The sequence below is a fragment of the Gammaproteobacteria bacterium genome (assembly GCA_029882975.1).
GTDB lineage: Bacteria > Pseudomonadota > Gammaproteobacteria > SZUA-152 > SZUA-152 > JAJDNG01.
In genome coordinates, this window is record JAOUJW010000041.1 from 1 (window position 1) to 49,667 (window position 49,667).

26 protein-coding genes are annotated in these 49,667 nt (G+C 48.9%); 9 read left to right on the forward strand and 17 right to left on the reverse strand.

Annotated elements, in window-relative coordinates:
* On the reverse strand, positions 1-1,163 hold a 1,163-nt coding region (gene rplU, locus OEY58_20730), incomplete at its 3' end, for a 50S ribosomal protein L21 (protein MDH5327887.1).
* A 670-nt stretch (positions 1,164-1,833) separates the two neighbouring features.
* Between rplU and OEY58_20735 the strand changes: the two genes are divergently transcribed.
* The 6 genes from OEY58_20735 to OEY58_20760 all read left to right on the forward strand — a co-directional run bounded on the left by OEY58_20735 (position 1,834) and on the right by OEY58_20760 (position 14,391).
* The gene (locus tag OEY58_20735) at positions 1,834-3,051 is read left to right on the forward strand and encodes a M48 family metalloprotease (GenBank protein MDH5327888.1); all 1,218 of its coding nucleotides are present in this window, start codon (positions 1,834-1,836) and stop codon (positions 3,049-3,051) included.
* Positions 3,044-8,746 (forward strand): AAA domain-containing protein, encoded by a 5,703-nt coding sequence (locus OEY58_20740; GenBank protein ID MDH5327889.1) that lies wholly within the window; start codon positions 3,044-3,046, stop codon positions 8,744-8,746. The genes OEY58_20735 and OEY58_20740 overlap by 8 nt, the downstream gene beginning before the upstream one ends.
* Before the next feature lie 36 nt (positions 8,747-8,782).
* Positions 8,783-9,175 carry a VOC family protein gene (locus OEY58_20745; GenBank protein MDH5327890.1) on the forward strand — a complete coding sequence of 131 codons (393 nt, stop codon included), beginning with the start codon at positions 8,783-8,785 and terminating at the stop codon, positions 9,173-9,175.
* A 238-nt stretch (positions 9,176-9,413) separates the two neighbouring features.
* The gene (locus tag OEY58_20750; protein MDH5327891.1) at positions 9,414-11,894 is read left to right on the forward strand and encodes a hypothetical protein; all 2,481 of its coding nucleotides are present in this window, start codon (positions 9,414-9,416) and stop codon (positions 11,892-11,894) included.
* Between the two features lie 510 nt (positions 11,895-12,404).
* The gene (locus tag OEY58_20755) at positions 12,405-13,604 is read left to right on the forward strand and encodes a multidrug effflux MFS transporter (protein MDH5327892.1); all 1,200 of its coding nucleotides are present in this window, start codon (positions 12,405-12,407) and stop codon (positions 13,602-13,604) included.
* A gap of 289 nt (positions 13,605-13,893) precedes the next feature.
* Entirely contained in the window at positions 13,894-14,391 is a 498-nt protein-coding gene (locus tag OEY58_20760; GenBank protein MDH5327893.1) for a DUF2892 domain-containing protein, read from the forward strand.
* A 108-nt stretch (positions 14,392-14,499) separates the two neighbouring features.
* Here OEY58_20760 and OEY58_20765 read toward each other — a convergent pair whose 3' ends face one another.
* From OEY58_20765 to OEY58_20820, 12 genes are all read right to left on the reverse strand, one after another.
* Positions 14,500-15,183 carry a methyltransferase domain-containing protein gene (locus OEY58_20765; GenBank protein MDH5327894.1) on the reverse strand — a complete coding sequence of 228 codons (684 nt, stop codon included), beginning with the start codon at positions 15,181-15,183 and terminating at the stop codon, positions 14,500-14,502.
* Positions 15,184-15,460: 277 nt separating this feature from the next.
* On the reverse strand, positions 15,461-16,681 hold the full coding sequence (locus tag OEY58_20770) for an alginate export family protein (GenBank protein MDH5327895.1): 1,221 nt from the start codon (positions 16,679-16,681) through the stop codon (positions 15,461-15,463).
* Positions 16,682-16,758: 77 nt separating this feature from the next.
* On the reverse strand, positions 16,759-19,134 hold the full coding sequence (locus OEY58_20775; GenBank protein ID MDH5327896.1) for an aminoglycoside phosphotransferase family protein: 2,376 nt from the start codon (positions 19,132-19,134) through the stop codon (positions 16,759-16,761).
* 21 nt (positions 19,135-19,155) lie between these two features.
* Positions 19,156-20,964 carry an ABC transporter ATP-binding protein/permease gene (locus OEY58_20780; protein ID MDH5327897.1) on the reverse strand — a complete coding sequence of 603 codons (1,809 nt, stop codon included), beginning with the start codon at positions 20,962-20,964 and terminating at the stop codon, positions 19,156-19,158.
* Positions 20,965-22,152 carry a glycosyltransferase family 4 protein gene (locus OEY58_20785; protein ID MDH5327898.1) on the reverse strand — a complete coding sequence of 396 codons (1,188 nt, stop codon included), beginning with the start codon at positions 22,150-22,152 and terminating at the stop codon, positions 20,965-20,967.
* On the reverse strand, positions 22,152-23,408 hold the full coding sequence (locus OEY58_20790) for a glycosyltransferase family 4 protein (GenBank protein MDH5327899.1): 1,257 nt from the start codon (positions 23,406-23,408) through the stop codon (positions 22,152-22,154). The genes OEY58_20785 and OEY58_20790 overlap by 1 nt, the downstream gene beginning before the upstream one ends.
* Entirely contained in the window at positions 23,405-24,730 is a 1,326-nt protein-coding gene (locus tag OEY58_20795) for a glycosyltransferase (GenBank protein MDH5327900.1), read from the reverse strand. The genes OEY58_20790 and OEY58_20795 overlap by 4 nt, the downstream gene beginning before the upstream one ends.
* 305 nt (positions 24,731-25,035) lie before the next feature.
* Positions 25,036-26,004 carry a sigma-54 dependent transcriptional regulator gene (locus OEY58_20800; GenBank protein ID MDH5327901.1) on the reverse strand — a complete coding sequence of 323 codons (969 nt, stop codon included), beginning with the start codon at positions 26,002-26,004 and terminating at the stop codon, positions 25,036-25,038.
* A 60-nt stretch (positions 26,005-26,064) separates the two neighbouring features.
* Positions 26,065-26,784, reverse strand: a complete 720-nt coding sequence (locus OEY58_20805) for a sulfite exporter TauE/SafE family protein (protein ID MDH5327902.1) — start codon at positions 26,782-26,784, stop codon at positions 26,065-26,067.
* Positions 26,785-26,890: 106 nt separating this feature from the next.
* Positions 26,891-28,027 carry a DUF3570 domain-containing protein gene (locus OEY58_20810; GenBank protein ID MDH5327903.1) on the reverse strand — a complete coding sequence of 379 codons (1,137 nt, stop codon included), beginning with the start codon at positions 28,025-28,027 and terminating at the stop codon, positions 26,891-26,893.
* A 102-nt stretch (positions 28,028-28,129) separates the two neighbouring features.
* Positions 28,130-29,647, reverse strand: coding sequence for a hypothetical protein (locus OEY58_20815; protein ID MDH5327904.1), 1,518 nt, complete (start codon positions 29,645-29,647; stop codon positions 28,130-28,132).
* A gap of 65 nt (positions 29,648-29,712) precedes the next feature.
* Entirely contained in the window at positions 29,713-29,931 is a 219-nt protein-coding gene (locus OEY58_20820) for a DUF4266 domain-containing protein (protein MDH5327905.1), read from the reverse strand.
* A 760-nt stretch (positions 29,932-30,691) separates the two neighbouring features.
* On the opposite strand from OEY58_20820, the gene OEY58_20825 reads away from it, so the two are divergent.
* The 3 genes from OEY58_20825 (at position 30,692) to OEY58_20835 (ending at position 43,533) form a co-directional block, all read left to right on the forward strand.
* Entirely contained in the window at positions 30,692-32,290 is a 1,599-nt protein-coding gene (locus OEY58_20825) for an autotransporter domain-containing protein (GenBank protein MDH5327906.1), read from the forward strand.
* Between the two features lie 102 nt (positions 32,291-32,392).
* Positions 32,393-42,196 (forward strand): fibronectin type III domain-containing protein, encoded by a 9,804-nt coding sequence (locus OEY58_20830; GenBank protein MDH5327907.1) that lies wholly within the window; start codon positions 32,393-32,395, stop codon positions 42,194-42,196.
* A gap of 140 nt (positions 42,197-42,336) precedes the next feature.
* A complete protein-coding gene (locus tag OEY58_20835; protein ID MDH5327908.1) occupies positions 42,337-43,533 on the forward strand; it encodes an RtcB family protein in 1,197 nt (398 codons plus the stop codon).
* On the opposite strand, the gene OEY58_20840 is transcribed toward OEY58_20835, so the two are convergent.
* From OEY58_20840 to OEY58_20855, 4 genes are all read right to left on the reverse strand, one after another.
* On the reverse strand, positions 43,530-44,144 hold the full coding sequence (locus OEY58_20840) for a hypothetical protein (GenBank protein MDH5327909.1): 615 nt from the start codon (positions 44,142-44,144) through the stop codon (positions 43,530-43,532). The genes OEY58_20835 and OEY58_20840 overlap by 4 nt on opposite strands.
* Before the next feature lie 360 nt (positions 44,145-44,504).
* Positions 44,505-45,476, reverse strand: coding sequence for a hypothetical protein (locus OEY58_20845; protein MDH5327910.1), 972 nt, complete (start codon positions 45,474-45,476; stop codon positions 44,505-44,507).
* A 47-nt stretch (positions 45,477-45,523) separates the two neighbouring features.
* On the reverse strand, positions 45,524-47,185 hold the full coding sequence (locus OEY58_20850; protein MDH5327911.1) for an aryl-sulfate sulfotransferase: 1,662 nt from the start codon (positions 47,183-47,185) through the stop codon (positions 45,524-45,526).
* A 315-nt stretch (positions 47,186-47,500) separates the two neighbouring features.
* On the reverse strand, positions 47,501-49,667 hold a 2,167-nt coding region (locus OEY58_20855), incomplete at its 5' end, for a tandem-95 repeat protein (GenBank protein ID MDH5327912.1).

Genomic DNA, 49,667 nt, shown 5'->3' on the forward strand with positions numbered 1-49,667 from the left:
CTCGCTGAGGGCCGTTTATTCGCTGAGGGCTCTTTGCTCGCTGAGGGCCGTTTATTCGCTGAGGGCTCTTTGCTCGCTGAGGGCTGTTTATTCGCTGAGGGCTCTTTGCTCGCTGAGGGCTGTTTATTCGCTGAGGGCTCTTTGCTCGCTGAGGGCTCTTTACCGGCTAAAGGCTCTTTATTGGCTAAGGGCATTTTGCCGGCTAAGGGCTTTATAGTCTTCGCGCCGGGGGCAGTGCTGTTATGGTTTAGATTATCAGTGTCCGCTTCCAGTTTTGTTGGTGTCGATGCGGATCCTTCTAAGGCCAATTTCGCAGGGTTGGCATCCAGGGCGACGGTATCGTTAAAGGCGTCGGCTGCGCTGCTTTGATCGTTTGAGCGGTCCGAAGTGACGGCGTTTTGTACCTGTGAGTCGCTTGTAGCTTCGCTGTGTGATGAGTCGGTGCTGTGATCATCGATATTAACCGTATCCGTGAACTCCGAGCCGGTATTGCTGTTAGCCGTTGTCGCTTCCGGCGATTCCGTTGCCGCATTGGTATCGCTAAGCGCAGCGGGTTCCTTCGCCGTAAACGGCGTGTTCGCGTCCGCTGCGGTAGTGCCGGGTTGGTGGGTGCCGGTTGGCAGGTCACTGACGGCGGTTGTGGCGATTGCAGCAGCGGCGATGTCGCTATTCACTGAGCCGGAATCACTTGGATTGGTTTGTGTAGTTTGTGTTGAACTGACAGCATGAGCAGGTTCAAACGGTTTGGAACTCTTGTTTTTCTCAAAGATTTTTCGAGCACTGCTCAGTGCCCGCTTAATCTTTCTGGAATCTGCGTCTTTGATATTTAATACCAAATCATTGATGATGATCTCGTCTATTTTGATTTTGGTAAAGGAAAATCGGTGCTTACTTTTTCTATGATAGAGAATGCGTCGTTTTAAACGAAATACGATGGTGCCTTTTCGGTTTTCGTGTTTGACCACGCGGGCGCGTACAATAGCGCCTTGAATCAAGGGTTCGCCGACAATGACGTTGTCTCCGTTTACTACTTTGGAAATGGTTTCGAACTCAACGGTCTCACCCGGTTCGGCTTCAATTCGATGATATCTGAGCACTTTGCCGGGCCTGGCATTGTATTCCCGGTTGCCGCTTTTAATGATTGCGAAAAGATGTTTGCTCATATTATTCCGGCCCAGACCTAAGCGTTATAAATAAAGTATTTCCTGAAGCCAGGCTAAATCCTAAGTTCATGTAAAGCCCTAACTAAAGTATGGATAGTGACGGGGTAGCCCAAGGAGTTTCGGACACTTTTACAAAATTCCGAGCAAGCATTCTCGAAAATATTTTGTAATGTCTTCAATGAATAGTCCCAATCCGCTCAATACTTAACTCGGCTGGGTCGGTAAAACAGTTTGTGCCCCAGTTCACAAATCATCAACAATTTATATAATTTGTAGATTAGTGTGTGTTTCCGATGCGAAAAAACCCCCGCACAATGGTGCGGGGTTCTATACGGTCTTTCTCTATGTGCCGGGTAATCTTTGCAGCGTCGCCGCAAAGAAGACGAGCGCGAACCAGCCGATATCGTGCTCGGCTTTGGGTCTCGCATCTCCTTTGGCGCAGACGCAGACAATGCGGGTAACGTCCTTGGCAACGAGCTTGGATTAGCCTTATGCGACCGCAGCTCCATGTCGCGAGGGGATGTGCTGGGGGCTCGTATTTAGAAAATCAAATAGAGTAACTAATGATCAGTGATCTTTCAGGAAAATGTGACGCAATGAATAGTTGTTGCTGGGATTGATGCTGAATTTTGCATATAATCCTTATGCCCATGAATAAAGTTACTCGGACATGATGTCAGAAAGTTTGCTGCCTACTTATCTTGCTGATGTTACACACTATCTGGAAACTGAAGAACCACAGTTGTGGGATTGGTTTGCTTCGGCAAAAGTGAAATCCGAGCACGGGGACAATGTCCGTTTACAGCTATTGAAATCCACTTACCGAATTGACCCTCAAACTCAGTCCCATTTGTATGCTATTGCCCAAGGTGTTGCCGAAAAATTGGGTATCGAACGTCCCATCACTTTATACCAGGGACAACAAATCAATGAGCTGAATGCTTCGCTTGCCTATATTCCAGATGAGCCACATGTTATTTTCTATGGCCCCTTGTTAAAAACGCTGCAGGATGAAGAAATTGCAGCAGTTCTAGGTCATGAGCTGTATCACTTCCAGCTGTGGGAGCGGGATGAGCAGCGTTACTTCACCGCATATCAAATTCTAGAGGCTTTGGCCCAAGATCATCAAGCAGACGCTTGTTATCTGGAAAGTGTCCGCTTGTTTTCTTTGTTCACTGAGGTGTATTGCGACCGCGGTGCCTACTTGGCGACGGACAATCTGAATGTGGCTGTGAGTGCCATGGTCAAAATGGTCACCGGTTTGGACGCGGTGAGTGCTGAAGCCTATTTGCAGCAAGCCGATGAGATTTTGGAGAAACACGCCAAAGGCAGCATGCATGTTACCCATCCGGAAAGTTTCTTGCGGACCAAAGCGCTGGCGGTGTGGCAAGAGCAGCAAGATGAAGGTCTGGTTATGCGTTTAATTCGAGGGCCGGTTGCGTTGGGGCAGCTCGACGTGTTGGAAAAAGAAAGCTTGTCGCGGCAGACTCGGGCTTTGATTGAGCTGTTATTGCAATATCCCTGGATGCGAACCGAAGCCGTTTTGGCTCATGCACGGCAGTTCTTTCACGACTTTCAGACTACCGACAATCAGGAATTCATTAACACGAATCAGACACAACTGCATCAGGCGTTAAAAGCCGGTCATAAAAGCGTGAAGGATTACTTATGCTATGTGATGTTGGACTTTGCTGCAGTGGATCAGTCCCTGGATGAGGCACCCTTGGCGCATTGTTTGCTGTTGTCGGAGAGTTTAGGCGTTATGTCGCATTTTTCAGAAATGGTTCGAAAAGAACTGGGTCTTACCAAAAAAGCGCTCGATACGCTAAGCGCCTCTGCTGCCGATTTGCTGGATAAGTTGGCGGCTTCCGGGGAGACTCATGAGTAAGTTAGAACATTATCTCAACGAGCAAACCGATCAGCCTTTTCTCACCAGTGACGCGGTGGTGCATGCCATGCTGCCCTTGATTAAGCAGTTGCTTGAAACCCATGAAGCGGGTCAGGTGGCACCGTTGCAGGGTCTGGGTGAGCTTCATATCGAAAATGCCGGAATTTGGTACGCGATCAAGGACGCCAAGCCACCGAGCTATGCCAAGAGCGCGCTGCGACGGGTCGATCCGCCCCACAAAGGCGCGTTGCGCATAGTGAGCGAATCATCCCATCTCAGTGATCTGAACGAAGGCTCGGAAGTGCATCGAGATCACTCCATTGCCGAACGTACGGATAAAATTACCGCGCCGGTATATTTGCCTGGCTATATCTGCTGGGAACACCAATTGGAGCATCACGATCCATTGAGTGACATATTTGTCATCGGGCTTATATTGGCTTCCCTGGCCTGCAATCTGGATTTAAACAATAGTGAAGATTTGCAACTGTTTGTGGAGAATCGGCACAATCTGTTTGCCATAAACTCAGATCTCAATCCGGTTATCGCTAAGGTGATTGTACAAACAACGGAACTTAGCCGACATGTGCGTCTTGCCGACCTGGAGTCTTTGTACCGTTCGCTAAAAAACTATCGGGATCAGGACAGCGATATAGATTTTGAACTGCTTAGGGTCGGCGGCTTTGATAAAAAGAAAGTCGACGAAAAACAGCAGATCATTTTAGGGAAACTTCAGGAAAGGCTGTTTGAAATTTCCAAACGTAATAAGCTGTTACATTTTTCCGCGACACAGAACATGGTGAATCTCACTCAGGCTTCTGTGCCATTGTCCTGCGATGTGCAGAATATAAAAGCCGATTCTTTGCTGACTTGGGGTCATTCATTCAAAGAGGATATCCTGAAAGAAAAGCCGACTTTGTTGAATAAGTACGTCAACACGCTTGAGGCGCTTTACGTGCCGGGCTCCTTGGATCGTTTGCGCACCGAAGCCAATCGAGATCAGCAGGAGTTCGGGTTTGCTCAGTTGCGTTTGGTGTTGTGCTTTTTATCGTGGACCAATTTGAAAGAATCCAATAAAGAGCGTTTTTATTCGCCTTTGGTATTGCTCCCGGTAGAGTTGAGCAAGAAAAAAGGAGTGAAAGACAAATACTGGCTGCAGTCCCTTAGTACCGAGGCGGAAATCAATCCGGTGTTGCGACACCAATTTGGTGAGCTTTATGATATTCATCTGCCCGACAGCATCGATTTGAAAAAGACCGATCTGGTGGAATTTCACCAGTGGCTTAGAGCACAAATTGAATCCAGCGATCAGTCCATAACACTGGAGCTTATCGATAAGCCCAAAGTGGATATTGTGCATGCCGCCGCCAAACGCCGCCTGGATCATTACAACCGTCGCGCCGGTCTTTCCGGGCGGGGTATTGTCAAATACGAAGATATTGATTACAGCTACAAGGCGGGCAATTTTCACCCGCTGGGTTTGCGTTTGTTTAATCAAAGAATACGCAAAACCCCCACTTATTTACAGCGCATCGTCGGCGATGTAAGCAGTGTGGATATGCAATATATGGTGCAGTTACCGGGCGCTTCGGTCGGGTCGGAACAAAAGAAAACCAAAGCCTTTTACTCGCTGCGAGAAAACGATGAAACCAACCCTTATCGCTGGCAGTATGATATTTGTAATGTCACTCTGGGGAATTTCAAGTACCGAAAAATGTCTTTGGTAAAAGATTATACCCGTTTATTGGAATCGCCTCAGCACAACCAAGCCTTCGAAGCCACGTTTTCACTTAACCCCAGGCCCTTATCTCATCACAGTGAAAAAGAGGCTGACCTTAGTCAACAGTTCCATATCGTACCCTGCGATCCCACGCAATCCGAGGCCATCGCTCTGGCCAAACGGGGGGAAAGCTATATTATTCAAGGGCCGCCCGGTACCGGTAAGTCTCAGACCATTACCAATTTGATTGCCGACTTTATTGCCAGAGGTAAAAAAATATTATTCGTTTGCGAAAAGCGTGCAGCCATTGATATTGTTTATTTGCGTTTAAAACAACAGGGCTTGGGTGCTATTTGCAGCTTGATTCACGACTCGCAAACAGATAAAAAACGTTTCATTCTCGACCTAAGGGCGACATATGAAGGTTTCCTGGAGTTTGATAGCGCCGGGAACGCAGATGCGCAGGCGCAAAGAAAGGACATTGTCGTTCGTCTCAATGAAAGTTTGGAGCCGCTCAAGCGCTTCGATAGCCATATGACGCAAGTTTACGATTCGGCGGGTATCCCTTTGAATCAGCTGTTGGAATTGGCGATACGGAACAAGCATCTGTTACCCCAATTCAGTGTGTTGGAGTTTGAGAGGTTTCCGGAGTATGCCCAATGGGAGATGCATCGCGCCCCATTGACAGAGTTGCAAGCGGCTATAGGCGAAATTCAAGAGGACGGTATTCTCGCTAAACATCCTCTAGTACTGTTGCACGAGCAATTCATAGATCATGCGGAGCCTATGAATACTGCGGCACAATTGATCGACTCGGCTCTGAGTACACTGCAGTCCTTACAAGAGCGTTTAGCCGGCTACAATCAAAAGGCCGGTTTTGCCGCGGCGGATTTTACGACCGTGGCGGAACTGCAGCAACTGCTGGCGTATACGCAATCCATAAAACCACTGGCGCAGGCAAAACTGAACTGTTTGTTTGATGATAGCCATGCGCTGACCCAGCGTTTTGAGAGTGCGCGGAAAAAGTACCTGAAAAAGCTGGAACAGTATAAGAAGGCTCAAGACAAAACCCAACACTGGCGGAATAAACTGGCACCGGAGGAAACGGAAGCTGCGCTGGCACAGGCATCCGGTGTGGGAGGGGTTCTGGCTTTTCTAAGTCCTACTTGGTGGAAGCTGCGAAAAGTATTAAATCTGCATTATGATTTTTCGGCGCATCAAATCAAACCGAAGTGGGTTCAGGTGCTGACTTGGCTGCTGGACGAGCACAAAGCCTTGGTCGTGTTGGAGGATTTTGTCGATGACATGAAAATCGACTTCGGTTTTGACTGTGAGTTGGAGGAACTTAATACCACACTGGAAGCGGTTAGCCGTGATTTACCCGACTACACGCAAAGCTTACAGCGGCTACACGAAAATTTGGTCACTCATGCGGACGCTCGCGATATTATCGCCGGATATGCCTCACTGAAACCTTCATTCGTGGAATTTGGCGAAACGCTGTCGCAGTTAGTGCAAGCTTATGAAGAAATCCCGTATTCAGAGCTGAAATTGATTTTGGCCGGAATGAAAGACGCCTTGCATCAGGTGCCGGAATTTCTACTGTGCTTAAAAGCATTGGCAGGTTTGCCGTTGAGTTTGTCCGCTTTGTTTCGAACCCATAAACTCACCAGCTCACAAATCGAAACGGCCATTGCTCACAAAACCGTAACGGCCTTGATTAAAACCCAACCGGCGCTTAACCGGATTGTGGGGACAGTGAAACAGCAGCATGTTAAAACTTTGGGCAAATATCACGGTGCTTTATACAAGCAAAACGCCCATGCGATTTTGGACCAAGTCCGCAGTCATTTTTTGCATAATCTACATGTGAGCAATTTAGCGGCAGCGGAACTCTCGTCGGAGCAGAAAGAATTTAAGAAACGTTATGCGCGCGGGCGACGGGAGCTTGAGCACGAGTTTGGAAAGTCCATTCGTTACAAATCCATTCGCGATATGGTATCCAACGCTTCCGGTGAAGTGATCAATGATCTAAAACGGGTTTGGCTCATGAGCCCCTTAAGCGTTTCCGACACTTTGCCCTTAAGCAGTGACGATTTTGATGTGGTTATTTTCGACGAAGCCAGCCAGATAACCTTGGAAGAGGCCATCCCTTCAATCTTTCGTGCCAATCAATCGGTGGTGGTGGGCGATCAAATGCAAATGCCGCCCACCAATTTTTTCTCAGCCAAAAGTGGCGGAGGTGAGGAAGAGGTCTTGGAGTTTTACGAAGACGATGAACTGGTCGAATACGATCTGAACAGCAACAGTTTTCTTACCCATGTGGCCAATAATCTCGAATCCCGCCGTTTGGGCTGGCATTATCGCAGCCGTTCGGAAGCTTTGATCAGTTTTTCCAATTGGGCGTTTTACCAGGGGTCTTTGTTGACGGTCCCCGATGTGGTGGCCAATTCGGATAGTAAGGCAGCCATTGTTGTGTTTGACTCGCAACAGGGCGATCAAAACCATAACCGGATTCTCGACCGAGGCGTAAGCTTTCATCGTATTGAAAAAGGAATTTATGAGAATAGACGCAATCGGCGTGAGGCGGACTATATCGCCAGACTGGTGCGCGGCCTGTTAACATCGCAAGCGCATAAAAGCATTGGTATTGTGGCGTTTTCCGAAGCGCAACAGACGGAGATTGAGCGCGCGCTGAATGCGCTGGCTGAACACGATCGCGATTTTCGCAATTTGTTGGATGCGGAGTTCGAGCGCGAGGAAGACGGTGAATTCGTCGGGCTATTGGTAAAGAACCTGGAAAATATCCAAGGCGATGAGCGCGACATTATTATTTTGAGTGTTTGTTATGGCCATAACCCGCAAGGGAAAATGCGTATGAACTTTGGCCCGATTAATCAAAAAGGCGGCGAGAAACGGTTGAATGTGGCTTTTTCGCGTGCCAAGCAACACATGGTGGTCATCAGTTCCATTCAACACGCCGATATCACCAATGACTATAACGAAGGCGCCAATGCCTTAAAATCCTATTTGCGTTACACCGAGGCGGTGTCGGTGGGGGATGAGGAATCGGCCAATCGGGTGCTGTTCGGTCTCAGCTATAGCGACCTGGGCAGCGGCAGTGAAAACGCAGCAACGGACGGCGCGGTCAATCCTTGTTTAATCCAACTTCAGTCAGCCTTGGAGCAGCAAGGTTGGGTGGTGGACGCCGGTGTCGGTCATTCGCGCTTTAAATGCGACATGGCATTGCGTCGGCCTGAAGAAACTCACTATCGTCTGGGGATTTTCATAGACGGCGATCACTTCTATCAACAACAAGACGTCATCGAGCGAGACTTATTAAAACCGCAGTTACTACGTAATTTCGGTTGGCGCATTGTACATGTGCTTCTCAAAGACTGGTACGACGATCCTGAATCTGTTTTGGCTCAGATTGATAAAGCCTTAACGCAACCCGAGGCGGAGGAAGCCGTAGAGGATACGATTGAATTAGGACCGGTTCAACCGGAGTCGACGAATACTGTCGCACCAGTCTACGCGGAGCCCGTGCAAGAGTTTATGCAAGAGCCCGTACAAAAGCCAATAGGAGACAATGCAGCGGTTCCTGAGGAACTGAAGGACAAGAGCGAGCCGCTAAAATCGCTGGACGACTCGGTGAAAACACCAAGTACCACAGCGCCCCAGCCAAGCTCATCCCCGTCGACCCGGTCGACTCCAACGCCGACCCCGTCTACGCTTGATCCTCCGGAAGTGGTGTTGGGCAAAACAGTCTATTTGGAATTTGTGTCAGCAAGTTCTGCTAAATTTTGGTCGATCACGGTCAGTGACAAACAACATGAAGTGTGTTTTGGTCGCATTGGCACCAAAGGTCAAGGTAAAGTGCAACAATTTGAAACTACCACCGCGGCATTGGGCAGTGCAACTAAATTGCTGGCCCAGAAACTGAAGAAAGGGTATGTTGTGGTCGGGCAGTAGAGCCGAGAATAACTAATAAGTCACATGGAGTTGAGTATGAAGCGTGTTACCGGCATTGGTGGAATTCATTTCAGTGCAAAGAACCCCGAAGCGCTACGGGCTTGGTATAAAAATCATCTGGGAGTAGATGTCCAAGAGTGGGGCGGGACCGCCTTTCGTTGGGTTGACGATTCGGGAGATCCGGTCAATGGTACTACCGCCTGGATCATTGGGGACGGCTCCGGTTTTGCGCCAAGCAAGACGCCCTATATGATCACCTATCGAGTTGATGACCTTCACGCACTAGTGGCAGCACTACGTGACGAGGGTTGTCATGTACTCGTTGAAGGGGATGGTGATATTCAGGAATCAGGATTCGGAAAGTTTGCCTGGGTCATGGACCCGGAAGGGAACAAAGTGGAGTTGTGGGAGCCGCCTGAAGGGCAATAGCCATACGGAGCGATCAATATTGTAACTATATTTGAGCAGGAGTTTAAACACCGTTATGCAGTTACAAATTAGCTTAAAGCGACTCTCTCCTCGTCGCTCTCAAAACCACCTCCTCCAATACGATTTCTCTCAAACTTCCTCCCCCAAGACTAACACTCAAGCCGAGTATCTTGGTACACTTTACTATCTGGGCGGGTTCACTGAGGCACGGGCGAGTTGGATTTTAGGGGGGGTGAAAATGTTGCGCAGGCTAATTATTTTATTGTTAATCATGAGCTTATCGGCTTGCGGGGGCTCGGATAATTCCGATAAAACCGACCCGGGGACCAATCCCGGTACTAATCCAGGCACCGATCCAGGCACTCCCACGGGTGAGCCCATTGTTAACCAGCTGCGACGCATCGACGTGTTGGAAAATACCACTTTTGTTGCCAACTATGCGCAGATTGTAGCCGGTGCTCGTTCCCTCAGTTATTCACTGGATCAGGGTATGCCGGATTCCCAGTGGCTGGCCATTGATTCGGCGTCCGGGGTTTTGTCTTTTATTACCGCGCCGGATTTTGAAAATCCACAAGACCACAATTTGGACAATGTGTATTTGACCAAAGTTACCATTGTCGATGGAACCGTAACCGAAACATTTGATTTGGATATTCGGGTCATTAATGCAGCAACGGCAAATACATCCAATACTGCACCACGTTTGGTTCAGTTTTATTCGTTTGAGGTAGACGAAAACGTTGGCGGTGAGTTGGGAACCGTTCGGGCCACCGATCTGGAAGAGAACAGCATTAGCTTCAGTATCGGCGGAGGAGTGGATTCGGGACTTGCTATTGATTCCAATACCGGAGTGATGAGTTTTACCGCGCACAACTTTGAGCAACCAACGGATGCTAACGGCGACAACGTCTACGAGTTTGGACTTAACGTCAGCGATGGCGAGCTTTCCACGTTTTACACGGTTGCGGTTACCGTACTGAACGTGAATGAAGCGCCGGTGATGCTTGAGCCTAGGCCGTTCGTCGAACACATTGAAGTGGAGATGGGTAGCCCCTTTGTAGCGCAAATAGTGGCCACTGATGAGGATGTGAACACGCAACTCAGCTATAGTGTGTGTTGCGGGGCCCTGACCGTTTCCGCGTCGGGTTTGGTGGAGTTGTCTGAAATGCCGTCTTTAAACGACATCAACGACAACAACTACTATAGATCTACCTTTCATGTGAGTGATGGTGAACTGAGGGATTCCCTTTACCCTACGATTCATGTCTCCAAAACCATTGCCGACGCAGATACCTCCTTCGGTGAGTTGGATAGCAACACCGGCCTGAGAAAAGGTTATACGGCCCGTAGAATCATCACGTTTGTAGAAGGCCAAGAAGAACAGGCGAACGACGTGGCCGTTTTACCGGTGAGCAATAATATTGTCGCTGTCGGTATCAGCTGGAACAGGCAGACCAATGACCAGGACATGGCGATTTGGCAGTTCACGCCACAAGGAGAGTTGAACACGGATTTAGTTACGGGATTTGGTCCTGTACACCCCACTGACAATACTAAACGTCTGGGTTATCTCACTCATCACAACGCCGGCGGCGGTCAGCTCTGGGACAGAGGATACGCGCTCGCAATCACCAGTGAATCTAAAATTGTTGTTGTCGGCTCAAGCTACGCCACCTCTACTCCCGACCATCGCGGTGATGCTGTGGTTTGGCGCTATACGACCAACGGCGATCTGGATACCGGTTTTGGTGATCCGGATCCGTCCAGCCCCGGAAACCGTTTAGGTTATGTGAGATTTGACTCAACCCTGGTTAACGCCAAGTTTGCAACAGGCAAAGCCGTTGCTATTGCAGCAGACGGCAGCATCATCGTTGCCGGTAATCGCGATGTTATTGGTAACGGCAACACCGACATGATGATTTGGAAATACAACCCACAGGGGCAATTGGATACCGGCTTTGGGGACAGTGTTCAGGGTAATCGCTTGGGTTATGTTTTGCTGAAAGACACGGATCGGGCCAATGCCCCGGATTGGGGTAATAACGACGCGACTCATATTGCATTGGATTCAACCGGACGCATATTGGTTGCCGGTACTGCGAACTTACGTGCAGTGGTGTGGCGCTATACCCAAAGCGGTGAATTGGATGTAGGTAATTTTGGAGTTAATGATGCCAATGGAGTCAAAACCGGATTCTATCATGAACGGGACAATCCATTCAGCGTAACACAAAATGTCGGCTCGGTCCGTGCCACGGGCTTGGCCCTTACCGCAGAAGATAAGGTGGTTTTTGCTTGCGACTCGTTATTGACCGGATTTTCGCTGGTGCGCCTTACGCAAGACGGAGCAATCGACACGGACCCGGTCAGCGGGTTCGGTTACATCGATGCGAACTCACGTGCGGGGTACCACTACCGATACGGATCTGGCGGTGTTTATGGAAATGATTATATTAACGATATCTTGATACTGGCCGACGGTAGAATTGTGTTGGCCGGGGGCACCCTGGTCAGGGGTGGAATATGGAACAATGAAATCTGGTTATTCAGCGCCGATGGATTGTTTCAGGGCATAGCGGGTAACCATACCACCAGAAACTCCGATTCAGCCCGCGCTATTGCCTTGGGTGGCAATAACAAAATCGTGACTGCGGGATACAGCGGCAGAATTGATGGAAATACAAATACAACAGTTATGCAGTTTGTGTTGAGAGAGTAACGTTGGGTATTCGATGTGACAGCGATAGGGTTTTGATTGACCCCGCCGCTGCACTGACATCAATACAGCAAGCCAAGGCTAAAACTAAAGTAGTTTTCTCCTCTGTATCCTATACCTTTGTGGCTGCATTGTGCTCCCACAGCCAAAACAGAAAAAGTGTTGAGGTTTACCTTGTGTCGCCTCTGCATGCGCTTGACGGCTGTTGGCAACAATGACAAGCACAGAGAGTGTAGGAACTGATACAGTCACAAATACATTTTTCGGGTACACGGCACAGGCTCCGTAGTTTTTTGTTGCTTCACCGTTGTTCAATTATAGTTACGTGTTTTCAGTCCAATTCGTTTGGTATATGAGCAAGCCTGCTAACAGTGATCAGTGAATTATTGCAGTCGAACATTTACAAGCGGTGGGTCAGGATACAAGCGTCGGTAGAAAACCGTAAATTTCACCTTATACAAAAGTGTTATTCAGGTTTCTATGTATACTTCTAATTCATAATCATGTGATGGAATGACATTGTCACCCAGTCAAACGGCCCCTAAACACCTGACGTTGGTCATTGCACTATTGACCATGATCGGTCCATTCAGCATCGATACCTATTTACCGTCCTTTGCCGCGATAGAGGCGGAGTTTGGGGTCAGTCGTGCCGTGTTATCGCAGAGTCTGGCTTTTTATCTGGCAGCCTTTGCCGTTTCTACTCTGGTATGGGGGCCGTTATCGGACCGTTTGGGACGGCGAACCGTGGTTTTGTCTTCTTTGTGTTTTTATGTGTTAGCCACTTTGGGCTGCGCTTTATCCGAAGATTACGCCGGGTTTCTGTTTTTCCGCGTGCTGCAAGGGGCGGCCGCCGGCGGTAGTTTGGCAGCCGGTCGGACGATATTGCGCGATGCCTATCCACCGGAGGAGGCGCAGCGCGCCTTATCAAAGGCTATGATGCTGTTTGCCATAGCACCCGCCATAGCGCCGGTGATTGGTGGTTGGCTGCAAGATAGCTTGGGTTGGCATAGTGTGTTTTATTTTCTGGCCATATACAGTTCTTTGGTATTGGTGCTGGTTTTGCTGTGGGTGCCTGAGACCTTGCCCGAGTCCATGCGTCAGTCCTTTCACCCGATTAATGTGGCGCGGGTCTATGGTCGTACCTTGATTCATCGTCGGTTTCAATTTTTAGTGTTTATGCTGGCTTGTTACTTCGGTGGTATGTTTTTGTATATTGCCGGCGCACCCAGTGTTATTTTTGATTTTTTGAATTTGGGTGTTGGTGATTTCGGCATCCTATTTATCCCTTTGGTGGGGGGCTTAATCGTGGGGGCGTGGACCAGTGGGCGCTTGTCTCACCGGTGGCCTATGCAGAAAACTTTAGCATTGGCATTGGTTCTAATGGTGTTGGGTGCTGTGCTGAATAGTGCGCAGGCTTTAGCGGTCTCCCCGACGGTATTGACCACCATTGTTCCATTAACGTTTTACACCGTCGGAATCGGAATTGCTATGCCACCAATGACCGTTTTGACTTTGGATTGTTTTCCCGGTAACAGAGGCGCTGCGGCGGCGGTACAAAGTTTTGTGCAAATGATGGGTAACGCACTCATTGCCAGTGTGGTGGTGCCTGTTTTGGACCATTCTCCGGCCTGGATGGCTATGGGGCAACTGTCTTTGATAGGGATTGTGGTTTTGTTGTGGTTTTATTTGCCACCGCCAACAAAGTCCTAAAAGCGGATCATGCCTATTCTCTAAAGTGTTTTTAATATCTATCTGAAGCATTAATGAAGTCAAGCTGAAGCCTGTCTGAAGGTTATATGAAGATCGGCTGAAGGAAAGGTTATGTTGATAAAACCTGGGATTTGGTCTGCAAACTAAGTGTTTGAAGTTTTGGTTAAATCTCTATTCGATAGGGTCTTTAAGACTCCATTAACAAAGTAGTAAGAGAAAATTCAGTTGCAAGGTCTTTAATTACACATAACAAAACTTGCTTTACACACCAGATGAGAAGGGGGATGTTATGTATAATTCAGAGAGTTTTGGATCAGTAGAAAATCTGAGCCGCACTTCACGTTTAACTCGTGCTATGTTCGGTGCCGTTTTAATTGGGTATACCATGCAAACGACGGTCAGCCCGTTGGGTTGGTTGGCTGTACTACCGCTGCTGGCTATTTTCCCGGTGTTCAGCGCCATCACGGGTTGGAGCCCGGTGATAGCCTTGGTGGCAAAATTGAAAACCAACACGGTGGCAGATACGCGCTTGTCTACTTATACACGGGTACTGTTAGGTGCTTTCGGTGCCACTGCAATCGGCAGCGTATATGTAGCTTCCGCTCCTTTGGGCGCCTTGGCTGTACTGCCCTTGATTGGCATCTATCCGGTACTTGCTGCCATACTGGGAGAAGAACCGTTAAGTGCACTGTTTGCTCAACAGGTCTCTCGCGAGGAAGAGTTCGAGTCAGTTATCCATGAACCGGACCACCGTGAGCACAGAGAGGAGTATCGTCACGCTGCCTAAAATACTTAGAGTTAGGTTCGGCAAATCAAACCACAGGCAGCGCAAGCTGTCTGTGGTTTTTCTATGCTGTGCTTTCTATACCGTGGCTGAATAATTGCGCGCTATGACTTATCGGTTGCGCTCAGAGGACGCAGTGGGAAAGGAGCGCTGATAATGTAGTATCCGTCCTTTGCAGCGCGCTTCTTTTGGCGTGTCTACATTGAAACGTTCAAAGTGATGTTTGTATCCCAATTCGGCCATGTTGCGTGTGAAGTGGTTGCGATTACCGCGATTCGGGTCGACGATCATGACTTCCACGTCGTCCTTGGAGTGACGATCAATAAATCGGGAGACTGTCGATGCCATGGCCGGTTCGTACAAAACATCACTGCCGATAATCAAATCAAAGTTGCCCATGGTAGGGTTGTCGGTTTCCCAGTTTCCTGCTTGAAACGGTATCGGCTCCAAATCATTGCCACGCACATTCTCATCTAGAAAAGACTGCGCCAGTGGATGATAATCGCTGGCGGTAATATCCGTTCCCATGCGCTGTAATACCAGGCTGCTCAGGCCCAGGCCGCAACCGATTTCCAGTACTCGCTTATCCTTTAGCTCCAGTTGGCTGACGTGATTGGCCAAAACCCTTGATGATGGCCATAGAAGTCCAAATAAGGGCCAGGAAGCGGAGGATATTCCCACTGCCGCCGCCAGCTCTCCGGTATCGTCAAACTGTTGTCGGTCTTTTAAAGACCGAATAACATATTGCTCATGGTTGACAGTTATTTTTTGGTACTTAAGCTCATAATCGGGCACGTTGTGTCTCGTGGGTATGGGATCGGAAATCCGACGACACAACAAGCGGAAAAGGTTATGCAGAAGGGGAGAATGGAAAGCCAGCCCACCGTACGCGAATTATCAGGACATTACAAGGGCCGGTGTCACGGTTATGAAATATTTGAAGTGAGTGAGGATTCGGTTTCTGCGAGTACAACTGCGTAGCGGTAGAGAAAAGTGATTCCGCTCAAAGTGTTGGAAATACCTCAAGCACAAACGGTATTAGCCGTTTGTGCTTGAGTGTACAAACAAATCGTCAAAAATTGTATTTAAACGCCAATTCCGTGAACAAGGCGTTGTCGGCGTTAGGGAAAGCCTGGCCTGGGTAGAAGTATCCCACGGTGTAGGTAACTTTTGTGTCCTTAGTGGGGCGACCGCCGACAATAATATCCAAGGCGCTACCCAGATCGGTGCTGGTCCCATTGGGAATTTCGTCGATTTCTGAATTGCGAATATTGCTGCTGGCGACGTCCTGCGTGTAGGTATGATGGACTACATCAAAGGAGAAACTTCTCTGATATCGGAATCCCAAGCCCAAAGTGGTGACTTTGACGTTACTTAACTCCATGTCGACCATTTCTCCATAGATGTTATAGCGCTCAATTCCACCGTTTTTGGAGTCATTGTCTTGATAGCCGGTTTGGCGAAAGTTACCGTCGACATTGTCCGTAAGGTTGTTATCACCGCTGCCGTAAGCGTAGCCCATAATCAATCGGGGGCGCGCCGGTAATGACTTGAAGGTATAGTAAAAACCGAGGTCATAGCCAAAGCCATCAATTGATTGACCGGCTTCATCGCCTCCGACTAAACCGGTTTCCAGCCAGTAGTCCATATCGCCTAATTCACCTTGGGCTTGAAGACCAAAAAACTGTGCATTGCGTTGCCCTGCGGTTTTATCATCCTGAATCAAATAGTAGGCCATTAATTGGTTGTCTTTGATGTATTCGTAGCGGCCATATAGCAAGTAGTTTCTAATGCCTTCATTGGCGCCGGTATTCATGGTGTCTTTGTGATTCTTTTCAAAAGCGAAAAATTCCACAGCGCCATCGGGGATCATAAGTTCGAATCTGGCGCCGTCCAATTCTTCATCGAAAAGCCATTCGCGTTCGTCTTTGGTGCGCATTCGGCCCAGTTTGATATTCATGGTGTTGAACACATTGTCCAGCTGTAAGTAAGCATTCACAATAGAAAGCTCGGTTTTGTCGACTTTTTTTTGCGCTTCGTCATCGTACATATATCTGGCGAAGTCGGCATTTAAGTAGGCAGAGATATTTTCTTTTGGCGAGTAGCGCAGCGCCAGCGATACCAGAGGTCGGTTTCGTGTTTCATCTTCTGCTTTGGTGTCGTCAAGATTAAAATTGCCTTGTTTTCTTGACTCAAATTCTACCCGTCCACCGTAGGCCAGCTCTTCGGAGATTTGGTTGTTGGTGCTGGGTGGTTTGTCTGATCCGGCCCATGCCAAAGGTATTGTTGCCATCAAAACCAAGCAGACACTGCTAGTAGCGAATCTTAGTTTCTTTTTTCCGGTACACATCACCGTATTTCCTCTAATAATTACAGGGTTCTACCTGTGTTGATAATCAATCTGCCGCAATTTGTGTTTGCAGATATTCCAAGTCGTTGTTCTGTGTGCATCAACAGCTGTTCGGTAAAGGCTCTCCGTTCCGGCAACAGCGTGCTTATTTGTACTAAGCGGGCTAAGCTTAAAGATACATAAGCGTCTATTGTTTCTTTTGGTAGGGGCGATAACTGCACATACGCTCTTTCAAAGGCTAAGCAGGCGCTTGAAAGCGCATTGATGTCACCGCGAATTCTCAAAGCATATTCCATTAGGTGGGCGATATAGTTACCCAAGTCCAAGGCCGGATCTCCCTGACTGCAAAGATCCAGGTCAATAAGGGCAAGTTGTTTTTTCGCGCTCACTAAAACTTGATCAAAATAAAAATCCCGATGAATACATCGTGGTATGGAATCCGGAATGTTTTGAGCAAGTTCCTGACAGGCGCAAAACAGGCGGTTAATACGTTCCGCCCAGTGCGGAAAATCTTTACATAAGGTGTCCATGCGGCTGCGAAGTATTGCCAGTTCATCGCTAATGTTGTGAGTTTTTCTTGGTGTCTGGCCGCAATGATGCAGTTTGTGAATCAATGTGGCGATTCGACTCTGGGTGTGGTTGTCATTTGAGTCGAGTGATTCACCGACGGATGAGGCTTCGACCTTGTGGTACAGCCACATATTCAAATCGGGTATCAGTCCGATGGGTTGAGGTACCATAAGGCCATCGTCACTGCTTTCGCCGAATCCGTTTTCCCACAGTGCGGAATTGAGCTTATAGGTTTTTCGGTCTGCGCCCTTGGCGCGGACCTTGCCCATAATGCATAGGTGTACCGGGTCGCCGCGATCGTCAGTTAAAGTAATCTGATATTGCAATAAACAACGGCGCCCCGGTTTGTGTCTGATGATGTGGGTTTGCGCTACCCGCAACGGTGCATTTTGTGAATGGGGTCTAAGTAACGGTTCCAACTTGGTTTCCATATACCTGCCATTCAACGCTAGATTTATACAGGGTAAAGCGGCGTCATTCAGCAGAACAATTTCTTTAGGGGTGTTGGTTAGAACGTTGTATATGCCGGATATGTATCGTTGCAAACAGTGTTCTGTCGCTGCAAGAATTTTTTGGGTTAATACGTCCCAGTTCGGTTGACGATGCCGAAATGGCTCCGGTAGCAATCGGTACAAGCCTAATGCGGTATATAGGTCAATACGGGAGCGTACCTGGTGCGAGGGTTGGTAACCTTCAATGAACGTTTTGCAAATAGCGTCGGCAAGCGTTCGCGAAAGCTTCGCTGCGATAACCTGGCGCTCAATATGGGCAATGAAGTTACCCAGGTCCCTGGCAGGATCGCCAAGGCCGGCGCGATCAAAGTCGACGAAGCTCACCGTGTGGTTTTCCCGAACTAACACTTGGTCGGAATAAAAATCACCGTGTATAGGTGTGGTTATGGGTTCCAGCTTCTTAATGTAATGGGATAATGACGCGCCTATCTTGTCAATCAGGTTCTGCAATTGAGGACAAATTGCAATTACCGACTCAAAGGTTTGGCGTATATCCACCAAATCGTCGAATGGCTCCAAACGGTTTGTGTTGATCTTCTGTCGGTGTAGCTCGGCAAGGGCCTGTCCCGTTTCTTTTACAGAGGTCAAAGCGGCATTGCCTTTCTCAATGAGCTTGGTGAGCTCCGTGGAGCCCAGCCATTCAAACGCCAGTATTTGGTTGTCGTCGTCCCAGGCCAGAATCTCCGGTATGTGTAAGCGTTCTGTGCTGGAAAAACGCTGTGCTGAGGCTTTAGCTTGCTCATAGCCCTGTGGTGCGTACCACTTTAGAACAGCAAAAGCTCGCTGGTTTATCTCTACCCGAACTACGTGGCGTCTTTCCGGCTTATAGCGTAGTTGTACAAACTGCAGTTGTTCTTTTGATACGCAAAGATCCGGAAACAACTTCTCTAACAGGCGTAAACGTCGTGAGGCTTTGTCAAACTTACCTATTCTTTTCAGTTTTTTATCCAGTGGAAAAAAATAGACGGCTACAGCTTCCTTTTCCAGGTTAATCATTGGCTGCGCGTAGCTATGGGAGGTGTCACTGCGCAGTTTCCAGTCGTCTCTATTTAATTTTTCTTGTTTTTCAGAAGCATCATCGCCGAATGCACGGGCGTAGACATTCAGTACCCGTCGTGACGTGTGTACATGATAGGCGACCAGGCAATTGGTTCCGGGTTTGTAGCGAATGTATATGGGGTCTACGCGGATTACCGTTTCCGCAGGCAGGTTGGCTTGTATAACCGTAGTTAATTGTTCCGTGTCCAGCAGCAAACGCAAACCCGGTAGTTTGTGATCGCGATCGATAAAGGCTTGGTCTGGTTTCGATAACATTGTCCGGTTCCGTTTAAAGTTTCAGGACAAGTTTTGTAAACGATAGAGCGAGGCATAGCTGCCACTGTTGGCAACGAGCTCTTCGTGCGAACCCAGTTCGTGCACTTCGCCGTCTTTCAGATGCAGAATGATGTCTGCCCGCGATGCGATTTTAAGATCGTGGGTAACTAAGAACGTGGTTTTGTTTTCGGCGAGTTTTTCCAGCGCAGTAATGACCTCGCGTTCGCTCTCTTTGTCCAAGCCGGTGGTTGGTTCATCCAATATCAGTATCCGGTTCTCACAAATCGCTGCGCGGGCTATGGCAATACGTTGCCTTTGTCCGTTAGATAAAGTGACGCCGCGTTCACCGACGTAGGTGTCATAGCCGTCGGGCATTGCCGTGATAAAGTCGTGCGCATTGGCCAGGCGTGCCGCCGCCTGAATTTGTTCCTCGGAGGCATCTTGTGCAGCAAAAGCAATGTTTTCGCGAATACTACCGGCAAAAAGCAGCGTATCTTGCAGTACTACCCCAATCTGAGAGCGTATGGAGTCAATGGTATAGGATTGTATGTCTACACCATCGATAAGAATTCGACCTGCTACAGGATTGTAAAGGCGTAACAGTAAGCCGGTTAAGGTCGTTTTTCCCGAGCCTGACGGTGAAATTAAAGCGACACTTTGACCGGCTCGGATCGAAAATTGGATATTTTTGAGCACCGGTTTTTCCGGTTCGTAGAAGAAAGCCACTTTATCGAAGACGATGTCGCCATGCAGGGCCGGGGCGGGGCGAGCGTCATCTCGGTCACGAACCTCGGGTTGCAGATCCAGTATTTCCACAACACGCTCACCCGCCGCCGCCGCCTTAGCTAATCGTCCGGTGAACTTGGCGAAATTGCGCAGCGGTTTGAATGCTGTTTTCAAATAGGCCAAAAATACAATCAAGTCACCGGGGGTGAGTTGCTGTTTCATGACAAGGGATACACCGAACCAAAGTACCAGGGCAGTGGCAATGGCTACGAGTACGTCCACATATCGTTCTAATCCTGCGGCGAGCTTTTTAGCTTTAACACCTTCGCGCAGATTCTTTTTCGCGCTGCTGGAAAAGGAGTCGTTGAAGGTTTGTTCCAATGACAAAGCCTGAACGGTTTTAATTGCGCTAAAGGACTCGGCGACGGTTGCGGCCAGCGCGCTTTCGGTTTTACGTTGTTTGCGGGAAACTTCACGAATGCTGCGGCTGCGGCGCAAAGTCGCAAACCAAAACAATGGTACTACGGCGATGGAAATCAGTGCCAGTTGCCAGTGCAGCCAAAACATGACGGCGATAATACCAATCAACACCAATACATTACCCAGCAATGGCAAAGCCGCAGTGACGGTGACTTCCTGTAACAACCCCACATCTCCGGTCATGCGTACAATTAAATCGCCGGTACGTGATTTGGTATGAAACGATAGTGATAGTGCTTGTAGATGTTTGTACAATTTGCGTCGCACTTCCGTGAGGACTCGGTTGCCTACAAGAGCAAATCCCACGGTGCTGCCGTAGGCGGCCAGTGCGCGTAATCCGGCAAAGATCACTACCGCAATGGCGGCAACTATCAGCAGATTTTCCGGACTCATGGATTGGAACAATCCCGATTCAGGTGGTGTAGCGTCGGGCGCTTGTACGGGAATAATTCTGTCGAACACAAATTTCAAAGGCCAGGGTTCCAGCAAACGAAACAGCACTTCTCCCAGTAAGGCGAGAAAGGAAAGCGATATGAGCCCTAAATGTTGGCGGATTTCCGGTTGAAACCGGCGCAGTATGCGCAGCAAGCCAGGGTTAAGCTGCTTTTTCGAAGAGCCGGCCATTTAAGCGGTGCCTCTTTTAAGCCCGCTTTTATCTTCCATGCGTTGAGCAATTTGTATGATTCTATCGGCTACCTTGTCCCAGGTATAGTTTTGTATTACGGTTTTACGGGCTTCGGCTCCCAAGGTTTGGCGCAGTTTTTCGTCGTTATACAGTCGCAACAACGATTGTAACAGTGAGTCCACGTTACCGGGTGTACACAGCAATCCGTTTTTGCCGGGGATGATCAGTTGTTTGAGTTGACCGATTTCGCTGGCGATAACGGCCAGGCCCGCGGCCATGTATTCGTAGACTTTTAGTGGCGAAAAATAAAATTCACTTAGGTTCGGGTATGGTGCCACGGCTATGTCCATTGAGGCCAGTTTCGCAGGTATTTCCTGCGGAGCGACTGCGCCGATCAGGTCGACGGCGGCCTCAATGTTGTATTTCGTGCACAGTTCCTGTATTTCGGATTTTTGTGGCCCGTCACCTACCACCATCAAGCGGGTGTTTGGTTGCTGCCGATGAAATGCTGCAAATGCTTCGATGAGGCCGGGGAGGCCATGCCAGGGTTTTAATGTTCCTACAAAGCCGACGACAAACGGCGCTTGTGGTTTTTTGTCAGTCCCTGCGTTGGGGAACCGGTCAGCGTTGATGCCGTTGGGAATGACATGAAGCTTGCTTAAGGTGGTACAACCTTCTTTGTTAATAATATAGTTTGCAATCTCTTGAGACACGCAAATAATCGCCGCTGCAGTTTGCAATAGCGTTGAAGTGATGGTTTCAGCCTGCGCTTTATGAATCAAATCACGGTGCTTGGCTTGTTCTTCAACCAGGGGTGCATTGACTTCGAGGATGCCGGGGATGTTGTTTTGTGCGGCAAAATCCATTCCGGCATAACTCCACAAGGAGTAGCGTTCGTAGATCAAGTCATAGTTATTCAATGCTTCCAGCAGGTTGAACAAATCCTGATTTAATGCCATGGCCGCTTGTTCCCGCGCAGCAGAATCGGTTTTAGGCGGTAGCGGTAGTTGCTGCAACTTAACCTGTTCCAAGCCGGGTGGCGGAGAACCGCCGCTGCGAACGGTAAACAAATCCACTGTCGCCCCCAGCTTGATGAAAGCGCGAATGACTTCCTGTACATGTACGGAACAACCCTTGTTCCCAAAAACGGGGATGCCCGGGTCCATGCATAGGTAGGCTATGCGCATTAGGAAATTCCTATAGCGTTGAGCAAACTCTCTTTGTTGACAGCGGATTTGCTAACGGCAGCACTAAAGACATTGCGGATGAGAACGGCGTTTTTGTTGACGTCAAATAAGTGCTCAATAAGCTCTCGGGCCTGCGTTGCCAATTCTTGGCGGAGTTCGCTGTCATCCAACAGCCGTTGCAGCGCCTGGGCCAGAGCTTCCGGTGAATTTTGCGGGACAATTAGGCCGGTCTTTTCATGTTTGATGGCTTCGGGTATTCCGGTGACATCGGTAGAAATCGCCACGGTCCCCAAGGCCATGGATTCAAGCAAAACAGTCGGTAAGCCATCCTGATTTCCGTCCGAACCGACGACACAAGGTGCGACAAGTATGGTTGCACTTTGTACCAGTTCAATAATTTCCTGTTGTGGGCGAGGGCCGGGTAGAAAGACGCGATCGGATAAGCTCAGTTCATCCACTTTTCGTTTTAGTTCGTCGGCTAAGGGGCCGGCACCAATAATACTGCAGCGAAAATCTGTGCCTGCATTGGCCAGTATCCCGCAAGCTTGCACTAAGTCCATGAACCCCTTTTTCTCAATCAGGCGGCCCACTGCAATGATATGCGTGGATGATTTGTTTGCGTTGCTGTAGGGGAAGCGGTTGAGATCCAAACCGTTATATATGCGCACCACATTGGAGCTGTCTTGAGGGAACTGCTCTTGTAAGAATTTCACATTGAAGTCGCTTACCGTAATTACGCGTGTGGCCTCTTTGATCTTGGTTTTTAAGTCTTCAGACTCCACGCTTTCATGAAAAATGTCTTTGGCATGTGCCGTAAGGCTATAGCTGATATCGGCGAAGTAGGCAGCTAAGCGCGCCACGCTCGCAGCGGATGTGGCAAAGTGTGCATGTAGATGTTCTATTCCCGTATTAACGATTTGGGTTGCCAGGGTGATGGCCTGATAAATATTTTTATGGTTTTCTCCCTTGGCGTAAGACAAACGTTCCCAGATTTGCGGTATGGTCTGCGATGCTGTTTCGATTTCCTTCCAGAAGTCTTCCAGTCGAATGGAACCGCTGGGTAAATAGGTGACCGGTGCGCGTACCTTGGCAATAATGTCTTGAAAGTGAGTGTCCACCGGCGGGCGCAAAGCGAAGATAGAAATATCCAGGCCGGCTGCTTCATGCGCCAAAATCTCGCTGACCACAAAGGTCTCGGAATATCTGGGGTAGCGTTTTACCACATATCCAACCCGGTTTACGCTGTTGCCATTCATGGCGGGGACACCTGCTGATTTCGTGCAACTTTAGGTTTTTCTTGTTTTAGCAATGACAACAACAAGCTTTGAATTTGCTTCAAACCGTCCATGTCTATATCGTTGTCCGGGGTGTCCTCCGCCCTAATGGCGTCATGAATCCATGTGCCAAGGGACTCAGGGTGAAGGTCATCAGGCGTTACGTGGTCTACCACTCCGAGCTTGGATAGTTCCTCGGCACGGATAAGTTGCTCTTGGCGTGGTTTGACTCTGGGGACTATGAGTGCACGTTTTTTAAATGACAAGATTTCGGAAACACTGTTGTATCCACCCATGGAGACAATGGCATTGGCATCTTTGAGTAATAGGGTTGGTTCCGATACGAAATCGATGACTTGCATTTGTTTCGATCCGGCAGCCAGTTCCAATAATTTACACCGGTCTTGCCTGGACATGTGCGGTCCGGTCAGCAGGATGCCATGTAAACCATCGTCAAGCTTTACCTTTAGGAAAGCTTCGGCGAGCTGTAAGCCATCCTGACCACCGCCCACCATGCACAAAACATAAGGGGTTTTGTGTAGATCCGCAATGAGTTGACGGGTTGCCAGTCCTTGTTCTTCCGCAAAGGCCATACGGGTGCGATGATCAAAATATCCGGTAAATCGAACCTTGGCCGCCAGTTCAGGTGACATGGAATAAGCGCGCGTCAAATCATAAACATTACGATCACCGTAGACCCACAGGGCATCATAGTAGTGGGTGGCATAGCGTACAAAATCCTCCTTTAACCATTCTTGGTTCACGACGAGAGGCTCGTCTTTTATGTCTCGCATACCCAATACCAGCCTGGTAGGGCTGCCTTGCAGATGTTCCAGGGTTCGGTCGAGCTCGCCGCAGGCGCCACGGGCTACGTTGTCCACGATCATAAAGTCCGGTTCAAAGGCTTGCACTGCGGACAAAATGATTTGCGAACGTAACTCAATAATTTTGTTCAGTTCCAGACTTAAGTGGCGGGAACGATACACGCCGTCATTGTTTTTATACAAAGAAGGCAGGATTAAACGATCCGTGTCCGCTGGTACAACGAATTCCGCGGCTTCTTTGGCCCCGGAAATAAGTAGAATGTCGTAAGGTACGGTAGAAAACTGCAATGCTTGGGCGATGAGAATATTGCGGCGTATATGCCCCAATCCCATGGTGTCATGAGAATAAAATACGATTTTGATTTTCTCATTGGAATTGCGATTGACGAGCGCTGTGTTTTGGGTAACGTCATCGGCGTTATTTGATCGCTGATTATCGTGAACGGATGTTAATTTGAGATTTTGATTTGAACTGTTCATGCAGTTTGCTGCTGTCTGGAAGAAAGTCTTAGAAAAAATCTATTGGGTTGCTGTAAAAATCTTCGGTTGATTAAAACGACCGCTAAGCTGATTATTTTAAAAGCAATTTTGTGAACCGTTAGTGCAGTTTATCACAAATTCGGGAAAAAATTCACAGATTTTGTCTGAAGTGGACAGTAATTCATCAATACTTAAGAAATGTCAGCGTAATCAGTGTTATTTTCTTCCTTAAGTCATCCTTAAGCGTTTCACAGGATGCCAGCGAGTGGGCGGGGGTTGGCGACGGACGGTGGTCGGCTTCGATGTTACAGCGATTGTTTTATTTGATATTTTTTGATGCGGTAGATCAAGGTGTCGCGGGTAATGCCGAGCAAGCGTGCGGCTTTGGATTGGTTGCCTTTGGCGGCGTTTAACGCGGAGTTAATCAGTTGTTTTTCGTGTTGGGCCAGGGACATAGTGTCGTTTAGGAAAGCGCTCAATCCGTTGCCAGATGCCAGGATTTCCGGCGGTAACAAAGCAGGGTTGATGGATTTGCCGGAATGGAAAACCACCATACGTTCACATAAATTGCGGGCTTCGCGTACGTTTCCGGGCCAGGGGTATTGTGTCAGTTGTTTAATGGCAGCTTTGTCGAATTTTGGCGCAGGCAGTTTATGTTTATTGGAAAACTGATGGGTAAAGTATTCCATTAACATAGGTATATCGCCGCTGCGTTCACGCAGTGGCGGAATATTTACCGGTACCACATTCAGACGATAATAAAGGTCTTTGCGAAACTGGTTGCTGCCTGCCAGCTCGGGTAAATTCTGATTGGTGGCGGCGATGACGCGGACATTGACGGTATCGCACTTTTGCTGGCCCAGCGACTGGCATTCGGAAGTCTCCAGGAAACGCAGTAATTTGGCCTGGCTGGTCAGGGAGAGCTCGGCGATTTCATCCAGGAACAGCGTGCCATTGTGGGCGGCGCGTATTTTTCCATCGTAGTTTTTTTCGGCATGGGTAAAGCTGCCTTTTCTGAAGCCGAAAAGTTCGGATTCAAATAATGCTTCCGGAATTGCGGCGCAGTTTATGGCAACAAAATTATTGTCGTGGCGCGAGCTGTTGTTGTGGATCGCGCGGGCAAACAACTCTTTACCGGTACCGTTTTCACCCAATAGCAAAACCGGAACATCCAGTTTGGAAATGATGTTGGTAGCGTTTAAAACGGCTTCGAATTCCGGTGAGCGGCCTACCAGTTGATGCGACAGCCAATCAATTTCGCCGACATTTATCATATTTTTTCCGGCCATATTATTTCTTGTTTTGTATGTACTGCAGTTCTGTCTTATTCAATATCAGTGCGAGTGAGCCAGCATGTCCATAGTCATGTGGTTATGCTGAAATAAGTAGACCATTGCCACTACCAACAGGGTGCCCCCGATTGTGGTGCGGATAATGGGAAGTTTTTTCAAGCTTAGCAGGTAGGTGGAAAGATAACCTGCAAACAGCATTGAAGGTAATGTCCCCAGCCCAAAAGCCGCGAGAATAGTTGCCCCGGTAACTACGCTGCCACTGGCAAGGGCCAAAAATAGCATAGAGTATACCAATCCACAAGGAAGCCAACCCCAGACCATTCCGAAATTAAATGCACGCAATCGCGATTTAACCGGTAGTAATTTTCTACCCACAGGCTCTAAGTATTTCCAAACTGGATTACCTAGGTATTGCAGGCTGGAAAATTTAGGAAATAAACCCATGAGATACAATGCCATCAGGGCTAACATTAAGGTAGTGGATATGTGGATAAACAGGTGTACGGGGCCGGGGTTAAAAAATTGAAAGGCCGTATTGCTCAGTCCTCCCACCAAACCACCGACGATAGCGTAGCTGGTGACTCGGCCCAGATTGTATGCCAGCAAAAAGGAGATGTGTTGGGATCTTTCCGATCGGACCGGTAAGGGCAGGCTGGCAGAAAGTCCTCCCGCAATGCCGCTGCACATTCCCAGACAATGTAAGGTACTGGCAAATCCGACAAAAAAGGCGATAAAAGCACTGGTTTCAATGCTGGTCAGCATGGCATGAGACTTCGAGTCAAATTAGTTAAGCAGATTTGCGAAAATTTGATTTTAGCGCGTTTGCACACCTTCTGCAGCAAAACTTTGCGAAGATTTCCCGGGGTTCTTAGTAAGGCATATTGAGCCAAACTTGAAGCAGGTTACCGTCGATACCCTCATTGGATTCGGCATAGGTATCGTAGGAAAGCGATACCGAGGCATTGTTGAACCAGCGCAGGTAATAGCTCAATTTAATTCCATACAAGGCGCTGTCATAAGCTCTCAGGCGGTAGTCGGCGGTCATGATGGCTTCCTGTTGGGTGTAGTTTTCCTGGTAAAAATCCGCAGCTGTTTGCGTGTAGTAGCGATAACGCACTCTACCAATAAGCTCAGGTGTCAGATACCGGCTGAGCCTGAACTCGGCAGATTGGGCGCTTATACCCCAATCGTCAGCGTAGTGGGATAGGTTGACATCAAGCGCGCTGCGGCTGTCAAAATATTGCTTGGCTCGAAGAAAATAGACTTGCCGCAAGCGTTCGTCGGGATGGTTTTCATCGTAAACAGTCCTGACTCCGCCGCCACCCGGAAAAAAGGTCTCGATGACGATTCTGCGAGTGGAGGAACTTAAATACCCTTGTTGATGTTCCAATGCCATACCGCCAACGATGAGAGAACGCGGCGATAATAATTGTGTGGCAGCCAGCACCAGGCGATTCATAGTTTTGTTCCGGTCGAAGGCTCCGTTTCCGGAGCTGTCTGCATTGTCCTGACCGGACGCCACACGGGTGGATAGGGTTAGATTTTTGTCAAACAGGCTTTGGTCCCAGGAGAGAAGCAGGGATTTGCTCTTATAGTCCGGCTCCTCGCCATAATAGTAACCTGCACCCAGCGTGGTATCGTTTTGGGTGTAGGAGTAATTAAATCCAAATTCATTACGGTCTTCTTCAAAGTCGCTGCCGCTACCGCCAACGACTGTGGTGGCTCCGCTGACAGCGTCGGTACCATCGCCTTGAGCCGATTTTGCAAACGTTTCACGCAGGTATAAAAACGAAAAACTGCTTTGGTCAGTGATCTCTTTGGATAGGTAAATGTTTGGGCTGGTGACGTCAAGTCCGCTGCTGTCAGTGTAGTAGGAGTAAAAAAGCTCCAACTCATCTTCAGCGAAAGATAGTGATGAATGAGCGATTGCCCCAAAAATGAGAACCGTTCCGCTATACAAATACGGTCTGTGACTCATTCGTCTCAATAGTGATGCTTTTGCCATGTGTGCCATTGCCCAAGAGTTTATTGTTGTGGATGCGAATAGAGGTTCCCGGCGCGGTAAAGCGACCGTGCCGGGAAATTTTTCATACTACGTCAAGCTTGATTAGTGAACATGACCGCCGCCGCCTGTACCGCCCGTGTTGCCAATAGCCGTTAACTCAGTGGCGCTGATCACGGTAATGGATCCGGGTTCGTGTCCTTCGGTGTGCATTTCACCTACAACTTGTTCTGACATGACGTCAATGATCGAGATGAGATGACAGCCAGGTCCTTGCTCCGCAGGCGTTGCGCCGCAATCACCGCCGTTGGGGTAGTAAGCAAACAGCCCGTCGTGTGAGGTTTTTCCATTACGATGTGCGGGCCCTTTTTCAACGGCAATGTATTGGACAGAAGAGCCGGCTACTTGTGTTCCGGTGGCGGGGTCGATTTCCACGGATGCGATATAGTTGGTTATTTCGTTATCGGATGCAGTGGTTTGGCGGCTGGGTACCAGTACTTTTACATGATTCATGGTAGTGCCGTTGCCCATATCCATGTGAATATCTGCAATGTTAATACTGCTGGAAGACAGGTTGCCCAGGTTAATAACATCCGTAACCGTATCCGTTTGTGCATCAACGATGGAAAGATAGCCGGCTTCATTCTTATACCCGGCAGTCATTACCCAGCGACCGTCATGGCTGACTTTAACGTATCCTGCAGCGGGAATTTGGTTCAGACTCATATCCATGCCCGCCTGAATGGTGCTGTGAGGTAAGGCAGCATCGGTTGCATCAATAATGGATAAGCCGATATCGACGCCGGGAGTGACGCCCGTGTAGATATGTCCGCTGACACTTGAGAAACCCATGCCATGGGTGGTGTTTTGAAACGGTAAGCCGTTGTTGAGATTGACCGTGGCCAGTACTTCCAGGAAAGTGGTTGACAGAGGGTCATTGTCAATTATGGAAATGGATTCCTGTTGCAGATTGTGTGTGGCGAACAAATTTAAAGCCTGCGCACCTCCGGCGACAGGGTAAGCAAAAGCACTTTTCTTGTGCCCGTGACCGACAACGATTTCATCGTATGCCAAGTAGGCGGCATCTGCCGGTTCAATGTTGATACGAAATACGGAGTCCACTGCGGTGGTGCTGACGCCGTCGTTGTTCATCCACAAGTGTATGCCATCAGGGTCCATGTACGTATGCACAAACCGTGTCGTGGTGGGGCTTGAGCCATCGTCAGCTGTAGTTAAGGTGGTGGGCATAGACTGAATGTGTTCCAATGCCATGGTTTGTAAGTTGACGATGCCTAATCCGCCGCCGGTGAATTCGCCGGCCTCATTGGTTAAACCGGATTGAATGATCACAAAGGCCTTATTGTGAGCGATGTGTATTTCACCCAGGGTTAGATTGCCGCCCGTGGAATTCAATGGCTGGAACGCGGCAATGTTGGATACCGAGTGGTCGCTATTGTGCGCGGCAATATTTACGTGGCCGCCATGATCTGTTGCAAATATGTAGTTCACGGCTGTTTTGGGTGCTTGTGACGGGTCGCTGTGATCGTCGTCATTTCCGCAACCGGTTAAAGCCAGCGCAGAAAGCACTCCATACGCAGCCAGTTTGAATAAAGGTTTTTTCATAGGATATTGCCCCTTCTGTTTCGTTATTAACACTTATGATTACTTTAAAAATCAGCAGCCGTTGGCTACTGTTCACAACCGCATCCGCCACCGGCCACCGGCATACCGATCAAGCCCTGTGATAATGCTCTTTGCATATGTTGTTCATAGAGTGAGGAAAGGGTTCCCTCACTAAGCTCCATAATGGGATCAGCCAGATGTGCCCGCTCATAGGGTTTGACCTTGGCGCAACCGAACAGCGTGATGGTGAGTATTGCAGTCAGTGAAATTGTTGAAATTTTCATATTGATATTGCTCTCATACTGGTGGCTATTAATGGAATAGGCCATATCGTCGCATCGGTGTTGTTCGGCAAAGGGGTTCGAGTAAACGGTGCGAATGAATAATTCGAAAGATGGCTTCGGTAGCAGATTAAGGTGCGTGCCTGAAGCGGGTTGTAATACCGTATGGTTGCCGATTGCGTGGTTCCCAATTGCTGAGCAATTGAAGTGGATGTGTGTTGCATGGCTTGCTGTTCTTTTTCTATTTAATTTTTGTTGTCGCCAACAGAAAATAACCGTCAGCGCTCCCCTGTTTAGAAGTAACTTAGCAGCATGTGTGCCAAACCGAGGGGCGGGTGCAAATAGCTAAAGAATCACAATGTTACGAGGTGATGGAAAATTGATACTGTCTGAACAGTAGGGAAAAGTGTGTGATATCACACACTCAGTGTGCGATTTCACGCAGGACACAGTCTGGTATAGCGAACACGGTATCGAACGGTTATAAATCTCGGAACTGTATATATAGCGCGTCTGTAATTATGTTTGGGTATATTGTCCCGTTTGTTTTTAGAGTGTTTGGTAATATTTACCTTGTTGCCCGTTGCGTCGCTGAATCATAATGTCCCAAATATCTTGGGCAGTTCCAGCAGGCCTGTGTCGGCAGATCAGTGGTTTCAAGGATATTACCGTTTGTTTTGTTGCTCTCAGGTCTACAGATCTATTCTGTTAGCTTGTGCTGAGTGGCGGTATGTTACCTGTATAACAATAAAGAGGTTTTGTTGTGGCGGAGAAAGGGTTTAGTAGTTGTTTTTGGGGAGTAGGGCTGGCGTTATTTTTGGTGTTTCCATCGGTATATGCTTTACCTCAGGATGTCGTGGTATCCACGCCGGAAGGCCAGGCACTAACCATAGAGTTAACCCCTATGTTGGAAGGGATGGTGGCGGACAGAGTCGACCCGGCGCCCGCAGTCACCGTGGGGGGAAGTGCCAGTGTGCAGCTTACCACGGCCGCAGGTCTTATCGTTACCGCACGGGTGAGTTATACGCCTAATGCAGGATTTGTGGGTATTGATTCCTTTGATTACGTGGTTTTCAACGGGGCTGCAGAAGTGGGACGTGCCACCATTAGTGTCACGGTGGGCGACGTCATCTCCGAAGGGCAATCGCCGGAAACGGAAATCAGTGATACCTTAATCGATATTTGTTTACAGAACCGTACCGGCCAATTAATTGATTTGTGTGATGCTTTTAGTACTGCCACACAATCGGGCGCTCCGGCGGAACTGAAAGATCTGTTGGATGCACTTGCTCCAAAGGATGCCGCGGCGCAAATGACTATGGCCAACAGTATTGCCGCACAACAGGCCAGTAATATTGTTAAACGACTAAATGCCTTGAGACAGGGCGTCAGAGGTTTTTCCCTGGGTGGTCTGGCTTTTTATGAAGGGGGAAGAAGTATATCCGGATCCCAACTGCTTGGATCACAGGAGACCGGCATAGCGCAAGGTGGTGCTGCCAGTGGCGATGCTGCCGGTAGCAGCCTGGGCGTGTTTCTGAGTGGTTATATTCAAGGGGGAAATCAAGAGGTGTCCCCTAATGAAGATGCATTTGAGTTTTCCTCCCAGTCTTTGACCGGTGGGTTCGATTATCGTTTTGGCTCCAGTGGTGTGCTGGGTTTGTCCGGCGGGGTAAGCTCCAGTGAGATGAATTTGGCCGATAATGCCGGCGGTTTGGATCTGCTGGCTTATACAGCATCTATATATGGAAGTTGGTATCCCGCCGCTGGTATGTATGTGGACTTGGTCTACGGCCACAATGCACAGAATTTTGATATAGAACGTCGAATCGTGTTTCCGGGGACCGATACCTCAGCCTATGCGGAAACAGACAGTGTATTGAAATCTCTTAGTATTGGAGCAGGTTATGAACTTAACCTTGGCGGTGGACATGCTCTGAATTTAAGTGGACGCTATGATTCGGTCAGCGCTGTGGTAGATGCTTATGACGAGCTTGGGAGCAGTGCTTTTAACCTGTCTATGGATCGTAGAGAGCTGCAAAGGCGTACCAGTACCATCGGTGCGCAATACACAGTGCCCATCAGCTTGCAGGGAGCGGTGTTGATTCCCGCAGTGGATGTGTCCTGGGTGCACCAGTTCTTCGACGAAGCCGATTCCATCAGCGGTACGTTTCAGGCAGATCCCAATCAAACAAAGTTTCAATTCTTTTCCAGCCTTCCTGACCAGGACTATTTTAAGCTGGCCCTGGGATTTTCCATGATTGTGCCCGGTGGCAGTACGGGCTTCCTGCAGGTGGACAGCACTTTGGGCAGAGAGTACTACAGCGATTATGGGGTGTCCGCCGGATATCGTATGGAATTTTAGTGCTCAAGTTTGAGTCGGTTTGTTCTGAACAAGAAAATAGATAAGAAGGTAGCGGAAATAATGTGGCGTGCGACAGGAAAGGTTCGGTATTGGTTAAAGTGGGTGGCATTCATAAGTATTGGTTTGGGTGTCAGCGCATGTGGTGATGATGGTTCCATTCCAGCACAACAAAATGTACCGCAATTGCTTCAGGCCACCGCCGGTGATGGAGCGGTGTCGTTGACATGGGTGCAGGTAAAAGGAGCCACGGCTTACACGTTATATTGGAATACAAATTCCGAAGTAGATTTAAACAAATATTCCGGCCAGGCCATTTCCACGACACAAAACAGTTATTCGCACAATGGCTTAAGCAATGGTCGTGTTTATCGCTATGTCGTTACAGCCACTGTGGCCGGTGTGGAAAGCGGGGAGTCCAATTTGGCCGAAGCGCAACCGCAACGCACGCCACCGGCTAAGCCCGAATCTGTTCTGATTAAACCGGAAGACGGGCGCGTCACATTACGCTGGAATGCTGTGAACCAAGCGGAGCGTTATGACTTGGTCTGGGATACATCAAGTTCTTTAGCGTCGGCACGACGTATTCAGGGTATCAGCAGCCCCTACGTTCACCGCGGTTTGAGCAACGGTCAAGTGGTTTACTATCAACTATTGGCAGTAAACCCAGGCGGAGAAGTGGCCAGTGATCTCTTAAGTGCACGACCCAATCCGCGCTTGCCGGCTGCGCCGGTCGGTTTGGGCGCCAGTGCCGCAAATGGCTCTATAAATATCAATTGGTCCGATGTCAGCAACGGTGACAGTTACGAACTGTTTTGGAGTAACAGTCCTGGCATAACGCTGCAAAGTAACCGAGTTCGCGGCGTTACCTCGCCTTATATTCATGCTCCATTGGTCAATGGCCAAATTTACCATTATCGGATTAGAGCCCTGAATGCGGCAGGTGCCGGAAATTTAAGTCAGGAATTTCAAGTGACGGCCGGAAATGCGGGAAGCGAAGTGCTGCCCTCAGAGGGGGCGCCCCCGGAGGAGCCCGCCGGTGTCATGCTGGAAACCAATGACGGTCGGCTGGATATAAATTGGCAATTGCGTCAAGGTGCTGTTGGTTACAATATTTATTGGTCGACTGAAACATCTCCTGGTGTACCGCCGGTAATAACCACCGACTCCAATAAAATAGCCAATATCAGCCCGCCTTATACCCATAGCGGGTTGAGTAACGGTTTGCGCTATTACTACCGCATAAGTGCAATCAATGATTCCGGTGAAAGCACACTTTCACCTATGGTTAGCCAAATGCCTGAGGCTTTGCAACCCGGAGTCCCCGGAAACGTCAGTGCGATCGGTGGTGATGGTTTTATCGGTGTACGTTGGAACCGGGTTCGCGATGCTCAAAGCTATACTTTGTATTATTGGCCGGAAGGCGGTGGTGTGGTTGTGGTTCCCAATCTCACCGAAACTTTGTACCGGGTTAATGGCTTAACCAACGGCACTGTGTATCACTTGCAGCTGACCTCCACTCACACTCAAAGTGGTGAGAGTCCTCGGTCCGCCGAGGTGTTGGTAACGCCCCAAGTGGACCCGGTCGTTGCCCCCGTTGCTGTGCAGGCAGTACCGGGTGATGCACAAGTGGAATTGAAATTTGGCGTGAGTGCTTATTCCGGTTTACCGCCGGGAAAAACAGTTCAGGCGTATCGTATATATACCAGCACCAGTCCGGGTGTTGTAAACCAAAACAGTTTCACAGAGATTAATGTTGCAAGCATCAGTGGTGATACCGCCAGTTACGTATTTTCCGGTTTGACCAATGGCAGACGTTACTATTATAGCGTTACTGCAGTGAATGCAGGCGGTGAGAGCCCCCTGAGTCGGGAGGTTTGGGCGCAACCGCAACTAACGGTTCCAGGGGCACCGCAAAATCTGCAAATCAGGGAAGGGGACAGTGAACTGACTTTGAGTTGGCAGGCTCCATCCGGTGAAATTCTGGTGACGGATTATAATGTGTATTGGTCCCAAACGCTTGCCAATGGCCAACGGACTCAGCCTGTTGTAATACCCAATGTTGGAAATGAAGTCAGCCCCGGCCAGTTTCAGTACACCTTGAGTGGATTAACCAATAATACCGAATACTATATTTTGGTTAAGGCGTTTAATGATGGCGGAGAGGGTTTGAGTTCCTCAGAGTTGGGCGGGGTTCCTCATATTATCGCGCCCACCGGTCTGGTTTCCGCATTAATTGCCCAGGCGCAAGATTCACAAGTGACTTTAAGTTGGGATTGGGACATAGCCACCCAAGGTAGTGTGCCGTCTGAGTATCGATTGTATTGGAGTACCCAACCCAGCATGGAGTTACAAAACAGCCCTTGGATTGACGGTGTACAATCGGGATTTGTACATCAGGGCCTAACCAATGGACAGCCCTACTACTATCGCGTTGTTGCAAAAAATGATGGCGGTTTGGGCCCGGTCAGCGAGTTAGTTCAGGCCACCCCATTGCCGAATGTTCCCGGACGAGTCGGTGGACTGCAAGCGCAGGGCAGCGATGGGGCAGTGGTACTGACCTGGGACGAGGTTCCCGATGCAGATCGGTATTTCGTTTATTGGACAGTGGATTCAGGTCAGCCTTTGGATTCCTGGAACCGGCTCTCCGGCTTGAACCCCGGCGATCAACACGGCGGCCTGGACAATGGTATTACCTATTTTTACGTGATAACTGCCGCAAACATCGGCGGTGAAAGCGACTCCAGTCAAATCGTCAGTGCTACCCCTCAGGTTCCGGCACCCGCAGCGCCGCAGGGGTTGGTTGCCACAGCGGATAACACTCAAGTGATTCTGGATTGGTCGACACAAGCCGGTTTGAGTTACAACGTTTATTGGGTAAACAATGCAGTCGATGATCCATTTACCCAAGGCCAGGTGATTAGCAATGTACGCCCATCCTATACTCATACCGGTTTGGTCAATGGCAGCGTATATCGTTACGTGGTGACGGCGGTCAACGCCGGTGGTGAAAGTGCTCCCGGGCCGGTGGCCAGTGCTACGCCGCAAGCGTATCAGACCGGTGCTCCGCGAAATTTATCGGCGCAGGCCGGCGACGGTCAAGTTGTTGTCAGTTGGCAGGCCGCGCCGGCAGCCACTATCAATACCCGCTATACCTTGTATGTTAGTAACACCGCGGGAAGCGGTACTAGCGGTGCGCCCATAAGCAACGTCGTCAGTCCCTATGTGCACAACGGTCTGAGCAATGGTACTCAGTATTACTATGTGGTAACCGCGACAGAAGATGTGGAAAGCTCGGCTTCGAATGAGGCGGTGGCTCAACCCATGCCGCCGGCACCGGCAGTACCCAGTGGATTGTTTGCGGTAGCCGGTGACGGATTGGTGGATCTGGGTTGGAATGCTGCGCAAAACGCTGAGTCCTATACACTGCAATGGGATGTGGTCGCTAATTTCAGCAACGCCAATATCGTACCACTGGGGAATGTGCGTACCTTCCGGCATAGTGGTCGGACCAATGGCACAACTTACTATTATCGATTGCAGGCACACAATGGCGCGGTGAACAGCGCCTACAGTAATTCCGTTACTGCTACCCCGGTGGCTCCGGTGGTCAATACTCCCCCGGTTGTGCAAATTGTCAGTCCGGCAGGCGATGTAACGATTACGGTAGGGCAAGGTGTGGAGTTTCTGGCAAATGCCACGGACTCTGAAGATGATGCCCGGGGATTGTCTTTATCATATCAATGGGATTTTGGTGCAGGCAGTGGCATTCAAAGTAGCGGGCTGAAAAACCCCGGCACACGGCGATTTCAATTGCCCGGAAGTTTTACGGTCAATCTTAGCGTGAGGGATAGTGAAGGGGCCATTGCCAGTATCAGTCGTGTGGTAACGGTTAATGCCAACCAAGCGCCCGAAAGCACTATTTTGCAACCCACCCAAGAGTTATTGATCAATATTGGGGATACGGTTAATTTCAGCGGTCAAGGTCAGGACAACGACAATCATTTACCTCTGACTTATCGCTGGCGCTTTGGGAATAGTAGTGGCATCAATGATAGTACATTGTTGAATCCGGGGGTTCAGACATTTAGTATCAGCGGTACTTTTGTGGTTCAGTTTACTGTGACCGACAATATGGGGCTGAGCGATGCCTCTCCCGCCGCAACTATTGTACGGGTTAATGCACCTCCGGTTATTCAGATCGACAGTCCTGCGCCGGGAGCACAGATTACTGTAGGTTCCGACGTCGACTTTCAATCGACTGTTACGGACCCGGAGGACGGTACCAGTGGCCTGACTTATTTGTGGGATTTCGGTACCAGTGGCATTGCATCCAGTACTGTAGAAGATCCGGGCATACACGTTTTCAATACGGCGGGAACCTACCAGGTTACCCTTACCGTGACCGACCAACATGGAGGCCAAAGTCAGCTAAGCCGCACAATAAGCGTGGGCAGCGTCCAAGCACCGGTGATCACCAGCCCGGTTGCTGTAGAAGGTTCGCATGCGGTTTCTATGGATGAAGATAACAGTCCCATTGCCTACGTGCCTTTCGCTTTAACTGCAACTGACCCGCAAGGGCAGACATTGAGTTGGAGTATTGCGCCGGCACCCAGTCCACAACCTCAATTGGGTGCTCCCGTATTCAGTAATGTAGCCGATGGCGGCGTGAGCGCCATCCTGGGGTACAGTCCCAACACAGACGCTACAGGTGTAGATAGCTTTGATGTGCGAGTCAGCAACCCGCAAGGAGGATTTGCCGATCTTCGTATACAGATCAGTATTAATGCGCAAAACGATCTTCCCGTAATAGAAACGAATCAGTTAACGATCAGTAACGGTCAAGCTTTGGTTCTAAACAGCTTGGCCCAACCCAATTTAGTGGTAAGCGATGTGGACAATTCGCCACAGCAGTTAAGCTACCAGGTCGTATCAGTGAGTAACGGTCAGTTCGAACTGCTCAGCAGCCCTGCCGTGGCGGTTACAAGTTTTACGCACCAGCAGATACTGGATCAGCAAGTTAGATTTGTACACAATTTGGGTTCTTTGGCTCCGACTTACAGTTTAACCGTTGCAGACCTGAATGATGTGACAGCGCCCAGCGAGGCTGCCATATCCTTTACGAATTTGGAGCCGGCCCAGATCCTGAGTTTGGACAGATACGGCGATTACACGCTTGGTTGGTCAACATTAAATGCGGTTTCGTGTGAGATTAGCAGTGATCAAGGTGCCGGGATTGTGTCCGTGGATACCAATAGCTTATCGGCAGGGAAATACTTATTGGCATTACCTTTAGATGCTTCAATAACATTGACTTGCCAGGGTGGGGCCGGCGGGCCTGTCAGCCAGTCTGTGACAGCAATCAGTTCCAATCCCTTTCCACAAACAGTGGGTTATTACGGGTCCAGTTCTCCAACTTATTCCTGGGCAGCTATCGTTAATCTTACCAGCCCTATAAGCTATGTGGATCGAATTGACTTTAACAACCAAGTAGACAGTTATTGTTCTCAGCTGGGCTATGTGGGCGCGGTGAAAACCCTCCGAGGGGATTTTTCAACTCACGACACCTACTATCTGCAGGGCAATGACGGCATCATAGCCGGCAGCGGTCCAAGCAATAAGATTACCTTCATCCCCGGGGACTTGACCTTTACCAATCTCTATACCAATCGACGCAACACCAATACAAGCAATGGCGATGTGGGACGGGTAACGATTGGTAACGACAATTCTACGATTGCTCAAAATGTCCCCAGCCCCACTTCCGGCGTGGATCCGATGGTGTTGTGCCAGACTGATGTGAGGCTCAGTGAATCCGCTTTTCTGCCGCAGACTATTAGTTTTTCTGAGCCGGGGCCTTTCAGACAAGTGTTGGGCCTGGATACCAGTTTTGTCAACACAGCGGGCGGGGGTAGAGGTTTGGGCGCCATCCGCTACAGCAGCAGCAATCCGAATGTGGCAACGGTTGATCCCGATAGCGGTGTGGTGACCATAGTGGCCTTAGGTGAAACGATCATTACAGCCACAAAAGCCGCTGATGCTTTTGCTCAAGCGGAAGCCGGTTATACCCTGACCGTGGATATACCCAGGGATATTCAAATCCAGAGTTTAATTAAAACCAGCAGTCAAACACTGAGCTGGACAACGGCTTATGCCGTTTCGTGTGAATTGACGAATAATCAAAATAGTACCGTAGTGAATTTGTCGTTGGAGGATGTTTCTGCCGCAGAATATTTATACACACTGGCTGCAACCACCACGTTTACTTTGACTTGTTTGGGCGAATCGGGAACGACTGCCAGTTTGTCCGTAACGGATGTTGGTACCAATTTGTATCCTCAAACTGTGGGTTATTATGGTATTGCCGGCAGTCCTGGCAATTCCTGGGCGGCGATCGTCAATCTCACCAGCCCCATCACATTTACCGGTATATCGGATTTTAGCAGTCAAGTAGATAGTTACTGTATGGGGTTGGGATATGTAGGGGTTGTCAAAACCCGAATCGGTAATATTTCCGTGGATGCGACTTATTATCTTCATGGCGGTGCGGAAATCTTGATGGGTGCTAGTGTGATCACATTTTTACCTTCAGGCAATGTCAACAACGTCTTTACCAATGACCAAAACTATTCCTTCGGTACAGTAGTGCAGGCAACAATTGGTGATAATCAGGCTTATGGTTTGCAAACAGCGGTTAGCCCGACTTCCGGTGTCGGTCAGATGGTGTTGTGTCAAACGAACCTATCCCTTAGCAAGACGACCGATTTGTTTCCACAAACCATTGCATTTGAAGAGCCGGGGCCAATCCGAAAAGTTCCTCAATTTGATTCCGGTTTCACTAATACCGCTTTTGGGCCAGGAGTAGGACAGGTATCGTATGAAAGCAGTGATCCAACGGTAGCCAGCGTCAATCCCAGTACGGGTTTGGTCACTATGCTTGGTGTGGGAACCACCACTATTACAGCTACAAAAGCAGCTGACTATATTTTTCAACAAGCGCAGGCGAGTTACGTTCTTAATGTGGACGTGCCCCAGTCCTTGAATATGCAAAGTTTTGAAAAATTCAGTGAGGTGGAGCTGAGCTGGACCGTGGCAGCAGCCGTTTCATGTGAGCTCAGCCAGGATATGGATAGCAATGTGATACCCTTAAGCCGAGATCAGGTGCTTTCAGGAAAATTCTTGCATGCACTACCTGCAGCGACAACTTTCGTGTTGAGTTGTACGGGGGAGTTGGGCGGTACCGGAAATCTTTCTGTCACTGCGATTGGAACGAATCCTTTTCCGCAAACACGGGGATACTATGGTTCTTACAGTACAGGTAATTCCTGGGTAGCCATTGTTAACTTAAGCAATCCAATCAGTTTCGGTAGCAGAGAACATTTTAATAGCCAGGTTGACGGCTATTGTAAAGGTCTGGGTTATATTGGCTCCGCCAAAACCCAAACCGGCCATTTTTCCACGCATAACAAATACTATTTGCAGCACTATGACGGAATCATAGCCGGTAGCGGGCCGGGAAATAAGGCTACACTCATTCCCGGCGGGGCTGTGTTTACGAATGTTTATGCCAACCGAAGAAATACTTCGTCCAGCAACGGTGATGTGGGCCGAGTTACTGTTGGCAACAATGCTTCGTCGATCACGCAAAATATTACCGGCATCACAGCTGGTGTGGATCAAATGGTGTTTTGTCAAACGGATATACCTATAGAGAATACCGCTTTTCTTCCTCAGACTATCAGCTTTTTGGAGCCGGGACCGATAAGAAAAGTTTTGGGGGTGGATGCGAATTTTGCGAATACCGCATCCGGCGGAGCGGGTTTCGGTAGTATAACGTATGCCAGCAGTGATCCCGCCGTGGCGACTGTGGATGTTAACGGTAACATAACAATCATAGGGTTGGGTGTAACCACCATAACTGCGGTAAAGGCAGCGGACATATATATAGAAGCGCAAGCGAGTTATGAGTTGACAGTGGATAGTCCTCAACCCGGGCAGTTTCAGGAGTTTGTTAAAACTTCCGACAATACCTTACGATGGTCTTCCTCATTTATGGTGTCGTGTGACATCACCAACGATCAGAATAGTGAAATTATTACGTTGGGAATTGAGTCGCTTGCGGCTGGGAGTTTTTTGCACTTCTATCCGCCCAATACTACACTTACATTGAGTTGTATTGACGAAACAGGCGCTCTGCTGAATCAGTCCGTTACCACCGTTGTCACCAATGATTATCCGCAAACGGTCGGGTACTATGGTTCTCTCGGGGTTGGTAATTCCTGGGCTGCGATTGTCAATCTCAGTTCGCCAATTAGTTTCACCGACAGAGTGGACTTTAACAACCAGGTAGACAGCTATTGTGCCGGATTGGGATATATAGGGGTGGTTAAAACAAGGACCGGAGATTTTTCAACTCACGAATTGCACTACTTGCAGGGTTCTGATGGCATTATTGCCGGTAACGGTCCGTCTAATAAAGTGACATATATTCCCGGAAATTCGACTTTGGAAAATGTTTATGCGAACCGGAGAAATATCAATATCTCGAACGGGGATGTGGGCAGGGTAGTTGTGGGAAATAACGAGTCGCGAATTACTCAGTCCTTTACCGGCGGATCAACCAGCGGCCTTGATCAAATGGTATTGTGCCAAACGAATTTGTTCGTTGCCAATACGGCCTTGTTGCCGCAATCAATCAGCTTTATCCAAGCGGGGCCGATTCGGAAAGTGTCTGGATTGGATACCCTATTCACCAATCCCGCTGTCGATGGGTATGGCAGTGGACAGATTTCCTATAGCAGTAGTAATCCTGGTGTTGCGATGGTGGATGCAGTCACAGGCGAGGTCACTATTTTAAGCGTAGGGTTGACAACAATAACGGCCACCAAGGCACAGGACCAGTATTACAGATCCGCTCAGGCCAGTTATGAGTTAAATGTCGATATCCCACGTTCTCTCAGCGTACAAAACTTCGTTATTTACAATGAAGTGGAGCTAAGTTGGGAAACCTTATATGCAACATCCTGTGAAATCAGCAACGATCAAAACAGTATTGTACTGGCCTTGGATAGAAACGAGTCGGTAAGCGGCAGCGTGTTACACGGCTTGCCCGGCACGACGGTTTTCACTTTAACCTGCACTGGCGAGTTGGGCGGGGTTGGGAATGTTACAGCGACCACGGGTGTAAGTTTATTTCCGGACACAATGGGATATTATGGTTCGGTAAGCAGTTTGGATAATTCCTGGGTGGCCATTGTCAATCTGTCTGCACCTATCAGCTTTACAGATAGGGTGGATTTTAATAATCAGGTTGACAACTACTGCATCGGTTTGGGTTATGTGGGAGCACCAAAGACCATAAATGGTCACTTTTCAACGAACAGTACGTACTATTTGCAGGGCAGTGATGGCATTATTGCGGGCAGCGGTCCAAGCCAGAAAATTACGATAATTCCTGGAGGCGTGCAATACACCAATGTCTACACCAACCGGCGCAACTACAATGTTTCTTCCTTAGGGGATGCGGGGAGAGCTGTAATAGGAAATAACAATTCAACCATCAGTCAGGCAATACCCAGTCCGACATCCGGTTTGGATCCAATGGTGCTGTGTCAAACAGACAAATCCATGCGTAACATTGCTTTTGTGCCACAAAGTATTGTTTTTTTCACGCCGAGTCCGACACCCGTTAGTTTGGCTGTGACGCCAACCTATAGTAATGCTGTTGCTTCAGGTTTTGGAACAGGGGCGCTGACTTACACCAGCAGTGATCCGGCTGTCGCAACTGTAGACCAAGCGGGCACGGTAACATTGCTAAGCGTCGGTACCACGACGATAAGTGCAGTGAAAGCAGCCGATCGTCAGTTTATGGAAACGCAGGCCAGCTACGTGCTGACTATCAACCCATAATCGAGTGGTTGGCTGATGCTCCAATGAACCCCGCCGGCTGTGAAGCCGAGCGGGGTCTTTAGTGATTCCATTGATTAAATAGTCTTTATTGGTTAGTGTGGCTTTTCCTGTTTTGAGGCGAACCTAAGGGGTACACTTTTGTGCCGGTAAAACAAACCATTAATAAAGGCAAAGTCCCGGTAAAAATATATACTCAGGATATTGAGCCGGAGGCCTACCAGCAGTTATACAATATTTCGCAATTACCCTTTGTGCACGATCATATAGCGGCTATGCCCGATGTGCATTTTGGCATTGGCGCAACGGTAGGCTCGGTCATTCCCTGTAAAGGAGCCATCATTCCTGCGGCGGTAGGCGTGGATATCGGGTGTGGTATGAATGCGTTGCGACTTTCTATCCGGGCTAAGGATCTACCGGAAAACCTACGCCGGGTGCGTAGCGCTATCGAGGCTGCGATTCCTGTGGGGTTTGATATGCATAAGACCGATAAGGCGCGTGCTTCTACGGTGCGTTCCGTTGGTGTTGGGCTGGATCGAGTATTGGAACGCCACCCTAAGATACTCAAAATGCAGAAAAAGCCTTATCAAACCTGGGTGCGGCAGTTGGGAACCCTGGGCGGAGGTAATCACTTCATTGAGCTGTGTCTGGATGAAAACGATAATGTTTGGATTATGTTGCATTCCGGCAGCCGCGGTATCGGCAATACTATCGGGCGATACTTTATTAGCCTGGCACAAAAAGATATGCAACAGCACATTCACAATCTTCCTGACATAGATCTGGCCTACTTTAGCGAAGGTGCTAAGCACTTTGATGACTATGTGGATGCGGTGCATTGGGCGCAGGACTATGCCATGGAAAACCGCCGCGAAATGATGCGTTTGATTATTGATGCACTAAAGAAAGAACTGCCCAAATTCGGCATTACCAAAGAGGCCATCAACTGTCACCATAACTACGTGGCATTGGAAACCCACTTTGGAGAAAGCGTCTATATTACCCGTAAAGGTGCCATTAGAGCGGGAGCAGGTGAACTGGGGATAATTCCGGGAAGTATGGGGGCCAAGTCCTATATTGTGAGTGGCAAGGGTGAGCCGCAATCGTTTTGTTCCTGCTCCCACGGCGCCGGTCGGCGCATGAGTCGCAACAAGGCCAAACGACAATTTACCCAAGCGGATTTGGAAACTCAAACCGCCGGAGTGGAATGCCGCAAAGATAAAGGCGTTATTGACGAGATACCCGGTGCCTACAAGGATATTGACGAAGTGATGCGGAACCAGAGTGATCTGGTGGATGTTGTGCACACCCTTAGGCAGGTGGTGTGTGTGAAAGGTTAAAAATAGTTGCTTACTCCCAACGAAGTGCGGCTGGTGTTAACGTTGTTTCCCAAGCTGTCGTTTTGTTGCAGATATTCCAGCTTTAGCTCTACATTCATAGCTTTCACAGTGTGAGCGCGGTCAACTTGCAAGAACAGTCCGCTGCCGTTATCTAACGGTTTGCGACGATTTCGGGTTTCAGAAATTTTAGTGTTACTATGGTAGGAGACGCCTGCGCCTATGCGCCAGCGATTTCCTAAGGGTTTTAGCAGGGATAAATAACTGGGTTGGGAATTTATCTCGCCTATATTAATGCCGGTTAAAACTTGCGCATCCATATCTGCAATGATGTCACGGTATTCAGCTCCTACCAAAACAACGAAATCACCGCCTGCGGAACTTCTGGAAAAGCTGCTGCTCGACAAAAACTCCCAAGCCGGCGGAGGTGGGAAAATACTGGTTCCACCCTGTTTCCAGTCCCATTCCGTAACGACCTCTTTGCTTACGGGGGCGGGAATGTAGCTGCTCAGTGCTTCGACCGTGTATTGTCCCTTGTCCATGTATTTAGCTTGTCCGGCTCGGAAATCGCCATGATTATGGGTGCCGAGATTACCAGGATTCGTGGTTCCCATAAGGCGGTACCGGTAAGGATTACAAAATTATATTCTGAACGGTCAAGTGTTGTTCGTACCGAGTCCGGTTTACCCCAGGCCTCAATCAAGCCATCCATGTCCGCTACCTTTTTTGCGCGGTGATATTCTTTTATTTCGGGAAAGCTTTGCAGTAATTGTTCCGGGGGTAGCTGAAAGTCTTCCTCAGACTTGGGGATGTGCTGAAATTTTGCTGTGCAAGCGACGCAAGTCAAGCCAACTAAAAGAACGCAGCTGATCGGTTTAAGTCTATTAAATATCATAATTCACACTAGCGAATCGACTGGGTTGTGTATATTGTACATTGGTTGAAAACGTGCGAAAAGGAAAATTACCGAGAAACTAAGCCAGCTTCAGGTCTGAATCGGTTTTGCAATAAGCATCATGTATTTGCCGAATTTCTTCCGCCCTGGGGTTAACTAAATCGCTGCCGATTTTTTCCAAAAAACGACAGGATGCATAATCCCGGCTCGCTTTATCGTAGTTGGCAACCCACTGGCGTCGGGTGGCCATGTGTATTTGTTTAATGGGCCAAACACCGGGTCTGGGTTTCAGTCGATCCATGCCAATACGCCAGGGCTTGGGGCTGATGCGGGCCCGAAAGCAGTTTTGGTTTTGGCACATGCGGGTATACACCGGGTCGGCGTGGATTTTGTTGAGGAAGTTCAAAGTTGTGTCATCTCTGGGATTAAAAGTGTCATGCATAACCAGAATGCGATAGCCCATGGGGGTTTTATACAGGCGCAGATGCCAGTCAGGGTGGGATTCAGCGACTTTATGGATTACGTGGAGACAGTGATTTTCGCCCCCGCTTAAAGACCATTTTATTTTGAATAACAAGTGAGCCAAAGTGGAGGAAAGGAGCAAGGACGCAACTACCAGGATTGTAAGAAACTGGCCCCAGGAATGGGGTAAGGTGATGAAAGCCGCGATTGCTGCGATTAGAGCAATGCTGATAATATAAAGGCTGAATTCGGCTTCACGGGCGAAGTCAATGTCTGCAAATAAAACGTCCGGTGTGTTTAGACAAAGTGCGCCATAGACATTGCGTGTAATAACAGCATCACCGTGCCGGCTGATGATTTCTTCGCGTATGGGCAAGCCTTCTGCACCGTTGTAGCTGAGTTTGTGGTCGCGCTTTCGGACTTTTTCGCCGGTCTCGACCCGTTGGATGGCTTCCGCGACCCGGCTTTGAGCATTGCTCAAGGCATCGGCTTCGCTGATATCCGACCAGCCAAAGCGTTGAATAGTGATTTGTCTGCCATTGATGTGGGTTCTTTGTTTGGCTTCCGCCCAATATTCGGGGACTATCAAAAGCGGTTCCTATCTATCTGTTTGCAATAGATCCATTATAGCAAAGGCTATAATCCGGCGGCTTGCAGTGAGGGTATATGCGGGTAAAGAGACGGAATCCGTCTGGCTCGATAGCTGCGCCAGCCGTTTTTTTCTTCTTCAGAGGTATCGAAAATTTCCACGGCGAAAACTTCTGTGGCCGGTGTGGTATGTGTGACCTCGATAATGCGGGCATACAGTTTTTGCTTTTTGTCATACAAATTACCGTGGGTAATGAGTATATTTCCTGTTTTTGGTAATTTGTCGGCATCGCCCAATGCGCCGGAATAAAGCCTGTTTTCGACAAACTCACCGTGTTCCCACACCAGTTTGACTTGCCGGGTTTTCTCGTTTATCTCGTATTCAACCACGCGACTGAAATTCTTGTTGTGCGGTACCCATTGTTTAAATGGGCTGGCACGCCAATTACCGTTGTCGTATATAAGCAGATTGCCATTGGGAAGAATGGCCGGTGCATGGGCGTGATAGGGGAAAAAGTTCTTGCGGTGGTTTACCGGTTGTAGCAGGTACTGTCCGAAGCGCTTTTTGTCCCAATTAGCGTGCGTGCCTAAAATCCAGCGTAGTTTACCGGTTTTGCGACTGAAGTTTATGGTGGCATCCTGGTGCCGCAGCGATACGATAATGGAATCGCTGACGGGGTTGTGAATAACAGCATTACCATGAGACCAATCACGGGTTTTTTTAACAAACAAGGTGTCCCAATAGGTGCTGAGCGAGTCGTATCCGAGGCGGTATGGGTCCAGCATGTCCAGCAAAGACCACTGCTTCAATAAAGTGCCGTCGGCTTGAAATTCAATGACTAAATCGCCAACCACGTTCGCTTTTTCTTTTTTGGACTTGGCTTCTATTTTGGCGGGATAGTTTTTTATTTGTCTGGATTCCACGCTCAGGCTCAAATAGTTTTTACCTAAGGGGAAAATTTCGTGATGAAAGTTTCTGGTTTTCACGACTCCCGGCGCGGGCTTGCGAAGATTAACGTTGGCCTTGATTTCAGATACGGTGTTACCCAACAGATCCATTTCAACAATTTTATTGCTGGTGATAAACAGCAGATTGCCGTTAGGCAGTTGTTGTACATCGGTATAACGGGAGCCGATTTGATACCAGATAACCTTGCCAAGATTGTCCAAAATTGCGATTACCGATCCAAATTCCGCATTCTCACCTTCGGGGATGATGTCCAATAGGGTAAAACCCGGCTCCACTTTTTCCGGAATGTGGGTTTTCAATTCAATGCCGGGGAAGCCCTCCGGTAGTGGGTCAGTACTCAGACTGAGTGTTTTATGAAAACTTCGGCCCTGCCCGGATTTGTTGAAAATGCGTACCTGTAAGGTATAGGAGCTGTCAGGATGTAAACCTAAAATCGGCAGAGCATGTTGAGTATTGTATTGGTTGAAGTCTACGGTCCAGTTTTTTTCTTCGTTGCTCTTGCTTACTTTGACGACAACGCGTGCAGGGTTCAGGGTGCGAAAGCTGAGTAACGCGGCCAGCGGTGTGCTTAGATTGGGGTCCAGTTCCACTTCGGGAAGGCTGACAAAGACCAGTCGTTGGGAATGCTGCTGCTTTGCGACTGTATCCGTTGCGGCATTTAAGTTCAAACCTGGCCAAAGTAAAACGGCGACCCCCAGTTGAAATACCCACAAAGGCTGACACGCGATTTTTTTTAGCATAATAGTGTTTTTGCCGCGTCGTGGAGTCAGCGGACCTTCCGGTTTAACGCCAGTGAATTGGATTTCCTACCCCGAATATCAACAAATAGTAGCAATCAAAGATATCAATGTAAATTGCGTACCGAAGTTGTGCCCATGTGTGTGCGATAATCGGAGAAAATTTCTTAATAAAACAGCGCTTAAACTGAAAGTCTTAGAACGGAAATAATTCCATTGCTTAGGTATGCAGTAAGTAGGTGATTTGAGGTGGGTGCAATAAACGGTTCAAACAGCAGCTCCGGCGCGATTGCCGGAGTTGCTGGTTTGAACAACTGCTTAATCTGGATCGACCAGTGTTTCTATTGCAGTGCTGTTGGTAACGTTGGTTAGTGTATTGGCAGTTCCGGTAGCCCTGAACCAGACGATATCCGCATTATAACTAATACCACCTGCAGGGGTTGGGGTAGCGGTCCACAAAGTACTAAAAACGGAGTTCGCGTTGAACCCGAAGCTATAGAAAAAATCGGTATTCGCAGGCAAGGTGCCAATTTGTACGTCCACGGTATCGGTAGCCGGGTTAATGCTTTCAAGGGTTGCGTTTGCCAGCGTGGTTTGGCCTGCAGCCTGTTTGGCGAGAATTAACCGATCGTTGAGAGTAGTGGAGTTGGTAATGTTGAAGCCACTATAAATGGACCCGACCCATGCTGCGTTGCTAAACTCTTGGGCAGATGTACCGTTAAAATTCCGAATAACGGCATTGCCTCTGGCGTTGTAGTACAGTTTTTGGTTCACGCCGATGACGAAACCGTCAGTTCCTGTATCTAAGGTTCGAATAGCAGGAGTGGTTCGGTTGATGGCAATTAACTCTCCGGTATTTCCCTTTGCGATTATGTAATCATCGGCTGTTACAACGCTGGAGTGTGTATCGCCCATGCCTCCGGTAACGGTATAAAATGTCGATGCTGCAGCGCTTCCATCTGAAGGCAGGCGATAGAAATTCGCGTCTGAATTCACATTGGAGGCGTCACGGTTGAAGAAAAAGCATTCACTGTGATCGCAATCTAAACTGCTACCGGATGTATTGGCCAGCATATCAAAACGGGATGCAGATAAAGTGGAAGTTGCAGTACTGTACCAGTAGAGACTTCGATCAACCAGCATAAAGCCCCCGTCTTGATCAAAATCATATTCCAAATCGATACTATTCAGATCGGAGAACATAGTCACCACAGAGTGTGAGCTGAAATCCGTGTTGTAATGACGAATTTCATTGCCACTGACGGCGATGAAGCCCGACACGGAGATGGCGCCTCCGTTAATTGAGCCAACTGTGACTAGGGTTCGGCTTCGGGTAGTGCTCAATTGGTCCACGTAGCCGGTAATTTCCACCGGCGTGGAGTTCTGGCTTTTTGTCACCCCAAACATCCAGCGGGTATTGTCAGCGGTATCTGTGCAACTGTTATCTGCTCCCGGTAGTTCATAAAATACCTGGGCTCTGACCAATAAATTGTCAACATCGGTTTCGATGGCGCATAAATCGCTGTAGTTCTGAGCCAATAGAGCTGTAGGTGTCAGGTCGCTTCCGACGGCCAGATCCATTTTCCAGAGGTTGTTGGCTCCTGCGTAGAGTAACAATGAGGGTTCATGGAATGAGACTGTCCCTGCCGCTAAAGACATTCTGTTGATAGCGATAATATTGGAATTAGTATGGTTTAAGGACTTGCCGGTGGTATCAAATAAATCCTGGGCTACCGGAACCGGTGACAGCGCTTCGTCTACCGCGTAAATCGTAGAGCCTGCGGTATATACATTGTACGGGCCGCTTGCCACGTTTATAGTGATATTAACGGTGGCGCCGGCTGTGCCACCGTTACCATCGCTGATGGTATAGGTGAAACTGTCTGTACCGGAATAGCCGTTATTGGGAGTGTAGCTTACATTGCTACCGTCGTTGCTGATGGTGGCGCTGCCGTTGGTGGGTTGGGTTACCTCGGTTACCGTCAGGCTGTCACCGTCCGCGTCCGAGTCGTTGACCAATACGTTGATTGTAACGGCGGAATTGAGTCCAGTATTGGCGCTGTCATCGTTGGCAACCGGATTGGTGTTGGGGGCGACAGTGACGGTGACAGTAGCGGTGCCGGTGCCGCCATTGCCGTCCGAGATGGAATATTGAAAACTGTCCGATCCGCTGAACCCGGTATTGGGAGTGTAGGTGATGGTGGCGCCGCCATTGATGACGGCAGTGCCGTTGCCCGGTGCGACAGCGATTGCAGTAACGCTAAGGCTATCTCCGTTGACATCGGTGTCGTTGGTCAGGACGTTGACGGTCACGGCGGTATTGAAAGCGGTTTCGGCGCTGTCATCGGTGGCAACCGGATTGGTGTTGGGGGCGACAGTGACGGTGACAGTAGCGGTGCCGGTGCCGCCATTGCCGTCCGAGATGGAATATTGAAAACTGTCCGATCCGCTGAACCCGGTGTTGGGAGTGTAGGTGATGGTGGCG

Bases quoted from the DNA above. Each gene is read 5' to 3' on its own strand.
- OEY58_20735 (MDH5327888.1), top strand. From the start codon at position 1,834: ATGATGTCAGAAAGTTTGCTGCCTACTTATCTTGCTGATGTTACACAC.
- OEY58_20740 (MDH5327889.1), top strand. From the start codon at position 3,044: ATGAGTAAGTTAGAACATTATCTCAACGAGCAAACCGATCAGCCTTTT.
- OEY58_20745 (MDH5327890.1), top strand. From the start codon at position 8,783: ATGAAGCGTGTTACCGGCATTGGTGGAATTCATTTCAGTGCAAAGAAC.
- OEY58_20750 (MDH5327891.1), top strand. From the start codon at position 9,414: ATGTTGCGCAGGCTAATTATTTTATTGTTAATCATGAGCTTATCGGCT.
- OEY58_20755 (MDH5327892.1), top strand. From the start codon at position 12,405: ATGACATTGTCACCCAGTCAAACGGCCCCTAAACACCTGACGTTGGTC.
- OEY58_20760 (MDH5327893.1), top strand. From the start codon at position 13,894: ATGTATAATTCAGAGAGTTTTGGATCAGTAGAAAATCTGAGCCGCACT.
- OEY58_20770 (MDH5327895.1), bottom strand. From the start codon at position 16,681: ATGGCAACAATACCTTTGGCATGGGCCGGATCAGACAAACCACCCAGC.
- OEY58_20775 (MDH5327896.1), bottom strand. From the start codon at position 19,134: ATGTTATCGAAACCAGACCAAGCCTTTATCGATCGCGATCACAAACTA.
- OEY58_20780 (MDH5327897.1), bottom strand. From the start codon at position 20,964: ATGGCCGGCTCTTCGAAAAAGCAGCTTAACCCTGGCTTGCTGCGCATA.
- OEY58_20785 (MDH5327898.1), bottom strand. From the start codon at position 22,152: ATGCGCATAGCCTACCTATGCATGGACCCGGGCATCCCCGTTTTTGGG.
- OEY58_20790 (MDH5327899.1), bottom strand. From the start codon at position 23,408: ATGAATGGCAACAGCGTAAACCGGGTTGGATATGTGGTAAAACGCTAC.
- OEY58_20795 (MDH5327900.1), bottom strand. From the start codon at position 24,730: ATGAACAGTTCAAATCAAAATCTCAAATTAACATCCGTTCACGATAAT.
- OEY58_20800 (MDH5327901.1), bottom strand. From the start codon at position 26,004: ATGATAAATGTCGGCGAAATTGATTGGCTGTCGCATCAACTGGTAGGC.
- OEY58_20805 (MDH5327902.1), bottom strand. From the start codon at position 26,784: ATGCTGACCAGCATTGAAACCAGTGCTTTTATCGCCTTTTTTGTCGGA.
- OEY58_20810 (MDH5327903.1), bottom strand. From the start codon at position 28,027: ATGGCAAAAGCATCACTATTGAGACGAATGAGTCACAGACCGTATTTG.
- OEY58_20815 (MDH5327904.1), bottom strand. From the start codon at position 29,647: ATGAAAAAACCTTTATTCAAACTGGCTGCGTATGGAGTGCTTTCTGCG.
- OEY58_20820 (MDH5327905.1), bottom strand. From the start codon at position 29,931: ATGAAAATTTCAACAATTTCACTGACTGCAATACTCACCATCACGCTG.
- OEY58_20840 (MDH5327909.1), bottom strand. From the start codon at position 44,144: ATGGGAACCACGAATCCTGGTAATCTCGGCACCCATAATCATGGCGAT.
- OEY58_20850 (MDH5327911.1), bottom strand. From the start codon at position 47,185: ATGCTAAAAAAAATCGCGTGTCAGCCTTTGTGGGTATTTCAACTGGGG.